The organism is Mesorhizobium sp. EU05-FHT14A09, assembly GCF_058790995.1.
In genome coordinates, this window is record NZ_JBYTDF010000003.1 from 165,714 (window position 1) to 222,738 (window position 57,025).

Sequence of the window (57,025 nt, forward strand, 5' to 3'; positions counted from 1 at the left end):
CGACATCTTTATCGACCCGGAACCGGACATGGCGGCCTCCTTTACCGAGCGCAAGCGCATGTTCGACCTGCCACGTTCGAGCTGGCAGGACTACGACAAGTCGAAACTGTCGAAGAACGGCGTCATTGTCTCGCGCAACCAGAAGTCGATCACGCTTCCCGCGGAAGCCGCTGCGGCGATCGGCCTCGCCAAGACGACAGCGACGCCGGCCGAGATCATGACCGCCATCCTGAAGGCTCCGGTCGATCTTTTGTGGTTCGGTGGCATCGGAACCTATGTGAAGGCCGTCTCGGAGACCAATCAGGACGTCGGTGATCGCGCCAACGACCCGATTCGCGTCAACGCGATGGATGTGCGCGCCAAGGTGATCGGCGAGGGCGCCAACCTTGGCGTCACCCAGCGCGGCCGCATCGAATTCGGCCTGGCCGGTGGACGCAACAACTCGGATGCGATTGACAACTCAGGCGGCGTCAACTGCTCCGACGTCGAGGTCAACATCAAGATTGCGCTGGCTTCGGCAATGCGCAAGGGTTCGCTGGCACGGCCGGCGCGCAACAAGCTGCTGGCCGAGATGACCGACGAGGTCGGCAATCTGGTGCTTTCCAACAATTACGAGCAGACGCTGGCGCTGTCGCTGGCCCGCAAGCGCGGGCTGGCCGATATCGCTCACCAGGGTCGCTTCATGGCGGCGCTCGAAGCACGTGGGCTGCTCGATCGTGCCGTCGAGACGCTGCCGTCGCCGGCGGCCCTTGCCGAACGTGAAGCGCGCGGCGAGCCGCTGACCCGGGCGGAACTCGGTGTTCTGCTCGCTTATGCAAAGATCGTGCTGTTCTCCGACATCGTCGCTTCGGATGTGCCGGACGATGCGCATTTCAACACCGACCTGACCGGTTACTTCCCGGAGCGGATGGTCAAGAAGTACAACGAGGAGATCCACGGTCACCGGCTGCGGCGCGAGATCATTGCCCGTGTCGTCGCCAATGATCTCGTCAATCGTGGCGGTCCGTCCTTCACCAACCGGCTCATGGAAGCGACCGGCCGCAGCGCGGCGGACGTGGTGCGGACTTTCGCGGTGATCCGCGACGGTTTCGGCCTGCCGGCGCTCTACAACGAGATCGATGCGCTCGACAACAAGATCGACGGCCAGGTGCAGATCGATCTCTACCAGATCGTCAGCCGGCTTATCTTTGTCACCGCAGGGTGGTACCTGAAGAACGATGCGGGTACCGCACCGCTCGGTCAGCGCATCGCCGAATTGCAGGAGGCGCGCAAGGCGCTTGAACCGAAGCTGGTGTCGCTGCTGTCAGATTTCTCACGCGAGCGGCTGGAAGAGAAGCGGCACGGCTTGTTCAAGGTCGGTACGCCTGACAAGCTGGCCGAGCGACTGGCACTGGCCGATGTCGCTGAACTGTATCCGGACATTGCGCTGGCATCCCGCCTCGCCGGTTCGGACATCGTCGCGGCGGCGAAAGCATTCTTTGCTGTCAGTGAAGCCTTCCGCATCCCACGCATCGAGGAAGCCGCGCGATCGGTGACACCGCCGGACTATTACGACCAGCTGGCCCTGTCGCGTGCCACAGATACGATCGGCGCGGCAAGGCGTGGCATCGCCGTGGCGGCGCTGACGCAGCATGGCAAGGCTGCTGATCCGGTCGCGGCCTGGCTGGAAGCTGGTGGCGAACGCATCGCTCGCGTGCGCGAACGGCTGCAGGCGCTGACGGAGGGCGGCGAGATTACGGTGTCGCGTCTATCGGTCGCCTCCGGCCTGATGAGCGATCTGATCGGGGCGTAATGCCCCGATCTCTGTTCGAAAGCTCTAAGGCTTTTATGCTGCCAGCCGGGTCCGCGAGAGCCCCTCGCGGATATGGCGGGCGAGCTCGAGTGTCGCCGGTGCCGCATCGCGCCCCGGCAGATGCAAATTGATCGCGAAGGATGGTAGCTGCGGCAAACCGGCCTCCGCAGGCAGGATATCGAGGTGCGGTGGTACGGTGAACGCGAGCCAGGCCGTTACCGCAAGATCCGTTGTCACCGTGGCGGTGGTGGCATCGATGCTGCCGTTCTCGAACACGGTGCGCCATTCACGACCCTGATCGTGCAAGGCTGCCAGGACTGCAGGCCTGAAAGCGCAGGTTTCAGCGACCATCGAAACCGGCAGCGGTGTCTTCAGATGTGCGCCACCGCCCCGCGCTCCAACCCAGACCAGGCGGTCGACGGCGAGGCACTCGCCTTCGGAGGCGCCCAGTGGTGTCTCGACCAAGGCCAGATCGATCTCACCCTTGGCCAACGCATGCGCAAGGTCTGGCGAAGCAGCGCAGAGCAGCGAGATCTCGACCTGCGGAAAGGCATCCGCGAAGCCTTTCAACACCGGTGCGATCAAAGGGCCGGCTAGGTCGAAGGGCACGCCGAGCCGTACCGGCCCTTCCACACGCCGCGCCGTCATGTCGGCCCAGATTTCGTCGTTGAGGCCAAGCAGTCGCCGGGCCTTGCCCTGTAACCGCTCCCCGGCGCTGGTGAGTCTCAGGCCACGGCGGTCGCGTGAAAACAGCTCATGACCGAAGGCCTTCTCCAGCCGCGCGACCTGCTGGCTGACGGCGCTTTGCGTCAGGTGCAGTGCATTGCCGGCAGATGTCATGTTGCCGCGCTCCGCAACGGCAAGGAAAGTCCGGATCAGAGCGAGATCGAGATTGCGGGCCATGGTGGCATTATGAATGCTAATGCTGATCATAATCAACATGCGTTTCTCTAATGGCCAAGCAAGCGGTAGCTAGGACGCCGCAACTGCCGCCTGGAGAAGCGCATGTCGCCCGAAACCGTTTTGCCATTGGCTGTCTTTGCGCTGGTCTCCACCATCTCACCGGGCGGTGCCACGACACTGGCAACGGCCTCGGGCGCTCATTTCGGCTTTCGCCGTTCGATCCCGTTGATGGCCGGCATTGCTGCCGGCCTCGCCTCTATGGCAGCGGCGGCCGCCGCGGGACTTGCGGGTGTGCTGGAGGCGATGCCATCGCTGCAGCTTGCCATGAAAGCGATCGGGTCCGCCTATCTGCTGTGGCTCGCCTGGAGGGTCGGTCGCTCCGGTCCGCCGCGCCTCGACACCAATATGGCGCGGCCGACCAGCTTCACCGGGGGATCTGGCTGTTGTGGTTCAATCCGAAGGCCTGGGCGATGACGCTCGGAGCCGCGGCTTCGTTCGCAGCGCTCGCCGTCGGCCCGGCCCGGCTTGGCGCGCTGCTGGCGCTGGCTTTTGGCGTTGCGGCCACCGTCTCGCTGTCACTCTGGTGCACCGCGGGCTTGTTGATGGCGCGGCTGCTCAGGACTGAGACGCAATGGCGCGCCGTCAACATGGTGCTCGGGGTGCTGCTCGCGCTGTCGATCGTGCCGATGTGGCTTTGAACCAGATGTCGAACGCGTGGACGGGCGAGCAAGTCGGCTTCATCGGTCTCGGCGTGATGGGGCAACCGATGGCGCTCAATATGGCACGAGCAGGGGTACCATTGCTGGTATGGAATCGATCGTCAGAGCGCAGTGAAACACTGGAAGCTGCGGGCGCGAAAGTGGCAGTGAGCCCCGGCGAGGTTTTTGCCAGGACGCACATCGTCATCCTGATGCTGGCCACCGAACAGGCGATCGACGCGGTGCTCGCGCGTGGCACCGCTGATTTCAGCACTCGCGTGGCTGGCCATGTCGTCGTCCACATGGGTACGACTTCGGCGGGGTATTCGCGCGTGCTGGAGGCAGATATCCGCGCCGCAGGCGGCCAGTATGTCGAGGCTCCTGTCTCCGGTTCGCGCAAACCGGCGGAAGCTGGGCAGTTGGTGGCAATGCTGGCAGGAGAAACGGAAGCAGTGGAGGCCATTCAGCCTTTGCTTATGTCGATGTGCCGCCAGACGGTTCCATGTGGTTCGGTACCAAATGCGCTTCTGATGAAACTCGCGGTCAACATCTTCCTGATCACCACGGTGACAGGCTTGGCTGAGTCCGTGCATTTCGCCGAGCGGCACGGGTTGGATCTTGCGCGCCTGACGGCTGTGCTCGATGCGGGGCCGATGGCGAGCGATGTCTCGCGCATCAAACTGTCAAAGCTGGTTGCCGGCGACTTTTCCGTGCAGGCGTCAATCACCGACGTGTTCAAGAACAACCGGTTGATTGCCGAGGCGGCGCGTGAGGCGAAGATTGCCTCACCTTTGCTCGATGTCTGCTACCTGCTTTACGGCGAGACCGAGGCACTTGGGTTCGGCCAGTTCGACATGGCCGCCGTCATCCGCGCGATCGAAGATCGTACGTGGCGGAACAGCTGACGGTCACCCAAACGGGCCGAAGCTGTGCGATCGTCGCGCTTTGTGCAGAGGCATCAGGCCCGGGTCTTTGCAGTGCCACGAAAAACGTGCAGACATGAGCCACCGCGAACGGGACGAAAGCGGTGGAGGACAGATGAGCGACGTGACCATGCAGCGCGCTTCCGGGCGCGGCATCTGGGGCTGGATGTTCTTCGACTGGGCGGCCCAGCCTTTCTTCACGCTGGTCACTACCTTCATCTTCGGTCCCTACTTCGTCTCGCGCCTGTCGGCGGACCCCGCCATGGGCCAGGCAGTATGGGGTTATGGCCTGGCTGCGGCAGGACTGGTGATCGCAGTGCTGTCACCGATCCTTGGTTCGATCGCCGACCAGACCGGGCCCCGAAAGCCGTGGATCGCGTTCTTTGCGACGATCAAGATCGTCAGCCTGTCGCTGCTCTGGTTTGCAGCGCCGGGATCGAACCTTTTCCTGATCGTGCTGTTCTTTTCGCTGGCCTCGGTGGCGGCGGAGTTTTCGACGGTCTTCAATGATTCGATGATGCCGCGCCTCGTGCCCAAGGCCGAGATCGGCAAGATCTCCAATGTCGCCTGGGGGCTGGGCTATCTCGGCGGCATGGTGGCGCTGATCTTCGTCGTGGCATTGATGGCGGGATCGCCGGAGACCGGCAAGACGATCGTCGGCCTCGATCCAATTTTCGGGCTGGACCCCAAGCTCGGCGAAGACGCCCGCGCTACCGGGCCGCTCTCGGCGCTATGGTATTTCATCTTCATCCTGCCGATGTTCTTCTTCACACCGGACGCGGTGAAGGGCATGCCGGTCGGGCCAGCGGTCAGGCAGGGGCTGGCGGAGCTGAAATCGACACTGGCCGAAGTGCGCAAGCGGGTCGGCATCTTCCGCTTCCTCGTCGCGCGCATGATCTACCAGGACGGGGTCAATGCACTGCTCTCGCTCGGCGGGGCCTTCGCGGCAGCGATGTTCGGCTGGTCGATCACCGAGATCGGCGTGTTCGGCATCATTCTCAATGTCGTCGCCATTCTTGGCTGCTGGGTTGCCGCCCGACTCGACACCGGGCTTGGGTCCAAGGTGGTCGTGATGATCTCTCTGGTGCTGCTGACCATTGCCACCGTCGGCATCATTTCGACCGGGCCGGGTTATACGTTGTTTGGCTGGCTGCAGCTTCCCGGCATCGATACGGGCAGCCTGTTCGGAACCCCCGCGGAGAAGGCGTATATTGTCTACGGGCTGCTGATCGGCCTAGCGTTCGGGCCGGTGCAGGCTTCGTCGCGCTCATACATGGCGCGCAGCGTCACGGCGGAGGAGTCAGGACGCTATTTCGGCATCTATGCTTTGGCAGGGCGGGCAACCAGCTTCCTGGCGCCGTTCCTGATCGCCACCGTCACGGCGACGACCGGTTCGCCGCGTCTTGGCATGGCGATGATCATCCTGTTCCTCGTTGCCGGCATGGCGATCCTCGCCGGAACACCTTATCCGGCCGACAAGACGGAAGATTGAGGCCGGTCCCCCCGCGCGAACGGGTAGAAAAATCAGTGCCTGAAATGCCTGATCCCGGTGAACACCATGGCGATGCCATGGTCGTCGGCTGCCTTGATGACGTCGTCATCACGCATCGAGCCGCCGGGCTGGATGACTGCCGTTGCACCGGCCTCGACAGCGGCTAGCAATCCGTCGGCAAAGGGGAAGAACGCATCCGAAGCTACCACCGCCCCCTTGGTCAGCGGTTCTGCATGGCCGGCAGCCTCGGCAGCATCCAGTGCCTTGCGTGCCGCGATGCGCGAGGAATCGACACGGCTCATCTGGCCGGCGCCTATGCCGACCGTGGCGCGGTTCCGGGCATAGACGATGGCGTTTGACTTCACGTGCTTGGCGATGCGGAAGGCAAATCTCAGATCAGCCATTTCGGCTTCGCTCGGCGCGCGTCTGGTGACGATTTTGAGGTCGAGATCATCGACCACGGCGTTGTCGCGGTTCTGCACCAGCAGGCCGCCAGCCACCGATTTGACGATCGTGCCGGTCTGGCGCGGGTCGGGGAGGCCGCCGGCGACCAGCAGGCGCAGGTTCTTCCTGGCTGCGACGATTGCGGCCGCCTCTTCGGACACCTGAGGCGCGATGATCACTTCGGTGAAGGTCTTGACGATCTCCTCCGCTGCTTCGGCGTCGAGCAGGCGGTTCAGCGCGACGATGCCGCCGAAAGCCGAGACCGGATCGCAGGACAGGGCCTTGAGATAAGCTTCCTTCAGCGATGCGCCTTCAGCCACGCCACAGGGGTTGGCGTGCTTGATGATGGCGACAGCGGCCGTGCGTGCGGGATCGAATTCACCGGCCAGTTCGAAAGCGGCGTCGGTGTCGTTGATGTTGTTGTAGGACAGCTGCTTGCCCTGCAACTGGTGCGCGGTGGCAACGCCCGGGCGCTTGTCGCCGTTGATATAGAAGCCGGCCGACTGGTGCGGGTTCTCACCATACCGCATGACGCTTTCCAGGCGTCCGCCAAAAGCGCGCCATGTCGGCTGTTCGATCTTCAGTTCCTCGGCGAACCAGCCGGAGATGGCGGCATCATAAGCCGCCGTGCGCGCGAAGGCCTTGGCCGCCAGATGCTTGCGGAAGTCCAGTGGCAGCGCACCGGCATTGGCGGCAAGGGTTTCCAGCACCGCGGCATAGTCTTCCGGTTCCGTGACGATGGTGACGTAGGCATGATTCTTGGCCGAAGCGCGCACCATCGCCGGACCGCCGATGTCGATGTTCTCCACGATGGCGGCATAGCCGGCGCCGGAAGCGCGGACCTGTTCGAACGGGTAGAGATTGACGACGACGAGATCAATCGGCTGGATGGCGTGGTCGCGCATGGCAGCGGCATGTTCGGGATCGTTGCGCACGCCGAGCAGCGCGCCATGCACCGAAGGATGAAGCGTCTTGACGCGGCCATCCATGATCTCGGGAAAGCCGGTCAGTTCGGAAACGTCACGGACTGCAATGCCGGCAGCGGCGATCGACTTGGCGGTGCCGCCGGTCGAAACCAGTTCGACGCCAGCCTTGCTAAGGGCGCCTGCGAAATCGAGCAGGCCGGTCTTGTCGGATACGGAAAGCAGCGCGCGGCGAACCGGCACGAGATCGGGCGCTGGAATGTTCTTGGCGGCAACGGCCATGGCTGGCAGCCTTTCTGCGGGCTGGAGAGGATGGTCCGGGCCGTAGCACAAGGAGCCTCAAAATCAAGCTCAGTCGGCACCGGCGCCGGCACAAACTCAGGCCGGAAGCGCGTCGATCCTGTCACGCCAGAAGGTCAGGCGTTCCTTCAGTGCCGCCCCTTCGGGCCGAACGACGTCGTCGAAGCGCTCGAGCACGTCGATGGCAATGGCATCCTGGCCATATTGATTGTACGCCGTCTGCAGCCCGGATGCGCGATGGTTGCCGAGCCGGAGCGTGAACCACAGCCGGTTCGGCATGGCGTCAAGATCCGGTGAGTGGCCAACCCATCGCTGGCTCGTCTCGGCACAGGTCAGCGCATAGATGCCCGCCGGAACGTCGCGTTTTTTGTAGGCCGCCGTGGCGGTCTTTCTGTCGATGCTGCTCATGATCGAAACCTTTCGGGCCGCATGTAGGGGGTGCGCCGCCGCATGTCAATTATACCCGGGTAATAATTGACATGCGGCGCGAAACCAGTCATGAAGAGCGGGCCAGGGAGAAATTCGATGTCTTTGACCGCTGTCAGCACCGCCTTTCAGGGCGATCACCGTGTCGCGGACGGACCGCTGGTCGAAGTGGCGCTCGCTGTCAAAGCCCGCGATCACATCCGCGATGCACCCATATTGGTCTTTGATGACGCCACGGGGGCTGTTGTCGACCTCGATCTGCGTGGCTCGGATGCCGAGATCGTTTCGCGGCTCGCCGCGCGCTTCCCGTTGATCGCGGCTGTCAAATCCGTCGCCGAGGACCAGAACGAAGAGGAAGAGGCCGAGATCGCCGCGCGTGGCCGTGGCCGGCCGAAGCTCGGCGTGGTGGCGCGCGAAGTCACGCTCCTGCCGAGGCAATGGGAATGGTTGGCCGCTCAGCGGGGAGGCGCTTCGCAAGCGCTGCGTCGGCTTGTCGATGCCGCGCGCCGTGCCGATGGCGATGAAAGCGCGCGGCGTGTTCGGCGGGAAGCATCCTACCGCTTCCTGTCAGTCATGGCCGGGAACCTGCCCGGCTTCGAGGAAGCGTCGCGTGCGTTGTTCGCCGATGATCGGGAGAAATTCGAGCGACACATGGCGACCTGGCCCGCGGATGTCAGGTTTCATGCACAGAAGCTCGCTGGATTTACACCAGGCGAATGATCCAGCCTGCGAGCAATCCCAGGAAAGCTTCCGCGTTTCCATGAAAAACGGAACGCTCCAGGATCAGGATCACACCCTCGGAGCAAATCCTGCCTGGCCGGTGCGGACAAACTGCCAATGGACCTCCGGAAAGGTTGCTGCCTGGAAATGCAGCACGATCTGCCGGCTGCGGCGTGGTCCGACGATGCCGGCAAAAAAAATCGATTCCTCGACCTCGGGCTGCACCTGCGGCGAGGTAAATACCCAAAGGTCCCCGCCTTCGGCGGCGAGCACCAGCCTGTCATGCTCGTCGCGGAACAGGCTGGCATCGGGGTGGATATGGAAGCGCACGGCCACGGTGTCACGTCCATCGTTGCGCGTTGCACCGTTGCCGGCCCGCAGGAAACGGTCGCGGCCGGTCAGCACATTGCCGTTTGCCGACAGCACCAGCTCACGCTCGTGCAAGATGCCGAAACGCTGCGCGTAGCCGTCATGGCGAGCGACGAAGCCCTGGCGGCTACCGTCATCGAGGCGTTCACTCGAGACCTTGCGGGGTCCTCCGAGCAAAGGTGACCCCGGCAGGCCGCCAAGTCGCATCGACAGGGCGAAACGTGCCGAGGATGTATCGTTGAGTGTTGCCGTGGAATGCGCGGCAGTGGCGCGCGCCAGCGGACGGAATTCAGCTGCGCCATAGGTGTCGACGCCGGCATTGACGATGTAGTGCTGGCGCCCCGACGACAGTTCGAACGACAGGCAGCCGGCATGGGCTGAATTGGAAACATCGATCGGCGGCGGGGTACCGGTGTCGGCGATCACCGTCACGTCGCCCATGGCCAGTCGTTCGTAGCCGGAATGGGGCGCATGCAGCAGCGGCGCGCCGGCGGTGTCGTCGTGACGCAGGATCGCGGCGATGCGATCCTGAATGGTGGCGCCCATGCCGTTGAAGCGGGCGAGGCTGCCATCGTGATGGCGAAAGAAGCGCAGTGCAGGCAGCATGCGGTCAATGGCGCCTATCAGTGCCGTCGGTGGCGTCTCCGCCTGGTTGGCATAGGTTTGCCGCAGAGGCAGAAGATCGGCCAGGATTTCCAGAACCGTTAGCGGATTGCGCGAAATATGTCCGCCATCGGGAAGGATCTGGCGGTCGAGTTCTTCGCCGAGATTGCGTGTTGCCGAGCGCAGTGCAGAAGCGGGCGCAGGCAGGGAGAGCGCGGCAAAAGCGAGCGCGACGCGCGCGCGCAGCCTGTCCTTGCCGTCCGGCATCTCGCGCGCCAGCGAACGCAGGTAACGGATCTGCACGGCAAGCGATTTCAGGAAGGCGCGATAGAACGGGAATTCGGCGCCCTGCAGCACGACCGAGGAATGCTGCTGCCAGGCGATGATGCGCTTGGCGGTGGTGGCCGGTTCCCACGCCGGGCCGGCGATACGATTGCCATGCTGGGTGATCCAGTCGGAGACCAGCGCGCGGGAGTTGGCCGCGGCGAGGTCGGTGCCGGCGGCACGCATGTGGCGCAGCCAACGGAATCCGTGCAACGAGCGCACCCAGCCGTCATGGGCAACATCGAGCTGAAACGGTGACAGGCCGCCGGTCTCGACCAGATGGCCGGAGAGCGGGAAGCGGCCGTAATAAATCTCGTGCGCGATCTGTGGATCGGCAAGCCTGAGGTCGGGTGGCGCGATCAGCACGCGTTCGGGCGTACGGCCCGAATAGCGCCATCGATAGACAGGCCCGGCGCGCAGGCGTCGGCGCGCCTTGCGCCAAAACTCCTTCGCGACGAGCGTCCACAGACGCGTCGTATCATCGGCAGCCAGTGCCAAAAACCACCTCGAATTGTCCCGTCCGCCCGCATGAATTATAGGATTCAACTATATTCTTGAAAGCGAATTCAGCTGGAAGCCCACAGATCAGGGTAGCGCCATACCTTTTTTGGAGGGTTTCGAGGTATTTTGCCGAGGCATCAAGCGGTGAAGTGGCGTTCAAGGCTGCCTGCGGAAGCGGGCAGCAAAGAAACCGTCGAGACCGGAAATTGCCGGGTCACCAAGATCGAAGCCAGCCGGCGTGGTGCGCAACGTCCCCTGCTTTGTGACGAAGGTTTCGATGTCCGGCATTTCGTCCGGCCGAATCGGATGGTCGGCGACATCCGCCGTTTCGGCCAGGAAGGCGCGATGCAGGTCCTCGCCTTCGAGCGGATCCAGCGAACAGTTTGAGAAAACGATACAGCCGCCCGGCTTGACCAGCGTCACGGCCTTTTCCAACAGCCGCCGTTGCAGCCCTGCGAGCTTCTCGATGTCAGCCGGCGTCTTGGTCCATGGCACGTCGGGATGACGCCTGACCGTGCCGGTGGAAGAACAGGGCGCATCCAGCAACACGGCATCGAAAGCTTCAGCCGGAGTGTAGTCGAACAAGTCGGACTGGGCGATTTCGGCACCCATGCCGAGCCTGTCGAGATTTTGCTTCAATCGCGCCAGCCGGCTCTTCGATGTGTCGACCGCAGTGACCTTCGCACCAGCCAGGACGAGTTGTGCCGTCTTGCCGCCCGGGGCAGCGCAAAGATCGGCGATACGTTTGCCGGCTATATCGCCCAGCAGTCTGGCCGGCAGGGCAGCAGCAGCATCCTGCACCCACCAGGCACCCTCGCCAAAGCCCGGCAGCTCGGGAACCGAAGCCGGCAATTTTGCTACCCGCACCGTACCGGTCGGCAGCACGATGCCGCCAAACTGTTCCGCCCAGTATGTCGGATTGGCCTTCACGGTAAAATCGACCGGCGCCTCGACCCGATGCGCGGCGAGGATGGCGTGCGTGGTTTCCTCACCATAGGCCTTGCGCAGCCGGTCACCGAACCATGCCGGCGCGTCGTCGGTGGTGGCAAGTGTCTGTGCCAGTTCGGCGTCCTTGGCACGGGCCAGCGCGCGCAGCACGCCATTGACGAGGCCGGAAAAACGCGCGGTGCGTGGGTCGGCCTTGGCGTGGGTGACGGCGAGGTCGACGGCGGCGCTGTCGGGCACGTCGAGAAACAGGATCTGCGCCGCCGCGACATGCAGGATATGTGAAAGCGTGGTGGCATTTGCCGGCAACGGCTTTTCAAGGCGACGCGAGAGCAAGCCGGCAATGGTCATGCGATGGCGCAACGCGGTGACCAGGATCGCGCGCACCAGGGCCCGGTCACGGCCATCCAGCGCTCGATATTGCGGGTGTCCGTGCTCGTTGTCGGTCAGCCCGTCCAGCGGGGTATGGGCATCGACGACCGCCGCCAGCAGCCGTGCCGCCGCCTGGCGGGCGGCGAGGCCGGGTGCCTGCGGCGCATTATCAGAACGATGAGGCGATGGCTTGCGGGCAGCCCTGCCAGCTTGCTTCACTGCCATGGGCCTTTCGGGCCGGACGGATTGCGGCCCCAGGGATTGGATTTCGGCGCTTCCTGTTGCTCGCTTCCGCCTGAGGAAGGTTCGGAGCTGCCCCATGGGCCGGCCGAATCGATCTGGCCGTGGCGCGGCGAAGGCGCCGCTTCAGGACGCGTCGCTTCGCCGGCCTGGCCCATTTGCGCGGCAAGCGCCTGCAACGCAGCGATGCGATTTTCCGTATTCGGGTGGGTGGAGAAGAGGTTGTCCATGCGTTCGCCGGAAAGCGGATTGATGATGAAAAGATGCGCGGTGGCAGGATTGCGTTCGGCATCGTCGTTGCGGATGCGTTCGGCGCTGCGCGCGATCTTGTCAAGGGCGGAAGCCAGCCAGAGCGGATGGCCGCAGATTTCCGCGCCGCGCCTGTCAGCCTCATATTCGCGGGTGCGGCTCACCGCCATCTGCACGATCATTGCAGCGAAAGGCGCAACGATCATCGCCACCAGCACGCCGATGAAGCCGAGCGGATTGTTGTTCTCGCGGTTGCCGCCAAAGAAGAAGGCGAAATTGCCGAGCATGGAAATGGCGCCGGCAAGGGTCGCCACGATGGTCATGGTGAGGGTGTCGCGGTGCTGCACATGGGCGAGTTCATGCGCCATCACGGCGGCGACTTCTTCATGCGACAGGCGCTGCAGCAGCCCGGTCGAGGCAGCAACTGCGGCGTTCTCGGGATTACGGCCGGTGGCGAAGGCATTGGGCTGGTCGGTGTCGATCAGGTAGACACGCGGCATCGGCAGGCCGGCATTGGCGGCAAGGCTCTTCACGATGGCATAGAATTCCGGCGCGCTGCGTCCGTCGACTTCGACGGCGTGGTTCATCGACAGCACCATTTTGTCAGCGTTCCAGTAGCTGAAAAAATTGGTGGCAATTGCGATGACCAGCGCAATCATCATGCCGCCGGAGCCGCCGATCAGGTAGCCGACACCCATGAACAGCGCCGTCATGGCGGCCAGAAGCATGGCTGTGCGCATCGTGCTCAAATGTTTCTCCATCGCCTGGCAAGGGTTGATCCCTCGCCTTGGTTTCGTTGGAGCATTTCCAGCGAGAAAAGCCGCCGCCAATGCTCCATCTTCTTAATTTGCCGCAATTCCGGACGCAAAACCGCAACGCGCTTTTGCTGGAATTGCTCCCAGAGCGTTTCCGATTTTCTCGGAAACGCGGAAACGCTCTTGTACCTTGTCTACGCAATTCCGGACGCAAAACCGCTGCGCACTTTTGCTGGAATTGCTCTATATGATGGTTAGAAGCCCAAGCCGTTTCAATCCACTGGAAGAAAAGCATGCCGGACGAAAACCGCAAGCCGCACGAGATGCCGGTCGAAGCAGGCCAAGATAAGGCACTTTCGCCCGCGGCAGAACGGGCGCTGGCCGAAGCACAGCTTCGCCGTCAAGCCTATCGTCAGGCCGAGGCTGCTTTGCCCAAGGAGATTGGCGGGCGTGGCGGCAATGACCCCAATCGCTATGGCGACTGGGAAGTGAAGGGCCTGACCAGCGATTTCTGACGCGGACTTGGACAGGATCCATCACGGCGGGGTTTTTCCTGGCGCCCGTCGGCGACATCGATGCAATCCCCTACGCTAAATTAGCGTTTTATAATCCACATTGTCGGCTCGGCCTGAACCTTTACCGCGCATTTACCTTCGTTGCGGTTAGGGGCCCGGGAAAGCCCGGCCTTTACCAAGAAAACACCAATACTGGTCCAGATGCCGCGCCATCCGGCGGAAAAACCTGCGTCAGCAATCCAGGTTCCGTGGGCGGGAAAAGGGCGATGATGGGTTTCGGCACGCTTCGACGGCTGGTCGGCAGGTTCTGCAGGGACCGCGACGGCAATTTCATGGTCATGGCGGGCATTGTGCTCGCGATCTTGGTGTTGGTCGTCGGCTTTGCCGTCAATATCGGGCAGATGATGAACGCCCGCTCGGCGCTCGGCAATGCCATCGATGCAGCGGTAACCTCGACAGCGCGGGAACTCACCACGGGAACTGCGACGGAAGAAGAGGCGACGAAGACCATCAAAGTCTATCTCGATGCCAACAGCACCGGCGGCACCTTGGCCAACAATCAGATCGTCATCGACAAAGTGACCTTGGATCGGAAGCAATTCACGCTCCAGGTCGACGCGCATGTCGACGTTCCGCTCTATTTCCCCTTGTTCGGGGCAGAGAAGACTCGACGGGTGTCGCAGACTGGCGCTGCCGTTTTTTCGTTCCGGCAGATCGAGGTCGCGATGATGCTCGACCTAACTGCTTCGATGAAAGATGGAACAAAGATAAGGGATCTCAAAGCCGCTGCGAAAGATGGGATTGATGCAATCTTCGACGACAAAAGTCCTACCCGACCACGGGTACGTGTGGCTCTGATACCTTACGCAAATGCGGTGAACGTAGGCCGCAGTTTGGCGGCAAGTTCTGTTTTCATCGAAAGTGCTGCGAGCGATAGAAAACAGGCGCCAGGCAGCGCCGCGCAGAGATCTTCGGCGAATACAAGCAACAGCATAAATAACCCATTCAATTGCGCTACCGAGCGCAAAGGGAAAGACCGATATACAATGGACTATACCGACAATGGTCCAGAAATTAATATGGTTAATCGAGATCTAATCTTGTCAGAGTTTGCCGGCGGGTTCCCATCGAAGCTAGATCGGTATAATAATGTTATTGCTCAGGGGTATGGCGCCTCTCAGATATGTCCGACTGCGGAAATAATGCCGCTCTCGTCGGATGTAACGGCGCTCAAGTCGAGAATCGACGCGTTCGAGTTTGCAGGCGGTACGGCAGGGCACATTGGCGTGCAATGGGGCTGGTATCTGCTGTCGCCAAATTGGGCTGGGGTCCTTGCCGAGTCTCAGAAACCCATGGGTTATGACAGTACCACGGTTGGAAAATACGCGATCCTGATGACGGATGGCCTGTTCAACCTTTCCTACTTCGATGCTGCTGACGTCTATGGGGCGTACCTAGATGGTAAAGCTGCGCCACGTGATGCGGCAACCGAGCTTTGTGCAGGTATGCGTGCCAAAGGTATAGAAATCTACACGATTGGCTTCGATCTCTACAATCGCAACATCAATGCCGATTCCCGGGCTAAAGCCATCGACCTGTTGAAGAATTGCGCGAGCCCCGATACCGGCGGTATGAAACACTTCTTTGACGCCTCTACCGGGCCAGAACTGAAGGCGGCATTCAAAAAGATCGCTGAAAACCTCAACAAGCTAGCGTTGACCAAATAACCAGCTCGGTCTTCTCGAAAAGCTTGCGGGGTTTCAAAGAGTGCTCCACAAAAACGGAAAAGGCCGCCACATCTTGCGATGGGCGGCCTTCCGTGGCTTTCGTCCAGGCGCGGCCCGTGGCCACGATCCCTTCGGACCGTGCGCCGCGCGTCTCGCGCTTCAGCGGAGAGGCTGCTCTCCGTGAAGGCGATCCGCCGGGATCACGCTCTGGAAAACGAAATCACTCGACATCGGATCACCTCCTTTCAGTTCGTTGAACACGCAGACAAGGTGGTGTGTTTTGCGCTCAAGCGCAAGTGCAGGACCGCAACATTTCAAGCCGCCGCGACAAGAGCGTTTCCTTTACGGAAACGACCTACTCCTTAGTTTTCCGCAATTCCGGACGCAAAACCGCTGCTCACTGTTGCTGGAATTGCTCAAGCGCCGGAATTCCGGGCTTCGCCAAGTGCAGGATGTCGAAGGCAGAGCCTTGCTGGGGCGTGCTGGCGGCTTTGCTGGAGAGCCTGAAACGTGACAAGCGCCAATTGGCAAGGTCGATCGCCGTCACCGCCGCATAGGTATCGGATTGCTTGACGATCGCGGTGTTGCGTTCGTTTTCGTTGCGCTTCAGCGCCGCGAAATCGGTGGCCGGATCAATCAGGACATCTTCGCGATAGACCGAACGTGCCCCGATTGCCGATCCGAGATGGACATCGAGCGGCAGCCAGGTTTCGATGGCTGGGCGGCCGAAGCCGTCAATCACCTTCTGGAAGCGTTCGCCGGTAATAAAGTCGCTGGCCGCCTCGTCCGCCAGCCACAGATAAAGCGAGGAATAGGCGTTGTTGATGGCGCCGTTCTCGCCACGCCGTTGCGCGACGAATGCCTTGAAGCCGAGGCCGGGCGTGTCGTCCCAATCCGGACCCAGGCTGGCCGCCCGCTTGGCAAGCTTGTCCATCTCATAGTCGGCGGGAAGGCGGTGGATGTACTGCATCATCAACATGGCTGTTCTCCTTGGTTGAGTGGAACTTGCCATCACTTGGACATTATGAAAACATATTGTGAAATATATCAATGATAAGAATTGAACATGATAGATCATACCCGTACACTCGATATCGACACCGTGCAGGCTTTTGTCCTCGTCGCCGACCTGGCCTCCTTCACACGGGCGGCGGAGGTTCTCGACACATCGCAGGCCACGGTCAGCCTCAAGCTGAAGCGATTGGAAAGCCGTCTCGACAGCCGCCTGCTGGAGCGCACGCCTCGCCATGTCCGGCTGACCTCGCAAGGCGAACGCTTCCTGCCAGCGGCGCGCAACCTGCTGGAGGCGCATGAGCGCGCGCTTTCCGGTATTCTGCCATCCGTACCCAGCCGATTGACGCTCGGCATCAGCGATCATGTTGCCGGGCCGGAACTGCCGCTGTTGCTGGCCAGGCTGAATGCCTACGATCCGTCGCTGGTGGTCGAGGTGCGGATTGCCTCGTCGCGCGACGTCGTTGCCAGATACGGCCATGGCGAACTGGATGCGGTGATCGCGCGGCGCGGCGATGACAACGCCGATGGCGAGATCCTGTTTCGCGAGCCGTTCCGCTGGTTCGCATCGCCATCGTTCCAGCATCGCTCAGGCGAGCCATTGAGGCTGGCAGCTTTGGCCGCGCCCTGCGGTATCCGCGCGCTCGCCATCGATGCACTCGACGAAGCTGGCTTGCCGTGGACGGAAGCTTTCGTCGGCGGCGGCGTGTTGGCACTCGGCGCAGCCGTGAGTGCGGGCCTGGCTGTCGCGGCCCTGGCACAACGGGTGGCACCCGCCGGCGCCGTCGATGTCGGCGAGCGTTTCGACCTTCCTGAGCTGCCAGCTCAGGATATCGTTCTGATGGCCCGGCCGGGGCGGCGCGAGGCACGGGACGTGCTGAAGGTCCTTGCCGCTGCCTTCAGAAGTGCGGCCGGGCGGTAACGGGCCTCTGCGCAGGCCGCGGCTCCCAAGCAATTCCAAGAAAAGTGCGTAACGGGTTCCGTCCGGAATTGCGTAAAACGAAACTGGAGCGTTTCACCGTTTCGATGAAAACGGAAACGCTCCCGGGTTCATCCGGTCGCCATCCTGGTCGGGTAACAAGGTGGCGCTGACGGAGAAACCGAGATGAGCCGCCGCGCTGAACGCGATATCGAAAAGATCTATCCGAGAGAGGAATTCGTCGCCAAGCTGCGCCGGCTTGCAGATGCGCTCGAAACCGGGAAACGGTTCGAAATCAGCATTGGTGGCGAAAGGATCCGCGTACCCGCCGGGGCGGTGGCGAGTGTCGAACACGAGCGCGGCGAAGACGAAGAAGAGATCGAATTTCAGCTTCGATGGAGCCGTAACATCGCCGGAGACGAAACCGCCTCCGGCGAGTAGCCTGTTCCAGGATGCCCTAGGCTTTCTTGTTCTGGCGGTTGCTGACGAGGTCGTCGACGACGGCCGGATCGGCCAGCGTCGAGGTGTCGCCAAGCGCGCCGAAATCGTCCTCGGCGATCTTGCGCAGGATGCGGCGCATGATCTTGCCCGAACGGGTCTTTGGCAGGCCCGGCGCGAACTGGATCTTGTCGGGCGAGGCGATCGCGCCGATCTCCTTGCGCACATGCGCGATCAGTTCCTTGCGCAGGTCCTCGGTGGGCTCCACGCCGGCCATCAGCGTGACATAGGAGTAGATGCCCTGGCCCTTGATGTCGTGCGGATAGCCGACGACAGCGGCTTCCGAGACCTTGTCATGGGCGACGAGCGCGGATTCAACCTCGGCCGTGCCCATGCGGTGGCCCGACACGTTGATGACGTCGTCGACGCGGCCGGTGATCCAGTAATAGCCGTCCTCGTCGCGGCGGCAGCCGTCGCCGGTAAAATATTTGCCCTTGTAGGTCGAGAAATAGGTCTGCACGAAGCGTTCGTGGTCGCCATAGACGGTGCGCATCTGGCCTGGCCAAGAATCGGTAATGCACAGATTGCCGTCGGCCGCACCCTCCAGCACCTTGCCGTCATTGTCGACCAGTTGCGGCTTGACGCCGAAGAACGGCCGCGTCGCCGAGCCGGCCTTGAGGTCGGTGGCGCCGGGCAGCGGCGTGATCAGGATGCCGCCCGTCTCGGTCTGCCACCAGGTGTCGACGATCGGCACTTTCTTTTCGCCGACGACGTTGAAGTACCATTCCCAGGCTTCCGGATTGATCGGCTCGCCGACCGAACCCAGGACACGCAGGCTCTTGCGCGAGGTTTTCTTCACCGGTGCCTCGCCGGCGCCCATCAGTGCGCGGATGGCGGTCGGGGCGGTGTAGAAAATGTTGACCTGGTGCTTGTCAACCACTTCCCAGAAGCGCGACACCGACGGATAGTTCGGCACGCCTTCGAACATCAGCGTGGTGGCGCCGTTGGCCAGCGGGCCGTAGAGAATGTAGCTGTGGCCCGTCACCCAGCCGACGTCGGCTGTGCACCAGTAGATGTCGCCGTCATGGTAATCGAAGACATACTGGTGCGTCATCGAAGCGTAGACGAGATAACCGCCGGTGGTGTGCAGCACGCCCTTCGGCTTGCCGGTCGAGCCCGAGGTGTAGAGGATGAACAGCGGATCTTCCGCCTTCATCTTCTCGGGCTTGCATTCGGCCTTAACCGTCCTAACCTCGTCGTGGTACCAGAGGTCGCGGCCCTCGACCCAACCGATCTTGCCGCCGGTGCGGCGCACCACCACCACGGACTTCACCGCGGTCTTCTGCTTGGCGGCGATCTCGACCGCCTTGTCGGTGTTTTCCTTCAGGGGAATGCTTTTGCCGCCGCGCAGTCCCTCATCGGCGGTGATGACGAAGGTCGAGGCGGCATCGACGATGCGGCCGGCCAGGGCGTCCGGCGAGAAGCCGCCGAACACCACCGAATGGACCGCGCCGATGCGGGTGCATGCCAGCATCGCATAAGCGGCTTCCGGGATCATCGGCATGTAGATGGTGACACGGTCGCCTTTCTTGACGCCGTGCTTCTTCATCACATTGGCGAGCCGGCAGACATGCTCGTGCAGCTCGTTGTAGGTGATCTTCTTGTCGTCGTAGGGGTTGTCGCCTTCCCAGATGATGGCGACCTGGTCACCGCGTTTCTTCAGGTGGCGGTCGATGCAGTTGTGCGAGACGTTCAATTGTCCGTCTTCGAACCACTTGATCGACACCTTGCCGTCGAAGGAGGTGTTCTTGACCTTGGTGTAGGGCTTGAACCAGTCGAGGCGCTTGCCGTGCTTGCCCCAGAACTTGTCCGGGTTTTTCACGCTCTCCGCGTACCACTTCACATACGTCTCATTGTCGATCAGCGCATGCTTCTTCCATGCCGGCTGTACGCGGTGGACCTTCGCCTCGGTCATGTCTTGGTCTTCCTCCTGAGATCGGCCGCCGGTTGGCGGCGTAGCGGCCTGCCGGCCGCGAAATCGCGGGCATTATTATCAGTTCGGACGTTACGGCAACATTAGACATTGGGTTTGGCTGTCCGTGACAGAAAATTACGTGAAACCGTACACGGCCAGGTCGAGCTGAAGGCGTGGATCACACGTTTAAAGACATGGTTAACGTTCGAGGCGCACAGTTTTTTCCGGGAGGACCGGCAAGGGGTTGTTGAAGCTCAACACACCCGAGATCAACTTGCGAGGGCTGCCATGCGCGACCATTCCGAACTGGAACTGCTGCTCAAGGGCTACGGGCTGACGACGGCTCGCATCCTCTACCACTATCCCGACCACCCGCACCTGTTGCAGACCTACATCTGGCAGGACTACGACATCGCTCCCAAATTTCCGATTTTGGGCGCTTTCATCACGTTCTGGCGTGAGAAGCTCGAAGGACCGCTGCATTCGGTCTGCTTCACCCATCGGAAGCTGATTTCAGCCAGTGAATGGCGCAAGGTCGACGGAGAGATCCTGCTGCACTGAGCGGCCGGGGCTGCACCGGGAGCGCCAATGCGGCAGTCGTGACCTGCGGCCATTCCCGGCGTGGTTGTCCTTTGCCAGACCCCCGGGTGGTGAAAGCCATAGCCAGCGTCGACGTTCATTTCTGGCCCAAAAGCTCATCTGCTTATCGGCTCTGGCTGATTGCAAAAGCCACGGCACGCGGTTAAGCGCGAACCCAAGGCTTTGGTCGATCCCGAAGCCGCAACTTCGCTACTTTGAGTTGGCGTCTGATCCTTTCCGAAAATCGATCCCGATTTTCGCGGTCATGCGCCGAGGTTCGCTTGAGGAGGATTCCCGTGAATACGAAAAAACTGCTTACCGGCGTTGCGTTCGCCGCTTCCGTGCTGGTTGCTGCTACTGCTGCCCGCGCCGACATTGTCATCGGTCTAGTCGCACCGCTGACCGGCCCTGTTGCCGCTTATGGCGACCAGGTCAAGAACGGCGCTGAAGCCGCCGTAGAAGTCATCAACAAGGAAGGCGGCATCAAGGGCGAGAAGGTCGTGCTGAAGCTCGCCGACGATGCCGGCGATCCGAAGCAGGGCGTTTCTGCTGCCAACCAGCTGGTCGGTGAAGGCGTGAAGTTCGTCGTTGGTCCGGTCACCTCGGGTGTGGCCATGGCCGCTTCCGACGTGTTCGCCGAAAACGGCGTGCTGATGGTGACGCCGACCGCAACATCGCCGGACCTGACCAACCGCGGCCTGACCAACGTCCTGCGCACCTGCGGTCGTGACGACCAGCAGGCGGAAGTGGCGGCTGCCTATATGCTGAAGAACCTGAAGGACAAGAAGGTCGCCGTCGTCGATGACAAGGGCACCTACGGCAAGGGTCTGGCCGACTCCTTCAAGAAGGCGATCAACGCCGGCGGCATCAAGGAAGTCAGCCACAACTCGCTGACCCCCGGCGAAAAGGATCTGTCGGCTCTCGTTACCCGCCTGAAGTCGGACGGCGCCGAAGTGATCTATTTTGGCGGCTATCATCCCGAAGGCGGCCTGCTTGCCCGCCAGCTCGCTGACGCTGGCGTCAAGGCGCTGATCATCGGCGGCGAAGGCCTGTCCAACACCGAATACTGGGCGATCGGCAACCAGGCTGCTGCCGGCACGCTGTTCACCAACGCGACCGACGCGCTGAAGAACCCGGATTCGGCGCAGGCCGTCGAAGCACTCAAGGCCAAGGGCATCCCGGCTGAAGCCTTCACCCTCAACGCCTATGCCGCCGTCCAGGTGCTGAAGGCAGGTATCGAGAAGGCCGGCAAGGACGATCCGGCAGCTGTCGCCACCGCGCTCAAGGGCGGCGAAGCCATCCCGACCGCTATCGGCAAGCTGACCTATGGCGAGACCGGCGACCTGACCAGCCCGAGCTTCTCACTGTTCAAGTGGGAAGACGGCAAGATCGTCGCAGCCGAATAAGGCTGACGAACCGATGAAAAAAGAAAGGCCGGGAGTTTCCCGGCCTTTTTTGATTGCAGGAGCGCGGCTTTACCTGTGGCCGAAAATGGCCGAGCCGACCCGCACTGAGCTGGCGCCGAAGGCCACGGCCAGTTCGAAGTCGCCGGACATTCCCATCGACAGTTTTTCGACGCCAGCCTCGCGGGCCAGTTTTTCCAGAAGCGCAAAATGCGGACCGGGGTTCTCGTCGGCCGGTGGGATGCACATCAACCCCTCCACGGAGAGGCCGTGCACGTCGCGGCAGCGCTTGACGAACGCCACTGCATCTTTCGGTTCGATACCGGCCTTCTGCGGTTCCGAGCCGGTGTTGACCTGCACATAGAGCCTTGGCGCCTTGCCTTGGCGGGTGATTTCCTTCGCCAGTTCCGACGCGATCTTCTCGCGGTCGACCGTCTCGATGACGTCGAACAGCGAGACCGCCTCCTTGGCCTTGTTGGATTGCAGCGGGCCGATCAGGTGCAGTTCGATGCCGGAAAACGCTTCGCGCAGCGCGGGCCATTTGCCTTGCACTTCCTGCACGCGGTTCTCGCCGAAGATGCGCTGGCCGGCGGCGAGCACCGGGCGGATGGCGTCGGCGTCGAAGGTCTTGGAAACGGCGACCAAGGCCACGGCGTCGGCCGGTCGGCTCGCTTCGCGCTCAGCCGCAGCGATTCTCGCTTTCACCGTTTCGAGTTGCTGAACCGCGTCACTCATCTGCCAACCTGTCCCGATCCTGCTGTTTTTCCCGGGCCTTGAGACCCATGTGGTTGACGGGTTCCCGAAAGCATGGTGAAGACCCGGACCATGTCCTTGAACTGCCGGACCAACCGGCGGTTTCCCGCATGCTTTGTAAGTGAAAAACCGGCCATGGCAACCGAACGATATAATCCTCGCGCAGCAGAGCCCAAGTGGCAGAAGGCATGGGACGAGGCCAAGCTCTTCGAAACGAAGAACGACGACCCGCGGCCGAAATACTACGTGCTCGAGATGTTTCCCTATCCCTCGGGGCGCATCCACATGGGCCATGTGCGCAACTACACGATGGGCGACGTCGTGGCGCGCTGGCGCCGCGCCATGGGCTACAACGTCCTGCATCCGATGGGCTGGGACGCGTTCGGCCTGCCGGCGGAAAACGCAGCGCGTGACAACAAGGTCAATCCGCGCGACTGGACCTACAAGAACATCGAGACGATGAAGGGCCAGCTGAAGACCATGGGTCTGTCGCTGGACTGGGCGCGCGAGATCGCGACCTGCGACCCGAGCTACTACAAGCACCAGCAGAAGATATTCCTGGATTTCTGGAAGTCCGGGCTGGTCGAGCGCAAGTCGGCCAAGGTCAACTGGGATCCGGTCGACATGACCGTGCTGGCCAACGAACAGGTCATCGACGGGCGCGGCTGGCGTTCGGGTGCGCCGGTGGAACAGCGCGACCTGACGCAATGGTTCTTCAAGATCACCTCGATGAGCCAGGACCTGCTCGACGGTCTGGACACGTTGGACAAGTGGCCGGAAAAGGTCCGTGTCATGCAAGCCAACTGGATCGGCCGTTCCGAAGGCCTGCTGGTCCGCTGGGCGCTGGCCAATCCGCCCGCCGGCGAAACCGAGGTCGAGGTCTACACGACGCGCCCGGACACTATTTTCGGCGCGTCGTTCCTGGCGATCGCCGCCGATCATCCGCTGGCCAAGAAGGTCGCGGCCGGCAACCCTGAACTCGCGGCCTTCATCGAGGACGTACGCCACATGGGTACGTCGGCGGCGGCGCTGGAGACGGCTGAGAAGAGGGGCTTCGACACCGGACTGCGCGTGGTGCATCCGTTCGACGAGAGCTGGACGTTGCCTGTCCATGTCGCGAATTTCGTTTTGATGGACTACGGCACGGGCGCGATCTTCGGCTGTCCGGGCCATGACCAGCGCGACCTCGACTTCGCCAACAAATACGGCCTGCCGGTCACCCCGGTGGTGCTGCCGGACGGTGTCGATGCCGCCAGCTTCCACATCACGGAAGAAGCCTTTGTCGACGACGGCGCGATGATCAATTCGCGCTTCCTCGACGGCATGCGCTTCAAGGAAGCTTTCGACGAGGTGGCGACCAGATTGTCCGGCGTGACGATCGGCGATCGGCCGCAGGCCGAGCGCAAGGTGCAGTTCCGCCTGCGCGACTGGTTGATCTCACGTCAGCGCTACTGGGGCTGCCCGATCCCGGTCATCCATTGCGAAGCCTGCGGCGCCGTGCCGGTACCGGCAAAGGACCTTCCGGTCGAACTGCCGACCGACGTCACCTTCGACAAGCCGGGCAATCCGCTCGACCATCATCCGACCTGGAAGCATGTCGGTTGCCCGCAATGCGGCAAGCCGGCTCGGCGCGACACCGACACGATGGACACCTTCGTCGACTCGTCCTGGTATTTCGCCCGCTTCACCGATCCCTGGAATGACAAGGCGCCGACGACGCTCGACTATGTCGACGGCAAGAACGGCTGGCTGCCGGTCCGGCAGTACATCGGCGGTATCGAGCACGCGATCCTGCATTTGCTATATTCGCGCTTCTTCACGCGTGCCATGCAGGTCACCGGCCATGTCAACGAGGTGAAGGAGCCGTTCGAAGGCATGTTCACGCAGGGCATGGTGGTGCACGAGACCTATCGCGCCGGCACCGGCCCGAACGCGTATTGGGTGCAGCCCGTCGACGTCAACATCGTGGATGTCGATGGCAAGCGCAGCGCCACGCTGATTGCGGATGGCAGCCCGGTCGAGATCGGCGCCATCGAGAAGATGTCGAAGTCGAAGAAGAACGTCGTCGATCCCGACGACATTCTGGCGAGCTACGGCGCCGACACGGCGCGCTGGTTCATGCTGTCGGATTCGCCGCCGGAACGCGACGTCATCTGGACGGAGGCTGGTGTCGAAGGCGCGCATCGTTTCGTGCAGCGCATTTGGCGATTGATATCCGAGGCTGCACCTGCGTTGGCCGGCGTCAAGGCGTCTGCTACCAGCGACGGTGCCGCCGCGACAGTCTCCAAGGCAGTTCACAAGACGGTGAAGGCTGTTGGTGAAGACATCGAACGCCTGTCCTTCAACAAGGCGGTCGCTCGCATCTACGAGCTGCTCAACACCATCCAGCCGGCGGCGACGGCTCTCGTCGATGGCAAGGCTGACCAGGCCGGCGCTGCCGCGTTGCGCGAGGCGGTCGAGGCGCTTGTCGTCATGATCGCACCGATGATGCCGCATCTGGCGGAAGAGTGCTGGACGGCCTTGGGTGGCGAAGGGTTTGTGGCGAATCAGCCCTGGCCGCGTTTCGACGCCGCGCTGGTGGTCGACAACGATGTCGTCTATCCGATACAGATCAATGGCAAGAAGCGTGGCGATTTGACAATCGCCCGTGACGCGGACCAAGCTCAGGTCGAACAGGCCGTCATGGCCCTGGACTTCGTACAGAAGGCGCTCGAGGGCAAGGCGCCGCGCAAGGTGATCGTCGTGCCCCAGAGGATCGTCAATGTCGTTGCCTGACACTCGTAAGACAGCGGCTCCGTTCGCACGGCGCGCAGTGCTTTTCGGCCTGCTTACCGGCATGGCGCTGGTTTCGGCCTGCCAGGTGCGGCCGCTCTATTCTAATCAGCCTCTGTCGACCGGTTCGACTGTAAGCGCGCGCGAAGAGCTGGCTTCCATCGCAGTGAAGCCGGTTTCGTCGCGTTATGCCCAGCAGGTCCGCAACAACCTGATCTTTGCCTTTACGGGCGGCGCGGAACGGACCGCCAACCCTGTCTATTCGCTGACGCTCAATGTCACCGAATCGGTGATCTCGACCGCAAGCATCCAGGTTGCGAAGGATCAGGACCAGCCGACGGCCGGTACGGTGATCATGACGGCCGCCTACACGCTGACCGATGCCAAGACCGGCAAGGCGGTTGCGAATGGCCAGCGTTCGATCTCATCGTCCTTCGACAAGCCGGGCCAGGAATTCGCGTCCTATCGCGCGCAGATCGACGCCGAGAACCGTGCCGCGCGCGAACTCGCGGAACTGCTGCACCTGGCAGTGGCGCAGGATCTCACCAAGCCCGGCGCCAAGTAACCGGCGCGCTGGCGAGCGGCGAAACCATGCGCCTGACGGGGCTGGTTGCTGAAGGGTACCGGTCGCTCAAATCGATCCGGCTCGAGCTTGGCCAGGTCGCATTGTTCGTTGGTGAGAACGGCGTCGGAAAATCCAATCTCTACCGCGCCCTGCAGCTGATCAAGGCAGCCGGTGAAGGCACGCTTGCCCGTTCGATCGCCGGCGAAGGCGGTATGCAATCGGCGTTGTGGTCGGGCAAACGCCGTCTGGGCCAGCCGGTGCGTGTCATCCTGCAGGCGGATATCGAAGATGACGAGACGGCGGCGCGTTTTTCCTACCGGGTGGAGATCGGCTTGCCGCCGCCGGTTTCAGCTGGGTTTGCCTTCGAACCGCACGTCAAGGAAGAAGCGCTGACGGTCGAGACCGGACGCCGTCCCGTGGAGATGATGAGCCGCAAAGGGCCGACGGCCCATGGCCGCGACAGCGACGGCAGACGGACAGAGCACTCCGTGAAACTGCTCAATTCAGAGACGGCGCTGGCGGTACTCGGGGCATCGGGCCGTTATCCGGAGACGGGTGATCTGCGGGCGGCGGTCTCGGGGTGGCGCTTCTATCATGGTTTCCGGACCGACGCCGATTCGCCGGTCAGGAAGCCGTCGCTGGCGATTACCGCGACGCTGCTCGACGAAGATGGTGGCAATCTCGCCGCCGTGTTCGCGACGCTTGCCCATATCAGGCAGGACACGGTCGACCTTGATCGCGCGCTATCCGATGCGCTGGGAGCAAAACTCGAAGTACCGGAGCCGGGCGAGAGCGCGACATTCGGATTGCGGCTTCCGGATTTTCCCCAGCGGCTGTTCCGGCCGCAGGAACTGTCGGATGGGCAGATCCGTTTTCTGGCGCTGGCGGGAGCGCTGATGTCCTATCGCCTGCCGGGGCTGATTGCACTCAACGAGCCGGAGGCCAGCTTGCATCCACGCATGCTGCCGGCGCTGGCCGACATGATTGCCAAGGCGGCGGAACGCACACAGCTTTGGGTCGTCACGCATTCGCGTGATCTGGCCGGCCTCATCGCCGACCGCACCGGTGCACGAGCGCTCACCGTGGTACGCCTGGACGGCGCTACGACCATCGAGGGTCTCAGGCTCACGGGTCGGATTTCGGACGATGACTAGAGCGTTTCAGCGTTTCGCGGAAACGCTCTGGTTTCTCCTTCTTGTGCGCTCCGGACGAAAACCGTTACGCGCTTTTCCCGGCCCTAGCGGGTTGCGGTAACATCGGTGCGAGGCTTGATCAGCTTCCAGCCCAGCGTCATGCCGGCGGCGGCAATCAGGATAGCGATCGCTCCCACCAGTTGCAGCGGATGAAGGCGCTGTCCGAAGACGACGAAGTCGGCGATGATGGCGACAACCGGGTAGATGAAGGACAGCGCGCCGACGAGATTGGTTGGCAGTTTCTGGATCGCGCCGTAGAGCAGGATGTACATCAGCCCGGTGTGCAGGATGCCGACCGCGGCGAGCAGAGCCCAGGTGCGGGCATCTGCTGGCAGGCTCGTGAGATTGGCGAACGGAACCAGCATCAGGATACCGACGGTGACCTGGATGAGCGCGATCAGGTGTGGCGGCACGCCCTTCAGCTTCTTCGCCACGATCGCGGCAATCGCATAGAAGAACGCCGCGCCGAGCGCCAGCAGGATGCCGACCAGGTAGTTCGAGCCGGTATGGGCGGCGTCGGGCTTGGCCTGCACGATCAGCAGCATGCCTGCGAAGGCAATCGCCAGCCAGCTCACTTTGGTGAGCGTCAGCCGTTCGCCGAACAACAGCGCACCCAGCGCCACCAGCATGAAGGGCTGGGTGTTATAGACGGCGGTCGCGATCGAGATCGAGGCTCTCGGGAAGGCGGCGAAGAGCAGCAGCCAGTTGGAGACGATGGCGATGCCGCCGATGATCGCGTAGACGATCTGCTGGCGCGAGATCACGTCGCGCCTGAACAAGCCAAGGGCGCCGCAAACAATCAGCAGCGTGATGGCGCCGAAGGCGCAGCGCCAGAACACCACGTCCATCACCGGCTGCCCGGACAGCACGACAAATACGCCGATCGTTCCAGAGATCGCCATTGCAGCGGTCATCTCGACCGTTCCACGTGTGTTGTCCGACATGATGCGACCTTTCTTTCGTTCGTGGCCGTTTTGTACGCCCCCGAACGTTCGGGATATATGGATCATGAAAGGTATTTGCGGGTGAGACCCTAATTCTGTAAGGTCTGATGCATCAAAACCCTAAGGATAGGTGATGTTGGACGATCTAGACCGGCGTATTGTCGAGATACTGGTCGACGATGCGCGTATTTCACTGAAGGAGTTGGCGGCGCGTGTGAACCTGTCGTCGCCGAGCACGTCGGAGCGATTGCGGCGGCTGGAGGAACGCGGCGTCATCCGCGCTTTCACGGTGGATGTCGATCCCGCCGCGCTTGGCTATACGCTGCAGGCGATCGTGCGCATCAAGCCGCTGCCGGGCAGATTGCACCAGGTGCAGAAACTGGTCGAGGAAATTCCGGAATTCACCGAATGCGACAAGGTGACCGGTGATGACTGCTTCATCGGGCGGCTGCACATCCGTTCGATCAGCGATCTCGACAGGATCCTCGACAAGATCACCGACAAGGCCGAAACCAGCAGTGCCATAGTCAAGGCACAACCGGTGAAGCGTCGGCTGCCGCCGTTCGCCTGAACCGTGCCGGACAAAAAAGAACCGGCGCCTGGATGGCGCCGGTTCTCTTCAAGCGAAAGCTGAAATCAGCCGATCTTCTGGCCGGTCTTGGCCCAGTCGGCGAGGAATTGTTCGAGGCCCTTGTCGGTGAGCGGGTGCTTGACCAGCGCCTTCAGCGTGGCTGGCGGGATGGTGGCGACGTCGGCGCCGATCAGGGCAGCGCGCTTGACGTGTTCCGGCGTGCGGATCGAGGCGGCCAGGATCTCGGTGTCGAAGCCGTAATTGTCATAGACCTGGCGGATCTCGGCGATCACTTCCATGCCGTCGAAGCCCATGTCGTCGAGACGGCCGATGAAGGGCGAGATGAAGCTGGCGCCAGCCTTGGCGGCGAGCAGCGCCTGGTTGGCCGAGAAGCAGAGCGTGACGTTGACCATGCGGCCTTCGGCGCGGATGGCGCGGCAGGCCTTGAGGCCGTCGAGGGTGAGCGGCACCTTGATGCAGACATTGTCGGCGATCTTGGCCAGCACCTTGGCTTCCTTCATCATGCCATCGAAATCGGTGGCAGTGACTTCAGCCGAAACCGGACCTTCGACGATGTCGCAGATCTGCTTGGTGACTTCGTCGATCTTGCCGCCGGACTTCAGGATCAGCGACGGATTGGTGGTGACGCCGTCGAGCAGGCCAAGCGCGTTGAGTTCCTGGATTTCCTTCACATCTGCGGTGTCGACGAAGAATTTCATGGTGGTCTCCTTGGGGGGAATGAGGCACTGCGCTGTTGCAAGCGTTCGGGGCTTGGCGTTGCTCTTTGCTCTAGACCAAAGTCGGGGCAAGGTCACGCGTCATGAAAGAAGATTCGCCCTTCACGACGGCCGCGCCCGTCCTGGTGCCGATGCCGGCCGAACGAGCCTACACCTACGCGGTGCCGGAACGCATGCGCGTGGTGCCGGGTTCCATCGTGCGGGTGCCGCTTGGACCCAGGCTGGTCGCGGGTGTGGTATGGGATGGCATCGTCGAGCATGTCGAAGCCCGGAAGCTGAGACCGATCGAGCATGTCTTCGATTGTCCGCCGATCGATCACGACATGCGCCGTTTCGTCGACTGGATCGCACAATACACGCTGACCCCGCCCGGCCTTGTCGCGCGCATGCTGCTGCGCGCGCCCGAGGCGTTCGATCCGGAGCCGTGGATCGAAGGCCTGCAGCGCACCGCCACGATACCGGACCGGATGACGAGCGCCAGGTCGCGCGTTCTGGAAACCGCCGATGGCGGCCTGGCGTGGACACGCTCGGGCCTGGCGCATGCGGCAGGCGTCTCTTCGACCGTCATCGATGGGCTGAAGGCGCAGGGCGTGTTCGAAACGGTGATGATCCCGCCGCGCCCCGTGGTGGCCGCACCCGACCCAACCTATGCGCGGCCGGAACTGACGCCGGATCAGGCGGCCGCCGCCGAAACCTTGCGCGCAGGGGCGGCCGCGGGGACTTTCGGCGTGACGCTGCTCGACGGCGTTACCGGATCAGGCAAGACGGAAGTCTATTTCGAAGCGGTGGCGACAGCGCTCGAAAAAGGCAAGCAGGTGCTGATCCTGCTGCCGGAAATCGCACTCACCCATGCTTTCCTCGAGCGCTTCCAGATGCGCTTTGGCGCCAAGCCGGCGGAATGGCATTCCGATCTTGCGCCGAAAATGCGCGAGCGCGTGTGGCGGCAGGTCGCGGAAGGCACGGTGCGGGTGGTGGCCGGTGCACGCTCGGCGTTGTTCCTGCCGTTCAAGGAACTCGGCCTTATCGTCGTCGACGAGGAACATGACCCTGCCTACAAGCAGGAGGATCGCGTTTTCTACAATGCCCGCGACATGGCCGTGGTGCGCGGCCATATCGGCGCCTTCCCGATCGTGCTCGCTTCCGCGACGCCTTCGGTCGAGAGCCAGGTCAATGCCAATCAGGGTCGCTATGCCCGTGTCGACCTGCCGGCGCGCTTTGCGGAAGCCGCCTTGCCCACCTTGCGCTCGGTCGACATGCGCCGCGCACCGCCGGCACGCGGCAACTTCCTGTCGCCGTTGCTTGTCGAGGCGATGACCAAGACCCTGGCGAGGGAAGAGCAGTCGCTGCTGTTCCTCAACCGACGCGGCTATGCGCCGCTGACGTTGTGCCGGTCCTGCGGCCATCGTTTCGGCTGCCCGGTCTGTTCGGCGTGGCTGGTCGAACACCGCTTTCGCGGGCAACTGGTTTGCCATCATTGCGGGCACAATGAGAGGCGTCCCGACGCCTGCCCGGAATGCGGCACTCTGGATCATCTGGTGGCCTGCGGGCCGGGCGTAGAGCGCATCGCCGAAGAGGTTGTCGCCACTTTCCCGGACGCGCGCACCATCGTGCTGTCGTCCGACCTCGTCGGCGGGGTGCGACGACTCAGGCTGGAACTGGAGGCCATCGCGAAAGGCGAGGCCGATATCGTCATCGGCACGCAACTCGTCGCCAAGGGGCACAATTTCCCGAACATGACGCTGGTCGGCATCGTCGACGCGGATCTCGGCCTTGCCAATGGCGACCCGCGCGCGGCCGAACGCACCTTCCAGCTTCTCTCGCAGGTGACAGGCCGTGCCGGCCGTACCGGCAAGAAGAGCCTTGGCCTGCTCCAGACCTATCAACCGGATCATCCGGTGATGCGGGCGATCGTTTCCGGAGATGTTGGGGCCTTCTATGAACGCGAGATCGCCGAGCGGGAGCGCGCTGCGCTGCCGCCGTTCGGACGACTTGCCGGCATCATCGTCAGCGCCGAGACGCGCCATGACGCTGAAGCACACGCGCGCGGCTTGCGCCGGGCAACGCCGGAAGCGCCGGACATCTTCGTGCTGGGCCCCGCGGAAGCGCCATTGGCGCTGGTCGGCGGCCGTCACCGCTTCCGTCTGCTGGTGCATGGCGAACGGCGCTCCGACATTCAGGGTTTCGTGCGCCAGATGCTGGCGGAGGGGCCAAAGGTTCGCGGTTCGGTGCGGGTGAGTGTCGATATCGACCCACAGAGCTTCCTGTGAGGTTGTTTCCTTGATCTGCGCCGACAGGAGCGATCTCGAATACCACCCTCTCAACCGGGAGCAGCATGGCGCAGCCGTGGCGGAATTTTACGAGCGGGCCGCCGACTATGTCCTGATGGAGCGTGGCCAGCCTCCTGGCACCGAGGCCGTTCAAGCTTTCTTCGAGGATTGTCCTCCGGGTTGCGATCCGGTCGGCTCCATCAAACTGGGATGCCTTGATCGGCAGGGTTGGATCGCCGGCATTTCGGACATGGCGTTCGGCTTTCCCGACACGGCGGATGCCTATATCGGCCTGTTGCTCGTCGATCCCGGGATGCGCGGGCAAGGGATCGGCCGATGTTTTCTGGACCGTCTTGTTCATCGGGCTCAAATCAGGCGTTGCAAGCGAATGCTGGTTGCCGTGATCGATGAAAACGCGCGAGGCCGGCGTTTCTGGGAGCGCGAGGGGTTTGTGCTGGAAAAGACCTTCGAGCCACGGGATATCGGCCTGAAGAAGCACGTGTTGCATCGGTTGGCGAGACCGCTTTGAACGCAGTCGGTCAGAGCGGTCTGGCCACGGTCAGCAGGAGCGGCGCGTGTTCCGCCGTGTCGGTTCGCATCAGCTGCCAGCCCGCGGCTTCGAGGTTGCTGCGAAGTCCGGCGGCGATCGGTCCAACCTGATCTGTCGATGGTTGCTCATAAGCGAGGACAAGCCTGCCGTCCGGCTTGATGAGGCCGGGCTGCTGGCAAGGGATGGCAAGAGGAGAGCAAAAGGTTTCCGCAAGCGGAAAGTTTTTGTTGCCATGCCGCCTGCAAGCAAATAGTTTCCGCCAATGGAAACTATTGAGGACCCTTCATGTCGCTGACCCTGTATCTCCATCCGCTCGCCGCGTTCTGCCACAAGGTTCTGATCGCGTTTTACGAAAACCAGGTGGATTTCCGTTCCGAGACCGTCGACCTCATGGATCCCGGTTCGGCGGCGCAGCATCTGGCGCGATGGCCGGTGGGCAAGATCCCGGTTCTGCATGACGCTGCCCGCAATCGTGTGGTGCCGGAAACCAGCATCATCATCGAATATGTGCAGCAGCAATATGCGGGCCCATTGCCGATGCTGCCGGAAGCTGCGGACGCGCAACTCGAGGCTCGTTTGTGGGACCGCTTTTTCGATCTCTATGTCAGTGAGCCGATGCAGAAGGTGGTTACCGACCGGCTGCGGCCGGAGGGTGGCAACGATCCCGTCGGCGTTGCTTCCGCCAGGAAGACCCTGGACACCGCCTATGCCATGATCGATGGGCAATTGGCCGGGAAAAAGTGGGCCACCGGTGACGACTTCACCATCGCCGATTGCGCCGCGGCTCCATGCCTGTTTTTTTCTTCGATCGTGCATCCATTTGCTGCCGATCAGGATAGTCTCTCCGCCTATTTCGAACGTTTGCTGAAGCGGCCGTCGGTCAAGAGAACGCTTGAAGAAGCGCGGCCATTCTTCTCAATGTTCCCCTACCGCGCAGTCATGCCGGAGCGTTTTGCAAGCGGCGCCGCCTTTGTCTGAGGTTATCCATGCAGCAAGCCCAGCCCCTCGACCGCATCTTCCTGGCACTCGCCGACCCAGGCCGACGCGGCATGGTCGAACAGCTGGCGCGTGGTCCGGCCACGGTGAAAGAACTGGCGCAGCCGGCCAATATGCGACTGCCGTCAGCGGTCAAGCATCTCAAGGTTCTCGAAGAGGGCGGCATCGTGGTTTCGCGCAAGGCTGGCCGCACCCGCACCTATGCCATGCGGCGCGACGCATTCTCGCCGGTGAACGATTGGGTGGGTGCGCGAGAAACCGCTCTCAATGCCGCATTCGATCGCCTCGCCCAAGCGATTGCTGAAATGCCTGAAGAGGAACAATCATGACGATCGAGCACAAGACCTTTGTCGTTGAGCGTGAGCTGGCAGCCAGTCCGAAGCATGCCTTCCGCTTTTTTTCGGAGCAGGCGCTCAAGGAGCGCTGGACCTCCTGTCATCCCGACTGGACCGTGCTTGAGGAGGCGTTCGATTTTCGCGTCGGCGGCATCGAGGCCAAACGCTGGCGTACCGACAAAGGGCATGAGCAGACTTTCCTTGCCCGCTATCTCGATATCGTGCCAGCGAAGCGCATTATCTATGCCTTCGACATGAGCTTCGCAGACGAACGGCTTTCAGCGTCGCTGGCGACGGTCGAGTTCTTTGCCGAGGCGGCCCAGACGCGGATGGTCTTCACGGAACAGATCGCCTGGCTTGGCGATGCCAACGCGTTACCGTTGCGTATCGCCGGTACCGGCGAGGGGTTGGACCTGCTCGCGGACATCATCGCGATGGAAGCCATCGGTGTGCACTAGGCTACGGTTTTTATTGTGATATATCAATTGATATATCACTTGTCGGACTTCCAGCAGTTCGCATTGGCTCGCTGAAAACATGCGTGAAGGTTCACAAGGTCATCGCCAGGAACAGGCCGCCGACAACGGCAATGTTGACGATGAAGGTGGAGCGCAGGCCCTCTCTTTGTGGGCCGGAATAACGCCAGAAATTGAGTGCTAGCGTGCTTGCAGCGATTGTGAACACGATCAGGGCGACCGCGGCATAAGGTCTGTAGAAACCGAGAGCCAGACACAGGCCGGCCGTTATCTCGAGCATTGAGCCGGCAGCGAGCAGCGGCACCGGTGCCGGGAAGCCATGCTCGCCAAGCTGTCCGGTGATGGCTCGGAAGCGCAGGAAATGCTCCAGTCCCGCCCAGACAAAGACGCCGCCGAGCAGGATGAAGCCCAGATGCTGAACGAAAAAGAGCATGGCAGACCTCGCATGGTGTGAGCGTGTCACATCATGTCCCGGCATCTCGCCATGATCTTGAAAGAAACGGCCAAACGGTCCGCTTCAGTCGTCCGGCGTGCCAGCCGTGACAGCGGCTAGCCAGCGGCGCACGATCTTCTGTTCGTCTTCGGAATATCCGGCAGCAAGATCGACCTCTAGCAGCCGGACGCGTCCGCGTGCCTCGGCATAGAGCGCCTCACCTTTTTCGCTCAGTTCCAGCTGGCGGATACGCTCGTTGCTGGCATGGCGACGTTTCACGATCGTCCCGGCCTTTTCGAGGTTGGCAACGATGACGCTGAGCGTCTGCGGCGTCAGCAATGCCGCGCGTGCCAGATCGGCGTTGGACAGGCCGGGATAGGCATTCAGCATCGCCAACACCGCGAATTGCGGCTGGGTGATGCCGAGATCTGCGAGTGTCGCCTCCATGCGGTAGCGATAGGCCCCTGCCGCCTGGCGCAGCAGATAGCCGAAATAACCATCCTCACCGCGCTTGCCTTCGCCGGTGCGTGGTATCTGCTGTTTGGAATCCGCGCTGGCTATGACGTCTCTCCCTGCTCAGTTGGTGTGGCCTTCATGGTCATCGGGCAAAAACACCGTCAAGGGCCCACAATTCTCGTCCGCGACGAACATGGCAAGCAAGGAAGCAGGTTCGGTCTTGCTGGCGTTCTCCGCAAACAGATGGATTGCGCCTTTCGGTTCAAACCAGCTCTGTCCTTCGCTGTAGGTCATCGGCGGCTCACCTGCGAGCTGTGATTTCAGCGTGCCTTTCAAGACAAAGGCGGTGACGTTGCCGGGGTGATGATGGCGGGGCGTGTAGGCATCTGGCGGGAAGTTCACGATGGCCATGGTCACGGCCTTGCCGGGAATGTCGGCCAGGGGCGTGCAGGAAATCGGTTTGATTTCAGTCGCTGGCCGGGCTGAAGCTGAGGCAGGCAAACTGCCCTCTGCCATGTGCATGGCAGCCGGTCGCGGCTTCGACACCGCGAGATAGACCCCAGCGAGAGCGATAGCGGCCACAAGGATCGCGGCCGACAAAGCGTATCGCCGCTTCGGCGTAACTTGCGATACCCTGTCGTTGAACACCTGACTCATGTCCTGTTTCTCCTGAAACCGGCATCCCATCCGAGTTCCGCGGCGGCCTTCTCGGTGGAAACCTGATCGTTCGGTTGTGCGATGTTGTAGATGCCGCTGCCACGGTCGACGGCGAGCAAAGCCGCGCCGGCCGCGGCGTCGACATGCACTGAGGCGCCGGGTTTTGGCGCATCACATCCGGTACCTGGGCCGTAGAACTGTCCGTAGCGCAGGATGACGGCATCCATCGGTGCAGCGAGAACCTGACTTTCCAGTGCAATGACGCCATTGACGCTGATCGCGCGGGGCCCTTCTGCGTCGGCATCCAGAGGGTCCTGTTCACCATGTGGCAGTGGGCCGGGCGCGTAAGCCCAGGCGATGCTCTGCGCGATCAGTCGTGTGGCGCCAGCGCGCTTTGCCGCCTCGACGAGATTGCGGGTGCCTTCGTCGCGTATGCGGGCGTTGCGCACGATGGCTTCGCCCATCTGAGCTGGATCGAGATCCTTCGGCAGGTCGGTCAACTGATGAATGACGATCTGCGGCCGGATTTCTAGCATGGCTGCCGCCAGCGTAGCGGCGTCGAAGACATCAACGATTGCGGCTCTTGCGCCTGCCGTTTCCAGGTCTTCGGCTTTTGCTGCCGAGCGCGTGGCGCCCCATACGAGATGGCCGCCTTCTACAAGCATCGGTACGAGGCGCTGCCCAACAGCTCCCGTAGCACCAGCGAGAAAAATCCTATGCCTCATCCAGGTCGTCTCCATAGTGTCAAAGCACTGATATCAGTGCACTGATACCGCGTCAAGCGATGACGATGCGATGATGGTGCGCACGGCCGCGCGCTTGACTTCCCGGAACGATGATCTTCAATGCGGCCTCGTTACGAGGGGACTACAATGGAATTTTCATTTCCTTGGCCGGCGACCCAGGGCGAATGGCTCGCATGGTCTAGCGCGGCGGTCACGCTGCTGCTCGGTCTGGCCCTGTTCTTTGCGCCGGGTCTCTGTTTCAAGCTGCTACGCCTGCAGCCCAAGCCGGAAAAACCGGAGGCGATCGCCGAAGGGCGGGCGCGCATGGCTGGTTTTTATCTCGGCGTCGGGCTCTGCGCGATTCTCCTGGCCCAGCCGCTGCTCTATATGGCGCTCGGCTTCTCCTGGCTGTTCACCGCCTTCGGGCGAATCCTCGCCATGATGTCGGATGGCGCCAACACACCATACAACTGGGGTGCAGTCGTCGTGGAGATCGTGCTGGCGGTGTTGCCGCTTGCCTTCGCCTTCGGCTTTTTGCCCTGAATCACGGTGAATCCGCCGCCAGCCATTGAACTCGGCCGCCGGATGCGACAAAAGTGCCTTGAAAGCATGTCCGTGGACGCATTGCGGTCCTGAAAAGCCTGTGCTAGACGGCAACCGACTTTCGACCCGGGGACAGCGGAAGCCGCGTCCCTTGGCTTGAAAAAATGCAGTAAGGTCAAAGATTTAGCCAGAGTTTTCGCTCGCGCCAACGATCTGCGGCCTCTCAGACAAGAGAAAAGACGGTCCGTGGCCCAAACGTCCTCGCCAATCTCCGCTGTCGCAGAACGCTATGCGTCATCGCTTTTCGAGCTGGCACTTCAGGCGAACTCCATCGCCAAGGTCGAAGCAGATCTCAGCAGTTTCGAGGCCCTGCTTTCCGGTAGCGATGATCTAAAGCGCCTGATCGAGAGCCCGGTCTTCTCGACCGAAGAACAGGTCCGCGCCATCTCCGCCATCGCCGACAAGGCCAAGATCGTCGGCCTCGCCGGAAACTTCCTGCGCGTCGTGGCCGGCAACCGGCGCCTCTTCGCCGTGCCTGGCATGATCAAGGCGTTCCGCCGCATCGCTGCCGAGCATCGCGGGGAGACTGCCGCCGAGGTGACGTCGGCGCATGCGCTGACGTCGGCCCAGGAGGCCGAACTGAAGACTGCACTGAAAGCTGTCGCCGGCAAGGACGTTGCGATCACCGTTACGGTCGATCCTTCGCTGCTCGGTGGCATGATCGTGAAGATGGGCTCGCGCCAGATCGACACGTCGCTTAAAACCAAACTCAATTCGCTCAAGCTTGCACTGAAAGAGGTCGGCTGATGGACATCCGCGCCGCGGAAATTTCCGCAATTCTGAAAGACCAGATCAAGAACTTCGGCAAGGAAGCCGAAGTCTCCGAGGTGGGTCAGGTCCTGTCGGTGGGCGACGGTATCGCCCGCGTCTACGGTCTGGACAACGTCCAGGCCGGTGAGATGGTCGAGTTCCCGGGCGGCATCCGCGGCATGGCGCTGAACCTCGAAGCCGACAATGTCGGCGTCGTTATCTTCGGTGCCGACCGCGACATCAAGGAAGGCGACACCGTCAAGCGTACCGGTGCCATCGTGGACGTTCCGGTCGGTCCGGGACTGCTCGGTCGCGTCGTTGACGCGCTCGGCAATCCGATCGACGGCAAGGGCCCGATCAAGGGCGTCGAGCGTCGCCGCGTCGACGTCAAGGCGCCGGGCATCATTCCCCGCAAGTCGGTGCACGAGCCGATGTCGACCGGCCTCAAGGCCATCGACGCGCTCATCCCGGTCGGCCGCGGCCAGCGCGAGCTGGTCATCGGTGACCGTCAGACCGGCAAGACCGCCATCATCCTTGACACCATGCTGAACCAGAAGTCGGTGCACGAAACCGGCCCTGAATCGGAAAAGCTGTTCTGCGTCTACGTTGCCGTCGGCCAGAAGCGTTCGACCGTTGCGCAGTTCGTGAAGGTGCTGGAAGAGCGTGGCGCGCTCGATTACTCGATCATCATCGCTGCCACCGCTTCGGACCCGGCGCCGATGCAGTTCCTGGCGCCGTTTACCGGCTGCACCATGGGCGAATATTTCCGCGACAACGGCATGCATGCCCTGATTTCCTACGACGATCTGTCCAAGCAGGCCGTTGCCTATCGTCAGATGTCGCTGCTGCTGCGCCGCCCGCCGGGCCGTGAAGCTTATCCGGGCGACGTCTTCTACCTGCACTCCCGTCTGCTTGAGCGCGCTGCGAAGCTTAATGACGACAACGGCAACGGTTCGCTGACCGCTCTGCCGGTCATCGAGACGCAGGCCAACGACGTGTCGGCTTACATCCCGACCAACGTGATCTCGATCACCGACGGCCAGATCTTCCTTGAAACCAACCTGTTCTTCCAGGGTATCCGCCCGGCCGTGAACGTCGGTCTCTCGGTGTCGCGCGTCGGCTCGTCGGCCCAGATCAAGGCGATGAAGCAGGTTGCAGGTTCGATTAAGGGCGAGCTCGCACAGTACCGCGAAATGGCGGCCTTCGCGCAGTTCGGCTCGGACCTCGACGCCGCAACGCAGCGCCTGCTGAATCGTGGTTCGCGCCTGACGGAGCTCTTGAAGCAGCCGCAGTTCTCGCCGCTCAAGACCGAAGAGCAGGTCGCCGTGATCTTCGCCGGCGTGAACGGCTATCTCGACAAGCTGTCGCTCAATCAGGTCAGCAAGTTCGAGCAGGGTCTGCTCTCGCATATGCGCAACGCCGGCAAGGCGGTTCTCGATGCGATCCGCAAGGAGAAGGCGCTGTCGGACGATCTGCGCGGCAAGCTGAAGGCCGAGATCGACAACTTCGCCAAGACCTTCGCGTAAGTGGCGGAAGACGGGACCGGGTTTGAAGCATGCCTTCACTAAAAGACCTTCGTAACCGTATCGCCTCGGTCAAGGCGACGCAGAAGATCACCAAAGCGATGCAGATGGTCGCTGCGGCGAAGCTGCGTCGTGCCCAGGAGGCTGCGGAAGCGGCGCGTCCCTACTCCGAACGGATGGGCGCGGTGCTGGCCAACATCACCCAGGCGGTCGGTGGCGGCAGTGACGCTCCGGCGCTGATGACCGGCACCGGCAAGGACGACGTGCATCTGCTCGTCGTCTGCACCGCTGAGCGCGGCCTGTGCGGTGGCTTCAACTCGCAGATCGCGCGTCTGGCGCGTGACCATATCCGCAAGCTTCTGGCGGCCGGCAAGCAGGTGAAGATCATCTGCGTCGGCAAGAAGGGCTTCGACATCTTGCGCCGCGACTACGCATCGCTGATCCTCGACCGCGTCGACCTGCGCGAAGTGCGCACGCTGAGCTTCGTCAATGCGGATGCGATCGCCAAGAAGGTGATCGGCCTGTTCAACGATGGCCAATTCGACGTCTGCACGCTGTTCTATTCGAACTTCAAGTCGGTGATCAGCCAGGTTCCGACCGCGCAGCAGATCATTCCTGCGGCGATGGAAGCTTCGGGTGAAGCCAGCAACGGCGCCGCCGTTTACGAATACGAGCCGGAGCCAGGCGAAATCCTTTCCGACCTCATCCCGCGCAACATCGCGGTGCAGATCTTCCGTGCGCTGCTTGAAAACGCAGCCGGTGAGATGGGCGCCAAGATGAGCGCGATGGACAGTGCGACGCGCAACGCCGGTGATATGATCAACAGGCTGTCGATCACGTACAACCGTCAGCGTCAGGCGCAGATCACCAAGGAACTGATCGAAATCATTTCGGGCGCCGAGGCGCTCTAAGCGTGAACCGCGAGGGCCGGTGGCCTTCGCACGGAGCACGCGGTAACCAAACGGACGAAAAAGGGTAAACACGATGGCGAAAGCAGCGACCCCGAAGAAGGAGGCACCGGCGAAGGCCGCGGCTGCTTCCAAGGCGCCTGCGGCGGCAAAGACCGCCCCGGAAAAGAAGGCGGCCGCTCCCGCAAAGGCAGCGGCACCGGCCAAGACTGCAGCTCCGGCGAAGGCTACGGCCCCAGCCAAGGCTGCCGCGGCAGCGAAGGCTCCAGCCAAGACCATCGCGGTCAAGGCCACTGGCTCTGCCGGCAAGGTCCGCCAGGTCATCGGCGCCGTTGTCGACGTGCAGTTCGACAACCATCTGCCGGCGATCCTGAACGCGCTGGAGACCGAGAACGTCGGCAACCGTCTGGTTCTCGAAGTCGCCCAGCACCTCGGCGAAAACACCGTGCGCTGCATCGCCATGGACTCCACCGAAGGTCTGGTTCGTGGCCAGTCGGTCTACGACACCGGCGCGCCGATCTCGGTTCCGGTCGGTCCGGGCATGCTCGGCCGCATCATCAACGTCATCGGCGAGCCGGTTGACGAAGCTGGTCCCGTCGACGGCATCGAAATCCGCTCCATCCACCAGCCGGCCCCGGCCTATGTCGACCAGTCGACGGAAGCGCAGATCCTCGTCACCGGCATCAAGGTTCTCGACCTGCTCGCACCTTATGCTCGCGGCGGTAAGATCGGCCTGTTCGGCGGCGCCGGCGTCGGCAAGACCGTTCTCATCCAGGAACTGATCAACAACGTTGCCAAGGCGCACGGCGGCTATTCGGTGTTCGCCGGTGTCGGTGAGCGCACCCGCGAAGGCAATGATCTCTATCACGAGTTCATCGAGTCGGGCGTCAACAAGAAGGGCGGCGGCGAAGGTTCGAAGGCGGCGCTCGTCTATGGCCAGATGAACGAGCCGCCGGGAGCCCGCGCCCGCGTCGCTCTGACCGGTCTGACGGTCGCCGAGTATTTCCGCGATCAGGGCCAGGACGTGCTGTTCTTCGTCGACAACATCTTCCGCTTCACCCAGGCGGGTTCGGAAGTGTCGGCTCTGCTCGGCCGTATTCCTTCGGCCGTGGGTTATCAGCCGACGCTCGCCACCGACATGGGCGCGCTGCAGGAGCGCATCACCACCACCACCAAGGGTTCAATCACCTCGGTGCAGGCCATCTACGTGCCAGCCGACGACTTGACCGACCCGGCGCCGGCAACCTCGTTCGCGCACCTTGATGCGACGACCGTGTTGAACCGCGCCATCTCGGAAAAGGGTATCTATCCTGCGGTGGATCCGCTGGACTCGACCTCGCGTATGCTGGATCCGCTGATCGTCGGTGACGAGCACTATCAGGTCGCCCGTCAGGTGCAGTCGATCCTCCAGCGCTACAAGTCGCTGCAGGACATCATCGCCATCCTGGGCATGGACGAGCTGTCGGAAGAGGACAAGCAGACCGTTGCCCGCGCCCGCAAGATCGAGCGCTTCCTGTCGCAGCCGTTCTTCGTCGCCGAAGTGTTCACCGGCGCCCCTGGCAAGCTGGTCGACCTCGCCGACACCATCAAGGGCTTCAAGGGTCTCTGCAACGGCGACTACGATCACCTGCCGGAAGCCGCCTTCTACATGGTCGGCAACATCGACGAGGCGGTCGAGAAGGCCCAGCGTCTGGCTGCCGAAGCGGCTTGATCGCAAAAAGCAATCGCGCGGACGATAACGTCCGCGCGTTTCGTTCCGAGCGTTAGTGAGACGACATGGCTAAAGCTTTCAAATTTGAACTGGTCTCGCCCGAGCGTCTGCTTGTCTCGGAAGAGGTCGAGTCCGTCGTCATTCCGGGTGCGGAAGGCGAGATGACCGTCATGGCGGAACATGCTCCGGTCATGACCACCATCAAGCCGGGTGTCGTTACGGTGAAGCCGGCTTCCGGAAACGTACAGCGTTTCGTGGTGTTCGGCGGTTTCGCCGACATCCTGCCGTCTGGCTGCACACTGCTGGCGGAATCGGCTGTCGCTGTCGAGGATATCGACCGTTCCGACATCGCCCGTCGTATCCAGGAAGCGCGCGAGGACATCGCCGATTCCAAGGACGACGCGTCGCGCAGCAAGGCGGAGCAGTTCCTGCACCAGCTGACCACGCTGGAAGGCGCACTCTTGCCTGCCTGACGGATTGGACATACTGAATTGAAAAAGCCGGGCAGAGCCCGGCTTTTTTTGTTGGGAAGCGGCGTCCAAACACTGGCAATGGACAAGCCTATGTCCTAACGGCGTCGTGCTTAGCCGGCGGCAGATGCAATCGTTAGTAATCCATCTGCAGTCACAAGCGTACCGCTCGCCGTGAGTTGAGCCAGCGCTCCTAAGATTGAGTTTCGTAACTGGGCACTAGTTGCCTTGAACCCGAGGAGGCGTGACACTCGCGTTACGATCTCTTCTTCTGTTGCACCTAGGTTGGCAGCAATGACCTCGATGGCGCCTTGTGCGAGCTCTTCCACCGAAATTGATTCAGGCTTTCGCAACCCGGGAGAAAACACCTGACTTCTATCCCGTAGCATGACCGCTCCTCCAGGATGAAAAAGGAAGTCTCCACGGCGCTCAACCGAACCTCGGCTTTCGGCCGTCTTAAGACCACGCTCCACAGCTTCTTGGATTCTGCCACCTGCACGTAAAAGGCCCCAGGCGTCTCGGATACGGCTGACTACCTCATCCAAATGAATTGGCGCTTCCGTCGAGACAACCTCTTCAACAAGCCCTGCCATAAGACCAACTGGAGTTTCGTGTAACTCGTAAGTGCCCGGGCGCTTCACTTCCGTCTCCACATAGGCGCGTCTCGGATTGTCTGCAGGGGGCACTTCCGCCAATCCAACTTCTGTGAGATCCCCGCGATCCACCGTGACCACTTCGACCGCAATAGCACGGCTGCGCTGGAATCCGAGTTCTAGCCTTGCATCGAGTTCCGTTCTTGCCCCTTCGATCGCTGCAATAGTTCGCTCAAGTTGTTCTTGTGGGCGTTGGAACCAATCAGGGCTCCAAATTCGGTGGATGATCCAGCCGTGATCTTCGAGGACTGCTTGCCTGAGACGATCTCTGTCTCGCGCAGAGCGAGACGAATGGTACGCAAAACCGTCACATTCGATCCCAAGAAGGTAGCGGCCGGGGCGCTCTGGATCGGCAATCGCGAGGTCGATAAAGAAGCCCGCAATGCCGACTTGTGCGTGAACTTGGTATCCTCTTTCAATGAGTGCGTTAGCAACCTGTTCCTCGAATACGGAGTCTATCTCTCGCGGGGTTGAATGAGAGATCGTAAGCCTTCCCGTCCGCGCAAAATGCAAAAACAGTTTGAAGGCGAAGATGCCTTTCCCCTTGCCACGCTCAAGGTCGATATCGTCGTCTGTTATCGAGGCGAATACCTCACATCGACGCTTGGCTCGACTGATCAGAACGTTCAGGCGTCGTTCGCCACCCTCGGCACCCAGTGGACCGAAACGCATCGCCATATAGCCCTGGGCGTTCCTCGCGTAGCCAACAGAAATAATGATGACATCGCGCTCATCGCCTTGAACGTTTTCCAGATTCTTGACGAAAAATGGTTCGCTGGGATGGGCATGGAAGAAGTCCTCGGTATCCGGGTTCAATCGCCGAAGAGCCTCAAGCTCGTCCTGAATTGCCCGCCGTTGGCTTACTGAGAAAGTCGCGACGCCGAGGGACTCCTGAGGGTTTGTTTTGGCATGCCGAATAATGGCCTCAGCGACAGTTTTGGCTTCAACTGCATTCGTGCCTGTCCCACCTGAATCGAACACCCCATCCGGTACGTGGTGGAAGCGCAAGCCCATTCCAGCTTCTTGGGTGTAGGGGCTCGGAACGATGAATAGACGATTTTCGTAAAATTGGCTGTTGGATACAGCAATCAGTGATTGGTGGCGGCTGCGGTAATGCCACCGGAGCATCCGCTCTGGAAGGCCGCGAGCAATGAAGAGCCCGAGAATACTCTCAATATCTGCGACTTGTGCTCCCTCGCCTTCGTCATCCTCGGGCTGTGATCCTGTCATCTTTGCAAAGAACGTAGTCGGCGGAAGCTGACGCTCGTCCCCCACAACAACGACTTGTTTAGCTCTAGCAATTGCTCCTAAGGCGTCTACCGGTTGGATTTGAGATGCCTCATCCATTACAAGCAAATCAAACGACATCTTTCCGGGTGACAGAAATTGTGCCACCGACAGCGGGCTCATCATGAAGACAGGTTTAATGGCCTGAATGGCTGGGCCAGCCCGCAACATCAACTGTCTAATGGGTATATGGCCGCGTTTGCGCGCCATCTCAGAGCGCAGCAATCCAACGGGACCGACACCGCCATCTCGCGGCGGAATTCTTCGATGATGAGCCGTGACAACTTCGATCGCCGCTGCTTTGATGCGCTGCCTGTCCAAGTCTCCAAAGTCGCGCACTGCTCGCGAGTGCAACTCACCATCGAACCGTACTAGTCCAGGTTCCTCAGCGGCCATTGCCGTCAGAATGGTCTCGTAATAGGCGATATCAAACGACGACCCTAGGGAATTTGTAGCCAGTCGTCCGTCGGCGACAGCGGAGACCAACTCTCCAAGGCCCGCTTTCGTTGCGCTTTCATGAAGTTCTCGATAGGCGACCCATTTCGATAGTTGCTCATGACGTTCCAACCATGAAGCCAATCTCAAGTTCAATTCCTGCAGGTTCACGTCACGGAAATCATTCGTACCAAAGAGTGATGTCGTATCGCTGTTCAACTCAGCGGTAAGAGATTCGAGCCCGCGAATAGTTTCCTCGCCTTTATCATGAACTTGTTGAGCTGAAGTGGCGACGTCGGTTCCATTTCGTAGGCGCGCAGCGAGGTGCCTTAATGCACCGTTTTGTCTAATCCAAAGCTCTGCGTTGGCAAGTTCTGCCCAATTTGAGGTCCGACCGGTCCAGGCAGCGCCCATCGAGGCTTCGCCGAGAACCGTAGCCTCGCCAATTGACGTAGCCAGCCGCTGTAGTTCCAGCAATTGGCTTGCAAGCTTGATGCGCTCTCCGATAGACGCCGGAATTCGAACAAACGCTTTCCTCGATACTTCATCCGCATCGAAGACAGATTTGGCTCTTTCCTCCAACAAATCCAAACGAGCTCGCTCCACGGAGGCTACGTCGCCCAGTTGGGACGAAGCAAGGTGCCCTAGATCGTCCCAGAAGCCTTCGATTATCGGCCGGCCAATCTCAAGAATCTTGCGTACGCGCTCTGCTCGGGCGCCAGCCTCTGAGCGCTCAGCTAGGCGCCCGGCAATTATCCTCGGCTCAGCGCCTAAACCGCGAAGAGTCCGCATCCATTCCACCAGAGCTAGCAACGGCGCCGAAGATGACCGGTCGCCTCGCCAATCGGCTCCGAAGGCCGATTTACCGAAAGAGTCGCTTTCGTGAATCTTCTTAGCTGCTACCTGCCCTTTCATAAGCGTATCGAGTAAGCCGACTAACTCGGAGTTGGGCGTATTGGGATCTGAAACGATGGAGCGTGTCAGTGCTTTTGCCCGACGATAATCGCCACTCACGGCCTTCAACAATCCAGTATGAGTCGCTAAAGCCTGTCTTGTAGCTGCAACATCCGTTGACCATGCGACATCTGCAAACTTTCCCTGGAGCGCCACGCGCGCAGCCTCCAGTACCGCGACACTTTCGGCGAGTTCGCCTGCCTGTTCCATTCCAGAGTCCCACACCGTGGCTGCAAAGGCTTCCGGACTTGCATCGGGAGCTGCGGCAACCCGCTCGCCCATTGCAACCAATCGGAGGAATCCTGAAAGTGTATTAGGCAGCACAGAACCACCCAACTCCTGGTTCAATCGTTCAGCCTCGTCATTCAGTCGCGGCAACAGGATGGTGAGTTGCCGGGCCCGAAGAAACCCATCGACTGGGAAACTCGCAGGCAATTTGGAAAGCTCTGTATCCAGCCCTTCAATCGACTGATCGACCGCATCAGGTTGAAGATTCTCGGACAACTCAGCGAACTTTCTCTCGAAGTCAGTCCCGGTCCAAATCAGCGCTGAGATCTCCTTACCCTCTTCATCCCAACATGAGGCTGTAAGCGCATTAGGAGACAGAGATGGGGCCGCAGCGAGAATTTCGGCACGTCTCAGAACGGGCGTAAAATCTCGAAGCGTCTGAGGTTGATCATGTTCGATCTCCCTCGCAATTGCGGAGAGGTGCCGCCGCACGGTTGTGAGTTGTGACAACAGGTTTTCAATACGAGGGAGCAATCTCTCGATTGTGGTGGGAAGTACCACCTCAAGTCCTACACCACGCCACGGATGATGAAGCGGCAGCCCGATATCGTCCACCCGTTGAGCTATCTCATCGAGCATCCTTCTTCTTGCGCTGACGTCCGCTGAGGCCCATGTAGTCGCGCCATTCAAGGGGATGTCCACAGGGCGTTGGCCCTGCTGGCGTAGGCGAGTTAGCTGTCCAAAAATCTGGTATGCGGTTAGCCCCGACGGACTGTGATGTTCGTGCATGCGGATGGCGTGCTCGTTCAATTTGTCTCGAACCTCAAGCAATTGGCTAGCCAATGCTGAAGGGAACTGCCCCCGCGGCGATCCGAGTTGCCAGGTGCGCCTCAACTCTTCAAGCATCATTCGCTTGTTGGCTTTATTGCTGTGGAGTTCGAGGCACGCGTCACCGACTCCTGCGTGGTCCAACCGTCGTTTGACTACCTCAAGTGCCGCCATTTTTTCTGCGACGAAAAGGACTGTTTTTCCGTCAGCCACGGCAGATGCGATAATGTTTGCGATGGTTTGCGACTTGCCGGTACCGGGCGGTCCCTGGATCACCAAATCCCGACCGCTACGCACATCGTGAATTGCAAGTGTCTGCGAACTGTCGCTATCCACAATGTGGAGCATATCAGCAGGAGAGATCACCGGATCGATTGCGAGATCGTCCGGCATCAAAGGTTCGTTGATTTCAAAACCGTCCGCGAGGAGAGCTCGAATCTTTGGCTGATCGGCAATCTGCGCGCTTTCGGGCCAGTTCCCAGTGTCGAGATCCCGATACATCAGGAACTTCGCAAAAGAGAAGAAGCCGAGGACCATATCGTCCGGAAGAACTTCCCACCCCTGTTTGGTCGAGACGGCAGCAGCTACGGCTTCAAGATAGCCATTCGGGTCGAAATCATCTCCGACATCGAACGTAGGCAATGTCAGCTGGTGGACTCGATCCAGATAGGCTTCGAGAGAGAGGTTTGTGGTTTGATCTTCCGCGCGAACTCGGAGCCGAAATTTTTCCCCAGCAGTTCCTCGCTCCAGTTTAACCGGGACCAATATCAGCGGCGCGTGGCGGATGTTTTCCTTATTGTTTGGATCGATCCACTTCAGCATACCTAGCGCGAGAAAAAGGATGTTTACGCCCTGTTCCTCCTCCAGGGTACGGGCATCGAAATACAAGTCCAGCAGGCGCTTTTGTAGCCCCGTCGGGGTCATCCGCGTCTGAAGTCCTGTATCCAGGTGCCTTCGCGCCATACCTCTGTCGTTAAGTTCGTCATCTTCAGGTTGCGCGAGCGCTATTGGGGAGTAGTCGTCCTCCTCCTCGTCTTGGAGGTTCGGGCTCATGGCGCCTTTCTTTGGACGATCGGGTTTTCCGGGCAGGAACGTGAACGCCTTTGCCTCATTCACAAGCAATCTGTAGATCTCCGATGTCCGTTCGTCGACAACATCGACGGTTTTGGCGCTTTTGGAGAAGCGTGGGACATTCAACAGACGGTTTCTCGCCGACAAATCCAGTAGTTCTGTCCGCGCGCGTTCCAATTTTTCCGCCAGCGGCAGATTACTCTGAAAGACAGAGCCTTCGAATTCCGACAATTGTTTCGCCCCTCAAAAAATCGAGACAAATAGAGCGTAGACAGGTGCTGTCTGCAATAACAAAGGTGTTATTCCAATGACGTATTATCGCTTGATGAGCATGTCACCAGCTGGAGTCTTCCGAGTAGCGCCAGCGCATGTAATATTGTGAATGAATCTCAGAAAGGGAATTTTCTTTAGTTGCTCGCCTCTCTCCCACTATGCGTGTCGTTCTAGAGGTGAAACCGCAAATTTTTGCTCGAACGACTAAGTATTCCAGATGCGCCTTGCATTGCCTGACAGCAATTTCGTTCGTTCTTCTGTGCTTGTGCCCTCGAGCAAGGCGTGCGTGGCGGCGACCCAGGCCGAAAGTCCGCCGCCGAGCGTGCAGACCGGCCAGTCGCTGCCCCACACCACGCGATCCCAGCCGAAGCTCGCTATCACGTGTTCGGCATAAGGCCGCAGCGTCGCGACGGTCCAATCGTCAGGGTTTGCATAGGCGACGATGCCAGAGATTTTGCCCACCACATTCGGCCGGCGGGAGATTTCGGCAATATGTTCGCGCCAGGGATGCTCGACCCTGCCATTGATGTCGGGCACACCGCAATGATCGAGGACGAAGGTGGTGTCGGGCGCAAGGTCGATGAGCGCGATTGCCTTGGGAATCTGGTGCGGCTGTACGCAGAGATCGAAAGTGAGGCCGCTGCCGATCCGCCCGATATTTTCCCGAAACAGGGCGCCTTCGGACATGTCGTCCGGCACGACATGCAGCACGCGGCGGAAGCCTTTGACGAAGGGATTGCTGCGGACGCGTTCCAGATAGGCAGGAAAGCTGCTTTCCTCAGGCCTGCAGGCAGCGATGGCGCCACGCACAAGACTGTTCGCCTCTGCGGCAAGCGCCGCCACGTAGCTGGTTTCCGCCTCGATGTCGTCCGGGTGGACATCCACCTCCATGTGGAAAGCAGCCTCGATACCGGCGCGCCGCGCCTCGGTCGCATACTCTTGCTGCGGGAAGTCACGATCGAGCGCCGGCACATTGCCGAGCCAGGGATAACGCAGCGCCTGCCTGTGGATCAGATGCAGATGGGTGTCGAAGATCATGCGCGTTTCCCTGAATGCGTCGGCGAAAACGCGCCTTGCTTCGGCTATGAGAGCATCATTCCGACGGGAAAGAAATGCCTGTTGGCGGGAAGCTTTTTTGCCGCTGCGGCGGCAAGACGCTATGGCCAAGGCAATGGCCCTTCCCTAGAGCGTTTCCGTTATTAACGGAAACGCGAAAACGCTCTAGTTCTTTGTTTTTACGCAATTTCGGACGGAAAACCGCTGCGCACTTTTCCTGAAATTGCTCTAAGGTGCGGCGACAGCCAGAAGCCATGCGGGGCCTGCCTCGAGGAGGATGATCTGATGGGTTCACTCGAAGGCAAGACCGTGGTCGTGACCGCGGCCGCGCAAGGGATTGGGCGAGCAACCGCCATCGCCTTTGCCGAGGCTGGCGCGAGCGTCGTTGCTACCGACATCAATGAATCCCTGCTTGCCGAATTGGCCGGGATAAAAGGCATTCGGGTCCGCAAGCTGGATGTCCTCGACGATGTTGCGGTCAGGCAGGTCTTCGCCAGGATCGGCCGCGTCGACGTGCTGTTCAATTGCGCGGGCTTCGTTCATTCCGGCTCGGTTCTGGAGATGAAGGACGGCGATCTCGACTTTGCATTCGACCTCAACGTCAAGTCGATGGTGCGCACCATTCAGGCGGTGCTGCCGGGCATGCTGGAACGCGGCGATGGTGTCATCATCAACATGTCGTCGGTCGCTTCGAGCATCAAGGGTGTGCCCAATCGCTTTGTCTACGGACTGACCAAGGCAGCGGTGATCGGACTGACCAAGGCGATCGCTGCGGACTTCATCACGAAAGGCATCCGCTGCAATGCCATCTGTCCCGGCACCGTCGACAGCCCGTCCCTGGAGGGACGCATGCGTGCACAGGGGAACTATGAGGCTGCGCGGGCCGCGTTCCTGGCGCGCCAACCCACAGGACGGCTCGGCACGCCGGAAGAGATCGCGGCGCTGGCGGTGCATCTGGCCGGTGCCACCTACACGACCGGCCAAGCCTACGCCATCGACGGCGGCTGGACACTGTAATCATTTGGATTGAACTGGAGGACTGCATGAAACTCGTTCGTTATGGCGCCGCCGGCGCCGAGAAGCCCGGCCTCGTCGATGCGGACGGCACGATCCGCGATCTGTCAGGCCATGTCACCGATATTGGCGGCAAGACGCTGGACCCGACGTCGCTCGCCGTCCTTGCCAGGATCGATCCGAAAACACTGCCGGCGGTTTCCGGCAAGCCGCGCTTCGGCGCTTGCGTGGCGGGCACCGGCAAATTCATCTGCATTGGCCTCAACTATGCCGATCATGCCGCCGAATCCGGCCTGCAGGTGCCGCCCGAGCCGGTCGTGTTCATGAAGGCGACTTCCGCCATCGTCGGACCGGATGACGACGTGCTGATCCCGCGCGGGTCGCAGAAGACCGACTGGGAGGTCGAACTTGCCGTCGTCATCGGCAAGACCGCGAAATACGTCGCGGAGGCGGAAGCCCTGGATTATGTCGCCGGCTATTGCGTCGCCCACGATGTGTCGGAACGTGCTTTCCAGACGGAACGTTCCGGCCAATGGACCAAGGGCAAAAGCTGCGACACTTTCGGCCCGACCGGCCCGTGGCTGGTGACCCGGGACGAGGTCAAGGATCCGCAGAACCTCAAGATGTGGCTCATGGTGAATGGCGAGACGATGCAGAACGGCTCGACCAGGACGATGGTCTATGGCGTCGCTTTCCTGGTCTCCTATCTGTCGCAGTTCATGAGCCTGCACCCAGGCGACATCATCTCAACCGGCACACCGCCCGGCGTCGGCATGGGCATGAAGCCGCCGCGCTATCTGAAAGACGGCGATGTCGTCGAACTCGGCATAGAAGGGCTCGGTAGCCAGCGCCAGACGTTCAAGGCGGATCTCTGAGGGGCGGGATACCTGCGCCCCGCAGCTTTTGCTGCGGGGCAGCGGCTGTTTGGGTGTTCAGGCGCGGGCACGTCGCCGATCGTCCTTCTTGTCTGCTTCCTGGGTGGCCACGACCTTTCGCCATGGCGGCACGCCATGGCCGGCATTGAGCAGGAACAGCAGCGGCGGCGAGCGGCGTATCATCTGCAGGCCGATGACAGCGCAGAGCACCGCCAGGAACGGCAATGTGAAGAAGGTGATTGGAAAGAGGCCTGAGCCATAGTCGCCGAATAAGCGTCTGAAGACGATGCCGGCGAAGTTGAACAGGATAGCGTGGCTGCAGAACAGCACGAAGGAATATGGCTCCAGGCGCATGAGGACGGTTGCAAATCCTGAATGCCGGATCAGGCCTGTCAGGACCCAGAAGCCGCCAGCCATTGTGATGCGCAGCAGCGTGTCGAGCGTCAGGCGCAGTTGATCGTTCATTTCGCTGATCAGGATGTTCTGGACGCGGATGGTGATGAAGACCGCGACCATCACGGCAAGGCCAGCCGTCAGGAACAACGACACCCTGTCGATGGTGGCGGTGCCGGTTCCGGCAATGCGCAGCCACATGCCGAGAGAGAAAAACAGCAGCAGTTGTGGGCGCTGAAGCAGATAGAGATCTTCCCCAAACAGCGTGTAGAGGACGAGCAGTGCCATGGTCGGCAGTGCGAAGCGTTTCAGCCCCTGATAGAGAAACGGTGCCAGGAGACAGCAGACGAACAGGTCGCGCAAGAACCACAAAGGCACGTCGAGGGGCCATGCGGTGACGGCGAACAGTGCATTCACCCAACCGTGCAGTGTCGGGTCCGGCATGTCCCGCCACGTGTCCGTCATCAGGCCGTACGCGACCAGCAAGGCCAGCATGACCAGGTTCCAGGCCATCAGCGGCACGATCAACGTCCGGAACTTCGACCGTGCCAGCGTCAGCGGACCGGTCTTGAGCAGGCTGGCAACGATGAAATAACCTGAAACCACGCTGAGCAGTGAAACCGAGCTCAAACCCAGAAGGCGCGTGAAGACGAAATAGACGAAATCAAAGACCGGGGTATCGCGATCCTGGATGTTTTCCATGATGCCCGGCTGAACATGCACGAACATCATGAAAAAGATGCAGAGCACGCGCGCAATTCTGACACGGTCGGACACTAACGGCGGAACAGCCGGAAAGGGCGAGGGGCGGGACACATTGTTTTTCAAGATTCGTCTCCTCGACAGGTCGGCTCCGATTGACGGAGCGGCGAGCGGTGCGGTCTCTCAGGAGGCGGAGCACAGAGACGCAGCGGCGAATGGGCGATAAGCGAGGCCCAGATATCAGGTTAGGGGATTCGGACCGTTTGACGGCTTCACAAAATACAACCCCGGGTAACAGGGTGGGTCGGCGGCTTCGCCGGGCCAATGCCAGTACCCGGGCGATCATGAAGAACGCCAGATGATCAAGCGCGTCGGACGTATTCTCGGCCTGAGAGCAGGCGGGGCGCGCCCGCGCCTGCCGCGCCTGCGCCTCGACATGACGGACACCGTCGTCTATGCGATCGGCGACGTTCATGGTTGTCTGGACGAGCTTTTGGCGTTGGAAGACGCCATCGTTCAGGACGCGGCGACATTGCCGGGCCGCAAGCTCATCATCATGTTGGGAGACTATGTCGATCGTGGCCCTGCATCGGCACAGGTGCTCGACCATCTCACAGCGCATCCGCCCACGGGCCTGGAGCGCATCTGCCTGGCAGGTAATCATGAGCTTGCCATGCTCGACTATCTCGAAGGGCGGTCCAGTCTTGCCGCCTGGCTGCGTATGGGAGCGGAAAGCACGCTGCAGTCCTACGGCATCGATCACCGGCGATTGATCGAGATCTTCCGGGACCAGGAACAGGTCGACGACGCCATCCGCAGATCGATATCGCCGGCCCACTTTGCGCTGTTGCGCGCGATGCCGGTATTGATCGAAACCGCGCGCTATATTTTCGTCCACGCCGGTGTGCGCCCGGGCGTTCCGCTGGACAAACAGACGGACGAGGATCTCGTCTTCATCCGTTCGGCGTTCTTCGAGCGCGCGCACCTGCTCACGCGTTACGTGGTGCACGGCCATACGCCGGTCGAGCAGGCCGGCCGTGAAGGCATGCGTGTCAATCTCGACACCGGCGCCTTTTTTACCGGCAGGCTGACCGCCCTGCGCATGTGGCAGGACAAGGGCCGCTACCTCAGCAACCTCTCCCAGGACGACTAGAATGTTTCCCTGTTTCCGTGAAAAACGGAAACGCTCTGGAGCTTTGTTTTTACGCAATTCCGGACGGAAAACCGCTACGCACTTTTCCTGGAATCGCTCCAAGCGCGACCGGCTGGCCGGATATGCGGTGCTTGCCGTCACCCGATCAGGCCGGCTCCGTCCGGTTCGGTTCCGGCTCCGTTACCGTCTGCTCGACATAGTAGGACGCGTAGCGGTCGAGATATTGCTCGGCTGCGCCGAACATGCCGTAGCTCGCCAGCTTTTTCATGTCGGTGCGATTCAGGACGACACCGAGCGTCTTTGCCGCGATCTGGCGATCCGCCTGCAGTGCAGAGCGTACGAGCAGTCGCGGCGTGGCACCCCATTCGGCCACCAGCACAAAGCCGTCGGCAAGCGGCGCAAAAGCCTTGGCATCGACCACGGGTCCGAGCGGCGGCAGATCGACAACGACATAGTCGAAGGATTTGCGCGCCTCTTCCAGCAATGCGGCCATGGCCGGGCCCGAAATGAGCTCGCTGGTATGGGAGAGGCGCCGGCGCACCACGGCTGGAAGGATGACAAGCTTGGTCTTGCGGTCGACGAGGCAGGCGCTCTGCCAGCGCTGTTCGCCGACCAGTGCCTCGACCAGGCCCTTTTCCGGAGTGAGCGACAGACCGCGGCTGAGGCCCGGATTGCGCAAGTCGGCGTCGATCAAAAGGGTGCGGGCCCCATTGGCCGCGAGCAGTCCGGCGAAATTGGCGGCCGTCGTGGTCTTGCCCTCGCGCGGCAGCACGGAGACGAAACCGATCACCTTGCCATTGGTCCGGTGCAGAACGACATCGCTGGCCAGTTTGACGTTGCGCAAAGTCTCGGCAAAGGACGAAGCGGGCTGGTTGATCGCCACCCTGAGAATCCGTGGCGTGACGGTTTCCGGTCCGGGGGAGCTTGTCGTGGCGGTCTCGGCCGCCGGTTGCGCACGCGGCCGTGCGTCGGCGAAGCGGCCGCCGATTGCCGGCAGGTAACCGAGGAAGTTGAGGTCAAGCGCATCGCGTACGTCGTCGCCGGTGCGGAAGAAGCGTTCGCGGAATTCCTGGATGGCGCCCGCTGCCGCGCCGGCGAACAGGCCTAGCACGAGCGAGAGGCCAAGCACCATGGTCTTGCGCGGGCTGGAGGCGGAGGTCGGATTGCCGGCGGTCGAGATGACGCGGGCCTCGGCGATCGGGAAGGAGCGCTGCTGCGCGGCCTGCTCGTAGCGCGCAAGGAAAGCCTGGTAGAGCGTGTTGAGCGCCTGCGACTTCTGCTCGAGATCGCGCAGTTTCACCTGCGCCTGGCCGGTTTGCGAGTTCTGGCCTGCCAGATCGCCGACATTGCCGCGCAGCGAATCCTCGCGTGACTTCGCGACCTGGTACTCGTTGCGGTAGCTTTCGGTCAGCCGCTGCAGTTCGGCATAGATCTGGTTGGTCAGATTGGCCTGTTCGGTGCGCAGCGCCACAGCTTGCGCGTGGTCCTGACCGAAGCGGCTCGCGATGTCCTGTTCGCGCTTGCTGACGTTGAGATAGCGCGCCTTCATTTCATTGATGGCGGCGCTGTTGCTGCCGCTGGCGCCCTTTTCCTGCGGGATGGTGGCGTTCTTGACCGCATTTTCGGGACCGCTGTCGACGATCGCCTTGAACTGGTTGTAGCGGGCCAGCGCATTGGCGGTGTCGGCCTGTGCCAGGATGAGCTGCTTGTTGAGATCGGACAGCTGCTGCTCCGACATCAGTTCGCCGCGTGCCGCGGTCAGCCCGTTGGCCGCGCGGAACTGCTCGACTTCGAGGGCTGCCTTCTGCGAATTTTCGCGCAGCTCGTCGAGGCGGCCCTGCAGCCACACGGTCGCCCGCTGGGTGGCATCGAAGTTGGCGTCGAGATGATCGGAAAGATAGGCGTTGGCATAGGCACGCGCGATCATGCCGGCCAGCTTGGGATCCGGCGCCGTGAAGGACAGATCGATGACGAAGCTGCGCCCAACACGTTCCGCATGAACGCCATCCTGAAGGATACCGATTGCCTTGCCGATCCTGGCGTCCTGCTCGGATGCGGCATCGGTTTCAGGGCGTGACGAGAAGAGGCCGGCCGCGCTCTTGACCGTTGCCTTGAGCCAGCCGAGCGGCGAGCGCGGCGGATTGAGGAAGGCCTCGTTGTCCTGAAGCTTTTCGGCCAGCACGACGGCGCGGGCGAGCCGGCTCGATTTGAGGATTTCAACCTCCGACGACACCATGGAGTCGGCCTGCGGGCCGGCCTGCGGCGTCGGCTTTTCCTCGGCGAAACGGGTCAGGCTGTCGTCAAGCAGAATACGCGTCCCAGACGTGTATTGCGGCGGTGTCGCAACGAGATAGACCACCCCGAAGACCAGACCGATCAAGCCGAACAGGCCGACCAGCCGAGCCTGCCGGCGTGCTGCCGCCAGCAGGGCGTCGAGGTCAATGAAGTCCGATGAATCTTCCTGGGGTATGGGCTTCAACGGATAACTTCCCTGGTTCATGGCTGCTCCGGCGCTCCGTCGCGAAATGAAAAAAGCCGCCACGGCCATCCGCTGTGGTGGCCGTGGCGCGTCGTTGAGTTGTTCGATCTACCGGTCAGGCTGCGCGACTGCGGCGTGCCTGCGAAGCGATCATCTCCTCGATCGGTTCGAACACCAGGTCGCAAATGTCCTTGCGCGCCAGCGCGAAGGCGACGTTGGCCTGGATGAAGCCATCCTTCGAGCCACAGTCGAACATGCGGCCCTCGAATGGCGCGGCGTAGAATTTCTGGCTCTCCGACAGCCGAACCATGGCGTCGGTGAGCTGGATCTCGTTGCCGGCGCCACGCTCCTGCGTGCCGAGAATGTCGAAGATCTCGGGCTGCAGCACGTAGCGGCCGTTGATGTAGTGGTTGGAGGGGGCAGCCTCAGGTGCCGGCTTTTCCACCATCTCGGTGATGGTGAAGCCCCCGCCGATGCTGGCACCCTTGCCGACGATGCCGTAGCTGCCGGTTTCGAGCGGATCGCATTGCTCGACCGCCACGACATTGCCTCCGGTTTCGAGGTAGAGGTCCATGGCGCCAGCAAGACAGCCGCGGTCGCCGAACGAAACCATGTCTGGCAGCAACAGCGCGAAAGGCTCGTCGCCGACGATATCGCGTGCGCACCACACTGCGTGGCCTAGGCCATGCGGCGCCTGTTGGCGCGTGAAGGAGATCGTGCCGGGCTGCGGCTGCATGCGGGTGAGCGAAGCCAGCTGTTCGTTCTTGCCGGCGCGCGTGAGCGTCTCCACGAGCTCCGGCTGAATGTCGAAATAGTCCTCGATCACATGTTTGTTGCGGCCGGTGACGAAGACGATGTGTTCGATGCCGGCTTCCAGCGCCTCGTCCACCGCATATTGCACGACGGGGCGGTCCACCACCGTCAGCATTTCCTTCGGCATCGCCTTCGTCGCCGGCAGGAACCGCGTGCCTAAACCGGCAACCGGTATCACCGCTTTTCTGACCTTTTTCATCACGTCATCCCTGTTTGCAAATCGAGCCCCTCCGCCCAATTTCAAAAATGGTTTGTTCAGCCGGCTTCGGATGAAGCCCGACCGGGTTGCAAGGTTGTCGCCAGGCGGCGCAAGCGCGCGGCGATCGGCATGCCCAGGTGCCGCAATGCCGCCGGATCGCGCAGCGCCGTAGCCGCGGCCTGAAGCGGCGAACGGGCCTTCAGATGCTTGACCAGCTTGAGGAAGGACGCAGCCTGCCTGAGGCTGCGGGTGCGCCGCGTCTGCGCGAAAGCCGAGCGCGGGTCGAGCCTATGCTGTTCCAGGAAGGCGACATCGGCCTTCAGCATCGCCTCGACATGATGCAGCTCCAGCACCCGCGAAATCGAGCCTTCGCGGATGTGATAGGCATAACCGACGCTGGGCTCGACAACGCAGCGGCCACCCTGGGCCATGGTCGAAGCCAGGAAGATGTAGTCTTCGCCGATGCGCAGGGCTTCGTCGTAACGCAACCGGTGCTGTTCCAGGAAGCGCCGCTCGAAAACCGGCTTCATGTAACCGAAGGAGAATGTGCTTTCGAACATGATGTTGGCGGCGATGAAGTCCGCGAGGGTGAGCTCCGGGCGCGCTTCGAGCAGCGCGGCATCGAACATCGCTTCGCGGCTGCCGGCGCTGTCCCGGACCACTTCGAGATT

51 protein-coding genes and 1 pseudogene (2 of these 52 only partly in view) are annotated in these 57,025 nt (G+C 61.5%); 31 read left to right on the top strand and 21 right to left on the bottom strand.

From position 1 onward, the window contains the following. Positions 1–1,792, top strand: the final stretch of a protein-coding gene (locus AC3WTO_RS12385) for an NAD-glutamate dehydrogenase (RefSeq protein WP_492461038.1). 3,002 nt of this gene lie to the left of the window's left edge; 1,792 of the gene's 4,794 nt are visible here — the last part of the coding sequence; its start codon lies off the left edge, out of view; the stop codon is at positions 1,790–1,792. Positions 1,793–1,825: 33 nt separating this feature from the next. Here AC3WTO_RS12385 and AC3WTO_RS12390 read toward each other — a convergent pair whose 3' ends face one another. After that, entirely contained in the window at positions 1,826–2,734 is a 909-nt protein-coding gene (locus tag AC3WTO_RS12390) for a LysR family transcriptional regulator (RefSeq protein WP_492461039.1), read from the bottom strand. A 63-nt stretch (positions 2,735–2,797) separates the two neighbouring features. On the opposite strand from AC3WTO_RS12390, the pseudogene AC3WTO_RS12395 reads away from it, so the two are divergent. The 3 genes and pseudogenes from AC3WTO_RS12395 to AC3WTO_RS12405 all read left to right on the top strand — a co-directional run bounded on the left by AC3WTO_RS12395 (position 2,798) and on the right by AC3WTO_RS12405 (position 5,808). Continuing rightward, positions 2,798–3,393 (top strand): annotated as a pseudogene (locus AC3WTO_RS12395) (LysE family translocator). Positions 3,394–3,398: 5 nt separating this feature from the next. Continuing rightward, entirely contained in the window at positions 3,399–4,298 is a 900-nt protein-coding gene (locus AC3WTO_RS12400; RefSeq protein ID WP_492461531.1) for an NAD(P)-dependent oxidoreductase, read from the top strand. Between the two features lie 133 nt (positions 4,299–4,431). Next, complete coding sequence (locus tag AC3WTO_RS12405) at positions 4,432–5,808, top strand: MFS transporter (protein ID WP_492461040.1); 1,377 nt, start codon at positions 4,432–4,434, stop codon at positions 5,806–5,808. A gap of 32 nt (positions 5,809–5,840) precedes the next feature. On the opposite strand, the gene purH is transcribed toward AC3WTO_RS12405, so the two are convergent. Continuing rightward, a complete protein-coding gene (gene purH, locus AC3WTO_RS12410) occupies positions 5,841–7,457 on the bottom strand; it encodes a bifunctional phosphoribosylaminoimidazolecarboxamide formyltransferase/IMP cyclohydrolase (protein ID WP_492461041.1) in 1,617 nt (538 codons plus the stop codon). Between the two features lie 96 nt (positions 7,458–7,553). Next, the gene (locus AC3WTO_RS12415; protein WP_492461042.1) at positions 7,554–7,883 is read right to left on the bottom strand and encodes a GIY-YIG nuclease family protein; all 330 of its coding nucleotides are present in this window, start codon (positions 7,881–7,883) and stop codon (positions 7,554–7,556) included. Between the two features lie 117 nt (positions 7,884–8,000). Between AC3WTO_RS12415 and AC3WTO_RS12420 the strand changes: the two genes are divergently transcribed. Continuing rightward, positions 8,001–8,621, top strand: a complete 621-nt coding sequence (locus tag AC3WTO_RS12420; RefSeq protein WP_492461043.1) for a DUF2239 family protein — start codon at positions 8,001–8,003, stop codon at positions 8,619–8,621. Positions 8,622–8,690: 69 nt separating this feature from the next. Here AC3WTO_RS12420 and AC3WTO_RS12425 read toward each other — a convergent pair whose 3' ends face one another. From AC3WTO_RS12425 to htpX, 3 genes are all read right to left on the bottom strand, one after another. Next, complete coding sequence (locus AC3WTO_RS12425) at positions 8,691–10,415, bottom strand: heparinase II/III family protein (protein ID WP_492461044.1); 1,725 nt, start codon at positions 10,413–10,415, stop codon at positions 8,691–8,693. 159 nt (positions 10,416–10,574) lie between these two features. Continuing rightward, a complete protein-coding gene (locus AC3WTO_RS12430; RefSeq protein WP_492461045.1) occupies positions 10,575–11,960 on the bottom strand; it encodes an RsmB/NOP family class I SAM-dependent RNA methyltransferase in 1,386 nt (461 codons plus the stop codon). Continuing rightward, positions 11,951–12,973 carry a zinc metalloprotease HtpX gene (gene htpX / locus AC3WTO_RS12435; RefSeq protein WP_492461046.1) on the bottom strand — a complete coding sequence of 341 codons (1,023 nt, stop codon included), beginning with the start codon at positions 12,971–12,973 and terminating at the stop codon, positions 11,951–11,953. Before htpX ends, AC3WTO_RS12430 begins: the two co-directional genes overlap by 10 nt. A 299-nt stretch (positions 12,974–13,272) precedes the next feature. Here htpX and AC3WTO_RS12440 point away from each other — a divergent pair, with 299 nt between their 5' ends. Together AC3WTO_RS12440 and AC3WTO_RS12445 are read left to right on the top strand one after the other, a co-directional pair. Next, positions 13,273–13,494, top strand: coding sequence for a DUF1674 domain-containing protein (locus AC3WTO_RS12440; RefSeq protein ID WP_492461047.1), 222 nt, complete (start codon positions 13,273–13,275; stop codon positions 13,492–13,494). Between the two features lie 266 nt (positions 13,495–13,760). Then, positions 13,761–15,221, top strand: a complete 1,461-nt coding sequence (locus tag AC3WTO_RS12445; protein WP_492461048.1) for a TadE/TadG family type IV pilus assembly protein — start codon at positions 13,761–13,763, stop codon at positions 15,219–15,221. 397 nt (positions 15,222–15,618) lie between these two features. Here AC3WTO_RS12445 and AC3WTO_RS12450 read toward each other — a convergent pair whose 3' ends face one another. Continuing rightward, positions 15,619–16,200, bottom strand: a complete 582-nt coding sequence (locus tag AC3WTO_RS12450; protein ID WP_492461049.1) for a DUF4865 family protein — start codon at positions 16,198–16,200, stop codon at positions 15,619–15,621. A gap of 87 nt (positions 16,201–16,287) precedes the next feature. On the opposite strand from AC3WTO_RS12450, the gene AC3WTO_RS12455 reads away from it, so the two are divergent. Together AC3WTO_RS12455 and AC3WTO_RS12460 are read left to right on the top strand one after the other, a co-directional pair. Further along, positions 16,288–17,154, top strand: a complete 867-nt coding sequence (locus tag AC3WTO_RS12455; protein ID WP_492461050.1) for a LysR substrate-binding domain-containing protein — start codon at positions 16,288–16,290, stop codon at positions 17,152–17,154. 183 nt (positions 17,155–17,337) lie between these two features. After that, entirely contained in the window at positions 17,338–17,592 is a 255-nt protein-coding gene (locus AC3WTO_RS12460; protein ID WP_492461051.1) for an amphi-Trp domain-containing protein, read from the top strand. 16 nt (positions 17,593–17,608) lie between these two features. On the opposite strand, the gene acs is transcribed toward AC3WTO_RS12460, so the two are convergent. After that, a complete protein-coding gene (acs, locus tag AC3WTO_RS12465; RefSeq protein WP_492461052.1) occupies positions 17,609–19,564 on the bottom strand; it encodes an acetate--CoA ligase in 1,956 nt (651 codons plus the stop codon). A 288-nt stretch (positions 19,565–19,852) separates the two neighbouring features. Between acs and AC3WTO_RS12470 the strand changes: the two genes are divergently transcribed. Further along, entirely contained in the window at positions 19,853–20,125 is a 273-nt protein-coding gene (locus tag AC3WTO_RS12470; RefSeq protein WP_492461053.1) for an usg protein, read from the top strand. Positions 20,126–20,439: 314 nt separating this feature from the next. Then, positions 20,440–21,549, top strand: coding sequence for a branched-chain amino acid ABC transporter substrate-binding protein (locus AC3WTO_RS12475; protein WP_492461054.1), 1,110 nt, complete (start codon positions 20,440–20,442; stop codon positions 21,547–21,549). A 69-nt stretch (positions 21,550–21,618) separates the two neighbouring features. Here AC3WTO_RS12475 and AC3WTO_RS12480 read toward each other — a convergent pair whose 3' ends face one another. Next, entirely contained in the window at positions 21,619–22,281 is a 663-nt protein-coding gene (locus AC3WTO_RS12480; protein WP_492461055.1) for a YggS family pyridoxal phosphate-dependent enzyme, read from the bottom strand. Between the two features lie 153 nt (positions 22,282–22,434). On the opposite strand from AC3WTO_RS12480, the gene leuS reads away from it, so the two are divergent. From leuS to AC3WTO_RS12495, 3 genes are read left to right on the top strand one after another with little or no spacing between them, the layout of a single operon-like run. Further along, complete coding sequence (gene leuS, locus AC3WTO_RS12485; RefSeq protein ID WP_492461056.1) at positions 22,435–25,074, top strand: leucine--tRNA ligase; 2,640 nt, start codon at positions 22,435–22,437, stop codon at positions 25,072–25,074. After that, positions 25,061–25,636: an LPS assembly lipoprotein LptE gene (locus tag AC3WTO_RS12490; RefSeq protein ID WP_492461057.1), complete on the top strand. Its 576-nt coding sequence runs from the start codon at positions 25,061–25,063 to the stop codon at positions 25,634–25,636. Before leuS ends, AC3WTO_RS12490 begins: the two co-directional genes overlap by 14 nt. Before the next feature lie 26 nt (positions 25,637–25,662). Next, a complete protein-coding gene (locus AC3WTO_RS12495) occupies positions 25,663–26,790 on the top strand; it encodes an AAA family ATPase (protein WP_492461058.1) in 1,128 nt (375 codons plus the stop codon). Between the two features lie 83 nt (positions 26,791–26,873). Here AC3WTO_RS12495 and AC3WTO_RS12500 read toward each other — a convergent pair whose 3' ends face one another. Continuing rightward, complete coding sequence (locus tag AC3WTO_RS12500) at positions 26,874–27,773, bottom strand: DMT family transporter (protein WP_492461059.1); 900 nt, start codon at positions 27,771–27,773, stop codon at positions 26,874–26,876. 133 nt (positions 27,774–27,906) lie between these two features. Here AC3WTO_RS12500 and AC3WTO_RS12505 point away from each other — a divergent pair, with 133 nt between their 5' ends. Further along, entirely contained in the window at positions 27,907–28,344 is a 438-nt protein-coding gene (locus AC3WTO_RS12505) for an Lrp/AsnC family transcriptional regulator (protein WP_054310279.1), read from the top strand. 65 nt (positions 28,345–28,409) lie between these two features. Here the strand turns inward: AC3WTO_RS12505 and fsa are convergent, their stop codons facing one another. Then, on the bottom strand, positions 28,410–29,063 hold the full coding sequence (gene fsa, locus AC3WTO_RS12510) for a fructose-6-phosphate aldolase (RefSeq protein WP_492461060.1): 654 nt from the start codon (positions 29,061–29,063) through the stop codon (positions 28,410–28,412). 101 nt (positions 29,064–29,164) lie between these two features. Here fsa and AC3WTO_RS12515 point away from each other — a divergent pair, with 101 nt between their 5' ends. Genes AC3WTO_RS12515 through AC3WTO_RS12540 form a run of 6 tightly spaced genes read left to right on the top strand, consistent with a single transcriptional unit; the run spans position 29,165 to position 33,687 of the window. After that, positions 29,165–31,348: a primosomal protein N' gene (locus tag AC3WTO_RS12515; RefSeq protein WP_492461061.1), complete on the top strand. Its 2,184-nt coding sequence runs from the start codon at positions 29,165–29,167 to the stop codon at positions 31,346–31,348. Positions 31,349–31,358: 10 nt separating this feature from the next. Next, positions 31,359–31,877: a GNAT family N-acetyltransferase gene (locus tag AC3WTO_RS12520; protein WP_492461062.1), complete on the top strand. Its 519-nt coding sequence runs from the start codon at positions 31,359–31,361 to the stop codon at positions 31,875–31,877. 46 nt (positions 31,878–31,923) lie between these two features. Continuing rightward, a complete protein-coding gene (locus AC3WTO_RS12525; RefSeq protein WP_492461063.1) occupies positions 31,924–32,151 on the top strand; it encodes a hypothetical protein in 228 nt (75 codons plus the stop codon). A 32-nt stretch (positions 32,152–32,183) separates the two neighbouring features. Further along, the gene (locus tag AC3WTO_RS12530; protein WP_492461064.1) at positions 32,184–32,876 is read left to right on the top strand and encodes a glutathione S-transferase family protein; all 693 of its coding nucleotides are present in this window, start codon (positions 32,184–32,186) and stop codon (positions 32,874–32,876) included. Positions 32,877–32,884: 8 nt separating this feature from the next. After that, positions 32,885–33,223: an ArsR/SmtB family transcription factor gene (locus tag AC3WTO_RS12535; protein WP_492461065.1), complete on the top strand. Its 339-nt coding sequence runs from the start codon at positions 32,885–32,887 to the stop codon at positions 33,221–33,223. Continuing rightward, positions 33,220–33,687: an SRPBCC family protein gene (locus AC3WTO_RS12540; protein ID WP_492461066.1), complete on the top strand. Its 468-nt coding sequence runs from the start codon at positions 33,220–33,222 to the stop codon at positions 33,685–33,687. The genes AC3WTO_RS12535 and AC3WTO_RS12540 overlap by 4 nt, the downstream gene beginning before the upstream one ends. Positions 33,688–33,778: 91 nt before the next feature. Here the strand turns inward: AC3WTO_RS12540 and AC3WTO_RS12545 are convergent, their stop codons facing one another. From AC3WTO_RS12545 to AC3WTO_RS12560, 4 genes are all read right to left on the bottom strand, one after another. Then, on the bottom strand, positions 33,779–34,138 hold the full coding sequence (locus tag AC3WTO_RS12545; RefSeq protein ID WP_492461067.1) for a DoxX family protein: 360 nt from the start codon (positions 34,136–34,138) through the stop codon (positions 33,779–33,781). Positions 34,139–34,222: 84 nt separating this feature from the next. Beyond that, a complete protein-coding gene (locus AC3WTO_RS12550; RefSeq protein ID WP_492461068.1) occupies positions 34,223–34,585 on the bottom strand; it encodes a MarR family winged helix-turn-helix transcriptional regulator in 363 nt (120 codons plus the stop codon). A 129-nt stretch (positions 34,586–34,714) separates the two neighbouring features. Beyond that, entirely contained in the window at positions 34,715–35,194 is a 480-nt protein-coding gene (locus AC3WTO_RS12555) for a cupin domain-containing protein (RefSeq protein ID WP_492461069.1), read from the bottom strand. A 53-nt stretch (positions 35,195–35,247) separates the two neighbouring features. Continuing rightward, positions 35,248–35,976 (bottom strand): NAD-dependent epimerase/dehydratase family protein, encoded by a 729-nt coding sequence (locus AC3WTO_RS12560; protein ID WP_492461070.1) that lies wholly within the window; start codon positions 35,974–35,976, stop codon positions 35,248–35,250. A gap of 147 nt (positions 35,977–36,123) precedes the next feature. On the opposite strand from AC3WTO_RS12560, the gene AC3WTO_RS12565 reads away from it, so the two are divergent. The 6 genes from AC3WTO_RS12565 to AC3WTO_RS12590 all read left to right on the top strand — a co-directional run bounded on the left by AC3WTO_RS12565 (position 36,124) and on the right by AC3WTO_RS12590 (position 41,944). Then, positions 36,124–36,519, top strand: coding sequence for an AGROH133_08824 family phage infection protein (locus AC3WTO_RS12565; RefSeq protein WP_492461071.1), 396 nt, complete (start codon positions 36,124–36,126; stop codon positions 36,517–36,519). A 246-nt stretch (positions 36,520–36,765) separates the two neighbouring features. Next, positions 36,766–37,326, top strand: coding sequence for a F0F1 ATP synthase subunit delta (locus tag AC3WTO_RS12570; RefSeq protein WP_492461072.1), 561 nt, complete (start codon positions 36,766–36,768; stop codon positions 37,324–37,326). Continuing rightward, positions 37,326–38,855 (top strand): F0F1 ATP synthase subunit alpha, encoded by a 1,530-nt coding sequence (atpA, locus tag AC3WTO_RS12575; protein ID WP_326894895.1) that lies wholly within the window; start codon positions 37,326–37,328, stop codon positions 38,853–38,855. Before AC3WTO_RS12570 ends, atpA begins: the two co-directional genes overlap by 1 nt. A gap of 29 nt (positions 38,856–38,884) precedes the next feature. Further along, complete coding sequence (locus AC3WTO_RS12580) at positions 38,885–39,763, top strand: F0F1 ATP synthase subunit gamma (RefSeq protein ID WP_492461073.1); 879 nt, start codon at positions 38,885–38,887, stop codon at positions 39,761–39,763. A gap of 73 nt (positions 39,764–39,836) precedes the next feature. Then, on the top strand, positions 39,837–41,471 hold the full coding sequence (gene atpD / locus AC3WTO_RS12585; RefSeq protein WP_492461074.1) for a F0F1 ATP synthase subunit beta: 1,635 nt from the start codon (positions 39,837–39,839) through the stop codon (positions 41,469–41,471). A gap of 65 nt (positions 41,472–41,536) precedes the next feature. After that, positions 41,537–41,944 carry a F0F1 ATP synthase subunit epsilon gene (locus AC3WTO_RS12590; RefSeq protein WP_492461075.1) on the top strand — a complete coding sequence of 136 codons (408 nt, stop codon included), beginning with the start codon at positions 41,537–41,539 and terminating at the stop codon, positions 41,942–41,944. 110 nt (positions 41,945–42,054) lie between these two features. Here AC3WTO_RS12590 and AC3WTO_RS12595 read toward each other — a convergent pair whose 3' ends face one another. Beyond that, a complete protein-coding gene (locus AC3WTO_RS12595; RefSeq protein WP_492461076.1) occupies positions 42,055–47,628 on the bottom strand; it encodes a DUF3320 domain-containing protein in 5,574 nt (1,857 codons plus the stop codon). 246 nt (positions 47,629–47,874) lie between these two features. Beyond that, a complete protein-coding gene (locus tag AC3WTO_RS12600) occupies positions 47,875–48,708 on the bottom strand; it encodes an amidohydrolase family protein (RefSeq protein WP_492461077.1) in 834 nt (277 codons plus the stop codon). Between AC3WTO_RS12600 and AC3WTO_RS12605 the strand changes: the two genes are divergently transcribed. The 3 genes from AC3WTO_RS12605 to AC3WTO_RS12615 all read left to right on the top strand — a co-directional run bounded on the left by AC3WTO_RS12605 (position 48,691) and on the right by AC3WTO_RS12615 (position 50,615). Beyond that, on the top strand, positions 48,691–48,873 hold the full coding sequence (locus tag AC3WTO_RS12605; RefSeq protein ID WP_492461078.1) for a hypothetical protein: 183 nt from the start codon (positions 48,691–48,693) through the stop codon (positions 48,871–48,873). The two genes, AC3WTO_RS12600 and AC3WTO_RS12605, sit on opposite strands and share 18 nt — an antisense overlap. Before the next feature lie 138 nt (positions 48,874–49,011). Beyond that, positions 49,012–49,743 (top strand): SDR family oxidoreductase, encoded by a 732-nt coding sequence (locus AC3WTO_RS12610; protein WP_492461079.1) that lies wholly within the window; start codon positions 49,012–49,014, stop codon positions 49,741–49,743. 26 nt (positions 49,744–49,769) lie between these two features. Next, on the top strand, positions 49,770–50,615 hold the full coding sequence (locus tag AC3WTO_RS12615) for a fumarylacetoacetate hydrolase family protein (protein ID WP_492461080.1): 846 nt from the start codon (positions 49,770–49,772) through the stop codon (positions 50,613–50,615). A gap of 57 nt (positions 50,616–50,672) precedes the next feature. On the opposite strand, the gene AC3WTO_RS12620 is transcribed toward AC3WTO_RS12615, so the two are convergent. Next, positions 50,673–51,758 carry an acyltransferase family protein gene (locus AC3WTO_RS12620; protein WP_492461081.1) on the bottom strand — a complete coding sequence of 362 codons (1,086 nt, stop codon included), beginning with the start codon at positions 51,756–51,758 and terminating at the stop codon, positions 50,673–50,675. A gap of 310 nt (positions 51,759–52,068) precedes the next feature. Here AC3WTO_RS12620 and AC3WTO_RS12625 point away from each other — a divergent pair, with 310 nt between their 5' ends. After that, positions 52,069–52,863: a metallophosphoesterase family protein gene (locus AC3WTO_RS12625; protein ID WP_492461082.1), complete on the top strand. Its 795-nt coding sequence runs from the start codon at positions 52,069–52,071 to the stop codon at positions 52,861–52,863. A 145-nt stretch (positions 52,864–53,008) separates the two neighbouring features. On the opposite strand, the gene AC3WTO_RS12630 is transcribed toward AC3WTO_RS12625, so the two are convergent. From AC3WTO_RS12630 to AC3WTO_RS12640, 3 genes are all read right to left on the bottom strand, one after another. Continuing rightward, positions 53,009–55,363, bottom strand: a complete 2,355-nt coding sequence (locus AC3WTO_RS12630) for a polysaccharide biosynthesis tyrosine autokinase (protein WP_492461083.1) — start codon at positions 55,361–55,363, stop codon at positions 53,009–53,011. Between the two features lie 94 nt (positions 55,364–55,457). After that, positions 55,458–56,354 carry a UTP--glucose-1-phosphate uridylyltransferase gene (locus tag AC3WTO_RS12635; protein WP_492461084.1) on the bottom strand — a complete coding sequence of 299 codons (897 nt, stop codon included), beginning with the start codon at positions 56,352–56,354 and terminating at the stop codon, positions 55,458–55,460. Positions 56,355–56,410: 56 nt separating this feature from the next. After that, positions 56,411–57,025, bottom strand: partial view of a glycosyltransferase family 2 protein gene (locus tag AC3WTO_RS12640; protein ID WP_492461085.1) — the 3' portion only. 348 nt of this gene lie beyond the right edge of the window; the window shows 615 of its 963 coding nt (coding positions 349–963); the start codon falls outside the window, past its right edge — the gene reads right to left on this strand; its stop codon occupies positions 56,411–56,413.

Coding starts and splice junctions, on each gene's coding strand:
- AC3WTO_RS12390 (WP_492461039.1), bottom strand. CDS start 2,734: ATGTTGATTATGATCAGCATTAGCATTCATAATGCCACCATGGCCCGC.
- AC3WTO_RS12400 (WP_492461531.1), top strand. CDS start 3,399: ATGTCGAACGCGTGGACGGGCGAGCAAGTCGGCTTCATCGGTCTCGGC.
- AC3WTO_RS12405 (WP_492461040.1), top strand. CDS start 4,432: ATGAGCGACGTGACCATGCAGCGCGCTTCCGGGCGCGGCATCTGGGGC.
- purH (WP_492461041.1), bottom strand. CDS start 7,457: ATGGCCGTTGCCGCCAAGAACATTCCAGCGCCCGATCTCGTGCCGGTT.
- AC3WTO_RS12415 (WP_492461042.1), bottom strand. CDS start 7,883: ATGAGCAGCATCGACAGAAAGACCGCCACGGCGGCCTACAAAAAACGC.
- AC3WTO_RS12420 (WP_492461043.1), top strand. CDS start 8,001: ATGTCTTTGACCGCTGTCAGCACCGCCTTTCAGGGCGATCACCGTGTC.
- AC3WTO_RS12430 (WP_492461045.1), bottom strand. CDS start 11,960: ATGGCAGTGAAGCAAGCTGGCAGGGCTGCCCGCAAGCCATCGCCTCAT.
- AC3WTO_RS12440 (WP_492461047.1), top strand. CDS start 13,273: ATGCCGGACGAAAACCGCAAGCCGCACGAGATGCCGGTCGAAGCAGGC.
- AC3WTO_RS12445 (WP_492461048.1), top strand. CDS start 13,761: ATGATGGGTTTCGGCACGCTTCGACGGCTGGTCGGCAGGTTCTGCAGG.
- AC3WTO_RS12450 (WP_492461049.1), bottom strand. CDS start 16,200: ATGTTGATGATGCAGTACATCCACCGCCTTCCCGCCGACTATGAGATG.
- AC3WTO_RS12455 (WP_492461050.1), top strand. CDS start 16,288: ATGATAGATCATACCCGTACACTCGATATCGACACCGTGCAGGCTTTT.
- AC3WTO_RS12460 (WP_492461051.1), top strand. CDS start 17,338: ATGAGCCGCCGCGCTGAACGCGATATCGAAAAGATCTATCCGAGAGAG.
- acs (WP_492461052.1), bottom strand. CDS start 19,564: ATGACCGAGGCGAAGGTCCACCGCGTACAGCCGGCATGGAAGAAGCAT.
- AC3WTO_RS12470 (WP_492461053.1), top strand. CDS start 19,853: ATGCGCGACCATTCCGAACTGGAACTGCTGCTCAAGGGCTACGGGCTG.
- AC3WTO_RS12480 (WP_492461055.1), bottom strand. CDS start 22,281: ATGAGTGACGCGGTTCAGCAACTCGAAACGGTGAAAGCGAGAATCGCT.
- leuS (WP_492461056.1), top strand. CDS start 22,435: ATGGCAACCGAACGATATAATCCTCGCGCAGCAGAGCCCAAGTGGCAG.
- AC3WTO_RS12490 (WP_492461057.1), top strand. CDS start 25,061: ATGTCGTTGCCTGACACTCGTAAGACAGCGGCTCCGTTCGCACGGCGC.
- AC3WTO_RS12495 (WP_492461058.1), top strand. CDS start 25,663: ATGCGCCTGACGGGGCTGGTTGCTGAAGGGTACCGGTCGCTCAAATCG.
- AC3WTO_RS12500 (WP_492461059.1), bottom strand. CDS start 27,773: ATGTCGGACAACACACGTGGAACGGTCGAGATGACCGCTGCAATGGCG.
- AC3WTO_RS12505 (WP_054310279.1), top strand. CDS start 27,907: ATGTTGGACGATCTAGACCGGCGTATTGTCGAGATACTGGTCGACGAT.
- fsa (WP_492461060.1), bottom strand. CDS start 29,063: ATGAAATTCTTCGTCGACACCGCAGATGTGAAGGAAATCCAGGAACTC.
- AC3WTO_RS12515 (WP_492461061.1), top strand. CDS start 29,165: ATGAAAGAAGATTCGCCCTTCACGACGGCCGCGCCCGTCCTGGTGCCG.
- AC3WTO_RS12530 (WP_492461064.1), top strand. CDS start 32,184: ATGTCGCTGACCCTGTATCTCCATCCGCTCGCCGCGTTCTGCCACAAG.
- AC3WTO_RS12535 (WP_492461065.1), top strand. CDS start 32,885: ATGCAGCAAGCCCAGCCCCTCGACCGCATCTTCCTGGCACTCGCCGAC.
- AC3WTO_RS12540 (WP_492461066.1), top strand. CDS start 33,220: ATGACGATCGAGCACAAGACCTTTGTCGTTGAGCGTGAGCTGGCAGCC.
- AC3WTO_RS12545 (WP_492461067.1), bottom strand. CDS start 34,138: ATGCTCTTTTTCGTTCAGCATCTGGGCTTCATCCTGCTCGGCGGCGTC.
- AC3WTO_RS12550 (WP_492461068.1), bottom strand. CDS start 34,585: ATGGAGGCGACACTCGCAGATCTCGGCATCACCCAGCCGCAATTCGCG.
- AC3WTO_RS12560 (WP_492461070.1), bottom strand. CDS start 35,976: ATGAGGCATAGGATTTTTCTCGCTGGTGCTACGGGAGCTGTTGGGCAG.
- AC3WTO_RS12565 (WP_492461071.1), top strand. CDS start 36,124: ATGGAATTTTCATTTCCTTGGCCGGCGACCCAGGGCGAATGGCTCGCA.
- atpA (WP_326894895.1), top strand. CDS start 37,326: ATGGACATCCGCGCCGCGGAAATTTCCGCAATTCTGAAAGACCAGATC.
- AC3WTO_RS12580 (WP_492461073.1), top strand. CDS start 38,885: ATGCCTTCACTAAAAGACCTTCGTAACCGTATCGCCTCGGTCAAGGCG.
- atpD (WP_492461074.1), top strand. CDS start 39,837: ATGGCGAAAGCAGCGACCCCGAAGAAGGAGGCACCGGCGAAGGCCGCG.
- AC3WTO_RS12590 (WP_492461075.1), top strand. CDS start 41,537: ATGGCTAAAGCTTTCAAATTTGAACTGGTCTCGCCCGAGCGTCTGCTT.
- AC3WTO_RS12605 (WP_492461078.1), top strand. CDS start 48,691: ATGGGTGTCGAAGATCATGCGCGTTTCCCTGAATGCGTCGGCGAAAAC.
- AC3WTO_RS12600 (WP_492461077.1), bottom strand. CDS start 48,708: ATGATCTTCGACACCCATCTGCATCTGATCCACAGGCAGGCGCTGCGT.
- AC3WTO_RS12610 (WP_492461079.1), top strand. CDS start 49,012: ATGGGTTCACTCGAAGGCAAGACCGTGGTCGTGACCGCGGCCGCGCAA.
- AC3WTO_RS12615 (WP_492461080.1), top strand. CDS start 49,770: ATGAAACTCGTTCGTTATGGCGCCGCCGGCGCCGAGAAGCCCGGCCTC.
- AC3WTO_RS12625 (WP_492461082.1), top strand. CDS start 52,069: ATGATCAAGCGCGTCGGACGTATTCTCGGCCTGAGAGCAGGCGGGGCG.
- AC3WTO_RS12630 (WP_492461083.1), bottom strand. CDS start 55,363: ATGAACCAGGGAAGTTATCCGTTGAAGCCCATACCCCAGGAAGATTCA.
- AC3WTO_RS12635 (WP_492461084.1), bottom strand. CDS start 56,354: ATGAAAAAGGTCAGAAAAGCGGTGATACCGGTTGCCGGTTTAGGCACG.